Genomic DNA, 57671 nt, shown 5'->3' on the forward strand with positions numbered 1-57671 from the left:
ATGGTACTGCAGGGGGGACCCTGTGGGAGAGTAGGACGCCGCCGAACAATTTTTCCGGGAAAGCCCCGTGCCATTGGCACGGGGCTTTCCTGCGTTCCGGACTCGTCTGAGAGGCGATGAGGGCCAGGTCAAGCCGGCAGACGGAAGATCCTGCATGGCAGATCCTGCTCTGCTCGGTCCGTCGTCAACTCCTGTGGATCACTGCGGGGACTCCGACGTCGACCGTAGCCATTGGCCGAGTATGACGAGATCTTCGTCGGTGAGGCCGCAGGACGAGGAGATGCGGTGGACGAGGGCTGAGGCAGGGTGTTGGGTGGCCACCCAGTCTCGATCGGCGTCGGTGATTTCATCGTCGAGCCAGGCGAACGGGCGTCCGTCAGCCCATGCCACCAGGGTCCGGGTCTTCCAGTGGAGTCCGAACCACTGGTCCTCGCGCTCATGCGCGGCCGAGGTCTGCGGCCACGCGACGACCGGCAGGGGTGGCAGACCCAGCCGCGGCGCGATCTCCGTGTTCGCCGCCTCCTCCCAGGTCGTCGCCCAGACCAGTTCGCACGGCAGCGCCGCGAGACGAAGCCCGACGCGCAGGTCCAGCCGTGCCAGGTGAGTGTCCGTAGCGGTGCTGGCCGGTTCACGCGGAGGGCCGTCGCCGAACGGCAGGAGAGGCCCGTCGACATCCAGGAACAAGAGCGGACGTCGCCTGTGCTCATTCATGCCGCAGCCTCCTGCTCACGCTCGACCAGGACGCACGAGTGGCCCCGGCCGGGTCGGACCGCGAGGCGGACGTCACCGGCCCCCACATACACATAGTCGGATCCGGACAAGCCCCTGTCCTGGGAAGTCGCCCGGTCACCGTTCCCGTTACTCGGTCCTCCGGTTCGGTCGTGGCCTCGAGAGCCCATGACTGAACCGGAGAACCCACCGCTCCATCGCCGGACGGGGCCGGCCCTCTCAGAGACGACCCGCGGACTTCAGGGCGAGATACCCATCGGCAAGCGCGGGAGCGAGATCATCCGGAGCGGCGTCCACGACGACGACTCCGTGCCGCCGGAGCCGGTCGGCCGTGCGGCGTCGGTCGGCCTGGGCCTGACCGGCGGCGGCCGCGTCGTACACCGAGTCCACGGTCCCCCGGGCGTTGGCCATTTCCCTGATCCGAGGGTCGGAGACCGCAGCCAGCAGAACGGTGTGGCGCTGGGTGAGCTGAGGCAGCACGGGAAGGAGGCCCTCCTCGATGGGTGCGGCCTCCAGCGTCGTGAGGAGAACGATCAGCGAACCGCGGGGCGCATCGGTGAGTGCGGCCCGGCTCAGGCCGGCGGCGTCCGTCTCGATGAGCTCCGGTTCCAGTGTGGCCAGGGTGTTGATGACCGTGGCCAGGACATTGCCGGTGGCCGTCCGGCCCTGGACCCGGGCCCGGACTTGACGGTCGTAGGCGAGGAGGCTCACGCGGTCGCCCGCCCGTGTGGCGAGCGCGGTGAGAAGCAGCGTGGCGTCCATCGAGGCGTCCAGGCGGGGCACATCGCCCACCCGGCCCGCAGACGTACGCCCGGTATCGAGGACGATCAGGATGTGCCGGTCCCGCTCGGGCCGCCAGGTCCGGACCGCCACGGCGGACTGGCGTGCGGTGGCCCGCCAGTCGATGGAGCGAGTGTCGTCCCCGGGCACATAGGCACGCAGACTGTCGAACTCGGTCCCCTCACCCCGTGCCAGTACGCTGGTACGGCCGTCGAGTTCCCGTAGCCGCGCGAGTCGCGAAGGCAGATGCTTCCGACTGGTGAACGGCGGCAGGACCCGTACCGCCCACGGAGCCCTGTGCTGTCCTTGTCGCGCGGCGAGGCCCAGCGGGCCGTACGAGCGGATCGTGATGCGTTCCGCCTGTCGTTCGCCGCGACGGGTCGGGCGCAGAACGGTAACCAGGCGCCGCCGCTCCCCGGCGGGGACCGTCAGCGTGTGACGGGAAGCGCGGCGTTCGGTGCCCGAGGTCCAGCTGCTGGGGGGCCAGGCATCGCGCAGCTGGGCGCGCAGACGTCGGCGCGAGGTGTTCGTCACCGTCAGTTGCACTTCCGCCTCGTCACCGAGTCGAACAGTTGTGTCGCCGGATCGAGTGAATCGAAGGGTGCGCACTGGCGCGGCCAGGGCGTAGTCGCACAGAATAGCCAGAGAGAGCGGTGCGTTGACCGCGAGCATCCCGGCCCAGCCGGGAGCGAGGATGCCTACGGGGAGTGACCCCAGGGCGGCCAGCAGCGCGGTACGTCCAGTGAGGGCCATGGTCACCGCCTCATCGGGGTACGGGGACGTGGGCGAGCACTGAGGTGATGACGGAGTCGGGGGTGACTCCTTCCATTTCCGCCTCGGGCCGCAGGTGGATGCGATGACGGAGTGTGGGGAGCGCCAGGGCCTTCACATCGTCCGGGATGACGTAGTCCCGGCCGGTCAGCCAGGCCCAGGCGCGGGCGGTCGACAGCAGTGCGGTGGTGCCCCGGGGGGAGACGCCGAGGGCGAGCGAGGGGGAGTCGCGTGTGGCACGGCAGATATCCACGACATAGCCGGCGATCTCGGGGGAGACGGTCGTCTTCGCGACGGCTTTGCGTGCTGCCTCCAGATCGGCGGGCCCGGCGACGGGCCGTATCCCGGCGGCCTTCAGGTCCCGTGGATTGAAGCCTTCGGCATGGCGGGTGAGGACATTGATCTCGTCCTGCCGGGAGGGGAGCGGCACCGTCAGTTTGAGCAGGAAGCGATCCAGCTGTGCTTCGGGGAGAGGGTAGGTGCCTTCGTACTCGACGGGGTTCTGGGTCGCGGCGACGAGGAAGGTGTCGGGCAGCGGCCGCGGTGTTCCGTCGACGGTGACCTGCCGCTCCTCCATCGCTTCGAGGAGGGATGACTGGGTCTTGGGAGGGGTGCGATTGATCTCGTCGGCGATCAGCAGGTTGGTGAAGACCGGGCCGGGCTGGAAGGAGAACTCGGCGGTGCGCGCGTCGTAGACCAGTGAGCCCGTGACGTCGCTGGGCATCAGGTCGGGAGTGAACTGGACGCGCTTCGTGTCGAGTTCGAGTGAGGCGGCGAGGGCACGCACCAGCAGGGTCTTGGCGACTCCGGGCACGCCCTCGAGGAGCACGTGTCCCCGGCAGAGGAGCGCGACGACGAGTCCGGTGACGGCGGGGTCCTGGCCGACGACGGCCTTGGCGATCTCGGAACGCAGGGAGTCCAAGGACGCGCGGGCGCTGTCGGACGGCTCCGGTTCCGCGGGCGTCACGGGAGCCGCAGCGGGTGCCGTGGGCTCGGCCGGCTCGGGGGTCGGGGCGCTCATGAAGTGCGTACCTCTCTTTCGAGGGCGTCGAGTTGATCGGCGAGGAGGACCAGGGCGGCGTCGGTGGAGGGGGCCGTGCCGAAGAGCAGGGTGCTGAGGTCGTAGTCACGCGTGGTGATGCGCGCGGACACGGCGGCGTCGGTGGAGGGGGCCGTGCCGAAGAGCAGGGTGCTGAGGTCGTAGTCACGCGTGGTGATGCGCGCGGACACGGCGGTGAGGAGGATCTCGGGCGAGTGCGCGTCGCGGGCCGGCACCCCGGTGAGAGGCGCTAGACGGGTGCGGGCGGCGGCCCGGAGGGTGTCGGCGGCCCGGTCGCGGGCGTTGGCCTTGCGGTAGAGGAGGGAGCGGCCTTCGGCGGATTCGGATGCGCGGACGGCCACCGGCAGTCGTTCTGTCACCAGGGGTCCGAGGCGCCGGGCCCGCCAGACGGCGGCGAGGGACGCGGCGAGCGCCAGTTGCAGGGCCCCCCACAGCCACCCGGAGGGGATCAGGTCGAGGAAGCTGGCCTCGTCCGCCGCGTCGTCCCGGGTTCCGCCCTCGGACTGTTCTTCGTCCCCCTCACCGGGGGCGGGGTCGTCCGTTGTCGCGGAGGGATCTGAGAGTGAGGGGAGGTACCAGACGAGATGAGGGCGGGAGCCGAGGAGTTGCAGGGCGAGCGAAGCGTTGCCCTGCTGGTCGAGACGCTCGTTGTGGAGGAAGTCGGGGGAGCCGAGGACGACGGTGTCGCCGCCCGTCCCGGTCGGGAGGACGACCAGGCTGGGGAGACCCGCGCCCGGGTAGCAGGCGACGGCGGTGGGGTCCTGCGGCGTGTACCGGATTCCGCCCATGTCGGCCGTGCCGGCCCGGCGGGCGGTGGGGAGGTCGCACGACGGGGCGAGAGGCCGGACCGCGCGGTGCGGCTCGGCGCGGGCGCCGGCGGCGAGCCGGGCCGTCGCCCCGGGCCCCGGGGCGATCAGCAGGGTGCGTCCCGCGGAGGCGGAGGCCGCCTCGTCCAGTCGGAGCTGCTGCGAGCGCGTCAGGAGGTTGGGGCCGGCGACCAGAAGAGTGGTGTCAGGACCGGCCGCGGCGGTGGCCTCGTCGAGGGTGGTGGCGACGGTGACGGATATGCCGCGTTCCTTGAGGAGTTCGGCCACGGCGCGGCTGCCCCGGGGGTCCGCGGAGCGGGGGTCGAGCTGCCCGTGGTTCGTTCCGGAGCGTACGGCGGCGAAGGTGAGGCCGGCGACGACCAGGATGAGAACGACGGCCAGGATGCCTCGGGCCCGGGTCCAGACCTGGCCGGCGGTGGGCGCCGTGGAGGTGGGGGACGCGGTGGTCGACGCGGTCATCCGGTGGCTCCTCGGGAGGTTCCGGGCAGCGACGGCTTGGCCTCGTCGAGTTCGAGATCGAGGGCGCGCAGGGACAGGTACGCCGCTTGGTCCGCGGAGCGGCCCCCGTATGTCACATCGTCGAAGCTCCGGGCGGCGGCGCGCAGCCGGGCCGATTGTTCGGGCAGGGCGCGGCCGGCTTCCGCGGCGGCTTCGTCCGCGGTGCGACCGGGGCGGGGGTCGAGCAGGGCGCGTTCCTCCAGGGACCGGACGATGGCGCGCATGCGTTCCTGGACGGCTTCGGTCCAGCGCAGAGCCGCGGCGTGTGCTTCGGCGGCGGCGCGGTGCTGGGCCGCGCCGCGGGGGCCGTCGCTGTCGAAGAGAGCCTCCGCCTTCCGGGCGGAGCGTTGCGGGGTGCCGAGCCGCCACCAGAGGGCGGCGGCCAGGCCGAGGACGGCGACGACCAGGACGGCGAGTCCGGCCGGGCCGCCGGGGGCGGCGCCCGCGGCGGCGTCGAACACTCCGGCGACCCAGTCCCAGAACTGGTTCAGGGCGCGCTGGAGGATGTTCGGATCGTTCTCGTGGTACATCGGCTTGGAGAGTTCGCTCTCGGCCGCCTCCCGTGCGGGGCCCCGTGGAGTGTCCACGGGTATGTCGTCCGCCGCGGTGTCCCGCCGTGCTGTGGTGATGCCCCCCGCCCCCGACATCGCATCAGCCCCTGGGGGTGTCGGCGCCGTAGCCGGGGAGACCCGCGGCCCGTGCCAGGTCGAGGTCCAGGGCCTCGCGACGGATGCGCTGGTCCATGTAGAGAAGGGCCATCACGCCGGCGACGAAGGGGTAGACCAGGGTCGAGACGATCACTTCGCCGATGCCGGTGACGATCAGGAAGGGCCAGCCGTAGGAGGGGGCGCTGCTGCTGAAGAAGTCGCTGACGTCGGTTCCGTCGGCGATCACCGCGAGGACGCCGAACGGGATCGAGACGAGGAAGGTGAGCAGGAAGGCCAGCAGCCAGGTCAGGGCGAGGATTCCGAAGGTGCGCCACCAGGCGCCCCGGACCAGTTTCGCCGACCTGCGCAGTGCGGCCACGATGCTCTGTCGTTCCAGCATCAGTGCGGGGGCGGCCAGGGCGAAGCTGATATTCAGCCAGAGCGTCACGACGCAGGCGGCGGTGAAACCGAGGAAGGCGAGTGCCGCTCCGGCCTCGGAGCCCAGCAGCAGTCCGGGGCCGATGCCCACGGCCATGATCGCGGCCAGAATGACGGCCACCAGGACGGTCAGCCCGAGCAGGGGGAGGACCCGGGGGCGGGCCTCCGCCCAGGCGTCGGAGAGCGTGGTGGGACGGCCCAGCACCGAGCGGCTGATGATCACGGTGACGATCGACGCGGTGAAGAGCGTGGCGATCATCGAGACGAGGGAGGCCGGGGCCAGGGAGAACAGGGTCGAGCGCGCCGAATCGGCGGCCTGGCGGAGGGCCTCGGCACCGGTGGCGTTCGGGTCGACCGTGGTCGGTTTCGGCAGCAGATAGCGCTGCATCAGGATGATGGCGATCTGGGTGGCCACCGAGACCGCGAGGCTGAAGCCGAGTGCGGTACGCCAGTGGGCGCGCAGGGCGGCCACGGACCCGTCGAGGATCTCGCCGAGGCTCAGCGGACGCAGGGGGATAACGCCGGGCTTGGCGGCCGGAGGCGGCCCGGCCCAGCCCTGTCGCTGCGGGCCACCGCCCCAGCCGGGTGCGGGCGGCCGGGTTCCGGGACCGCTGCCGGGCGTGCTCGGTGGGGACCACTGCCCGGGGGGCGGCTGCTCGGGGGACCACTGTCCCGTCGGGCCGCTTCCGTCCTGGGGGGCGGAGGGGCGGGGGATCGCCGTCTCCTTGCCGTCGGAGGGGGCAGATCCGGGCGACGCCCAGCCCGGAGAGTCGTTCATTCTCGCTCCTTCACCGTCCTGACCGCTCATCGGGGCGGCAGGTTGGCAGCCATCGTGCCACGCGTCGGTGCGGGGTGGACCAGCCGCTCCACCTCCTCCGTGCCTTCATGCGGGGGCGGCTCAGCGGGCAGACTGGACGGATGGCTGATCAAGACGCGCAATCGCCGGAGGGTTTCGAGCCTCCCGCGCTTCCCGTACTCCGCTGGTACGAACCTCCGGAAGGTCCGGTGCTGGTGCTGCTGGACCAGACGCGGCTGCCCGCGGAGGAAGCCGAGCTGGTGTGCACCGATGTGCCCGCGCTGGTGTCAGCGATCCGGACGCTGGCGGTGCGAGGGGCTCCGCTGCTGGGGATCGCCGGAGGTTACGGGGTGGCGCTCGCGGCGGCCCGGGGCTACGACGTCGCGGAGGCGGCCGGTCTGCTGGAGCGGGCGCGGCCCACCGCCGTGAACCTCGGTTACGGGGTGCGGCGGGTGGCTGCGGCCTACTGGGAGGCTGCTGGGAGGGGGGAGGGGGACGAGGCCGCCGCCTCGGCCGCGCTGGCCGAGGCGCGGGCCCTGCACCGGGAGGACGCCCGGGCCAGCAGGCGTATGGCCGAGTTCGGTGAGGTCCTGCTGGAGGAACTGCTGCCCGGGCGGGGCTATCAGCTGCTGACCCACTGCAACACCGGGGCGTTGGTTTCCGGGGGCGAGGGTACGGCGTTCGCCGTGGCGTTGCGGGTGCACCGGCAGGGTCGGCTGCGGCGGCTGTGGGTGGACGAGACGCGGCCGCTCCTCCAGGGCGCCCGGCTGACCGCGTACGAGGCGGCGCGCAACGGTCTGGCGTACAGCCTGCTCACGGACAGCGCGGCGGGTTCCCTGTTCGCGGCCGGGGAGGTCGACGCCGTGCTCATCGGGGCGGACCGCATCGCCGCGGACGGCTCGGTGGCCAACAAGGTGGGAAGCTATCCGCTGGCCGTGCTCGCGAAGTACCACCACGTGCCCTTCATCGTGGTGGCGCCGACGACGACCGTGGATCTGGAGACCGCGGACGGCACATCGATCGTCGTCGAGCAGCGTTCCGGGAGAGAAGTGACGGAGCTCACATCGCCGCAGGGTGTATCGGCAGGTGGTGGAGGCGGGATGGTCGTCGCACCCCTCGGGACCCCGGCGTACAACCCGGCCTTCGACGTCACGCCGCCGGAACTGATCACGGCGATCGTCACCGAGGAGGGGGCGATTTCCCCGGTTACGGGAGTCGGACTGGCAGAGCTGTGTGCCAGGTCATCGCAGGTAACGATTAGCTAATGGGATGATGTCGATTATGAAGGGACGCGTCCTTGTCGTCGACGACGACACCGCACTGGCCGAGATGCTCGGGATTGTGCTGCGTGGAGAAGGTTTCGAGCCGTCGTTCGTAGCGGACGGCGACAAGGCACTGGCCGCATTTCGTGAGGCCAAGCCGGACCTGGTGCTGCTCGACCTCATGCTGCCCGGAAGGGACGGCATCGAGGTGTGCAGGCTGATCAGGGCCGAGTCCGGTGTGCCGATCGTCATGCTCACTGCCAAGAGCGACACCGTCGATGTCGTGGTCGGCCTGGAGTCAGGGGCCGACGACTACATCGTCAAGCCGTTCAAACCTAAGGAGTTGGTCGCCCGGATCAGGGCACGTCTGCGGCGGTCCGAAGAGCCCGCGCCGGAGCAGTTGACCATCGGTGACCTGGTCATCGACGTGGCCGGCCACTCCGTGAAGCGGGAGGGGCAGTCCATCGCCCTGACTCCGCTGGAGTTCGACCTGCTGGTCGCGCTCGCGCGCAAGCCGTGGCAGGTCTTCACCCGTGAGGTCCTGCTGGAGCAGGTGTGGGGCTACCGCCACGCGGCCGACACCCGCCTGGTGAATGTGCACGTGCAGCGTCTGCGTTCCAAGGTCGAGAAGGACCCGGAGCGGCCGGAGATCGTGGTGACGGTCCGAGGTGTCGGCTACAAGGCCGGGCCGAGCTGAAATGCCCCGAGGCAGCGCTGCTCCGGGTCCCGGCGCGCCGGGAGTCCGTACGGAGCGGGCTGCCGGCCCGGGACGGAAGGCGTCACCCATGAGCCGTTTCCTGCAGGGCGGCCGGCTGTTCGAGGACCGGACGCCCGGCGGGCCCGTACCGCGGTTGCTGATGCGATGGGTGCGCCGTCCGGTGTTGCCCGCAGTCCGGCTGTGGCGCCGCAACCTGCAGCTCCGCGTCGTCGCCGGCACCTTGTTGATGTCGCTCGGGGTCGTGCTGCTGCTCGGCTTCGTCGTCATCGGACAGGTGCGCAACGGCCTGCTCGACGCGAAGGGGAAGGCCGCCCAGACCCAGGCCGCCGGCGGTTTCGCCGCGGCCCAGGAGAAGGCGAACGCCCCGCTCGTCCCCGAAGGCCAGGGGGGCGAGGACACCGACGGCATGACCGGCGGCACCTCGTGGCGCACCGAGCTGGTCGACCAGCTCGCGAGCGGCGGGAAGAACGCCTTCAACGTGGTGGCTCTCAGCGTCGATTCGGTGACCGAGGGTGCGAGCAGCCGTGCCGCGCGCGGTTCGGGCAGCGTCGAGGCGTCCAGCGTGCCCGATCGGCTGCGCCGGGACGTGGGCAAGGGGCAGGGCGCCTTCCAGACGTACTCCCTGATCCGTTATTCGTACGGCAAGGAGTCGCAGCCGGGGCTCGTCGTCGGCAAGCGGCTCTACGACATCGATCAGCACCCCTACGAGCTCTACTACCTCTTCCCGCTCACGCAGGAGGAGAAGTCGCTGACGCTGGTCAAGACGACCCTGGCGACGGCCGGGCTGTTCGTCGTCGTACTGCTGGGAGCCATCTCCTGGTTCGTGGTGCGGCAGGTCGTCACCCCGGTGCGGATGGCGGCCGGCATCGCCGAGCGGCTCTCCGCCGGCAAGCTCCAGGAACGGATGAAGGTCACCGGCGAGGACGACATCGCCCGGCTCGGTGAGGCGTTCAACAAGATGGCTCAGAACCTCCAGCTGAAGATCCAGCAGTTGGAGGAGCTCTCCCGTATGCAGCGGCGCTTCGTCTCCGACGTCTCGCACGAGCTGCGGACGCCCCTCACCACGGTCAGAATGGCCGCCGACGTCATCCACGAGGCACGTGCCGACTTCGACCCCGTCACGGCCCGCTCCGCCGAGCTGCTGGGCGACCAGCTCGACCGGTTCGAGTCGCTGCTCGCCGACCTGCTGGAGATCAGCCGTTTCGACGCGGGCGCCGCGGCCCTGGAGGCCGAGCCCATAGACCTGCGGACCGTGGTGCACCGGGTGATCGGCGGCGCCGAGCCGCTCGCCGAGCGCAAGGGGACCCGGATCCTCGTCATCGGCGACGACCAGCCGGTGATAGCCGAGGCCGATGCCCGCCGCGTCGAACGCGTCCTGCGCAACCTCGTGGTCAACGCCGTCGAGCACGGTGAGGGCCGGGACGTCGTGGTCCGGATGGGCGTGGCGCAGGGCGCGGTCGCCGTGGCCGTCCGGGACTACGGGGTCGGACTCAAACCGGGCGAGGCGACCCGGGTCTTCAACCGCTTCTGGCGTGCCGATCCGGCGCGGGCCCGGACGACCGGCGGGACGGGCCTCGGCCTGTCGATCGCCGTGGAGGACGCCCGGCTGCACGGCGGCTGGCTCCAGGCATGGGGCGAGCCGGGCGGCGGCTCCCAGTTCAGGCTGACGCTGCCGCGTACGGCGGACGAGCCCCTGCGCGGGTCGCCGATACCGCTGGAGCCCGAGGACTCGCGGCGCAACCGGGGAAACCGGGAGCGCGAGGAGGCCGGGACGGGCGGGTCCGACGACCAACGGCTGACGTCCGTGCCGGCCCGGACCGTGCCCGGCGAGCGTTCACCGCTGCCCGTGCCCGGGCGGGCCCCCGTCCGCAACACCGCCCCCTCGTCGGCGCACCCCGCCGCGCTGCCCGGCAACGGTGCGCGGGTCGTGGCGCGTCCGGCTCAGGAACGCCCCGGTGGGAGCGCGGGCGAGGACGTACGGAATTCCGACCTGGAGGACACCACTCGTGGGTACTGACCGCCGTCCGGGCGGCCGTGGACGTGCGGTGCGGCTGACCGCGCTGCTGGGCTGTGGCGCCCTCGTGCTGGCCGGGTGCGGCTCGATGCCGGTGACCGGCGACGTCAAGGCGGTCGGCGCCTCGCAGCCCGGGGACTCCCAGGTGCAGGTGTACGCGGTGGCCCCTCGGGAAGGCGCGCCGCCCAGCGAGATCGTCGACGGCTTCCTGGAGTCGATGACCAGCGACGACCCCGCGTTCGAGACCACCAGGAAGTATCTGAGCGCCGCCGCCCGGGGCGCCTGGCAGCCGAGCGGCGGCATCACGGTGCTCGCCCAGGCTCCCAACCGCAGCGGCCCCCCGCTCCAGGACGAGGCCAACCGGGCCGCGCGGGACAAGGAGACGACCTACACGCTGACCGGCGAGAAGGTGGCCGCGGTCGACGCCCAGAGTTCCTACCGGCCCCTCGCGCCCACCGACTATTCCCAGCCCCTGCACCTGGTGCTGGAGGAGGGGGCGGACGGGAAGCAGGAGTGGCGCATCGACGTCGTGCCGGACGGCCTGGTCCTCGGGCAGTCCGACTTCAAGAGGCTCTACCGGTCGGTCAACAAGTACTACTTCGCCACCGGGCGGACCAACGGCCGGTCGACGCTCGTCGCGGACCCCGTCTACGTACGCAACCGTACGGATCCCGTCACGCGCATGGACACCGCGGCCCAGACGGTCAGGACGCTGCTCGCCGGGCCGACGAACTGGCTGCGGCCCGTGGTCGACTCCCGGTTCCCGGCGGGTACCGCACTGCGCAAGAGCGTCGTCGCGCTGGCGCCGGACGATCAGAACGTCCTGCGGGTGCGGCTCAACGGGAAGGCCGACAAGGCGGACCGGAGCTCCTGCCGGATGATGGCCGTCCAGGTGCTCTTCACTCTTCAGGACCTGACCTCGGCCCGGGTCGAGCGGGTGGAGCTGGAGGGCTCCAGGGGCCGGCTCTGCGGGCTGGACGCCGACGACGCGTCGGAGTTCACCGCCGACCACGGTTCGGACGGGGCCGACAGCCAGTACTTCATCAACGACAAGGGGCAGGTGGAGAGTATGGCCGGCGCCGCCGGCCCGCCCGAGCCCGTGACCGGCCCGCTCGGCGCGGGCGTCGTCCCGATGGGCGCCGTCGGAGTGGCCCGGGACGAACGGCGGGCCGCCGCGGTCTCCTCCGACGGGCAGCGCCTCTACGTCTCCTCACTGGAGACGGAGGGCGAACTCGGTGAGCCTCTCGTCACCAGTACGGCGAAGAAGGCCGCCGACCGGCTGTCGCCGCCGAGCTGGGACGGACGCGGCGACCTCTGGGTGGCCGACCGTGATCCGGCCGGCCACCGGCTCCTGCGGCTGGCCGGCGGGACGGGCGAGCCGGAGGAAGTCCGGGTTCCGGGCCTCGACGACGCCCGGATCGAGGAGCTGAGGATGTCCGCGGACGGGGTGCGGATCGCCCTGCTGCTGACGAAGGACGGCCATACGACGCTGAAGATCGGCCGTGTCGAGCGCCGGGGGTCCTCCGCTGCGCCGGACATCTCGGTCGCGGACCTGCGTCAGGCCGCCCCGCAGCTCACGGACGTGACGTCCATCTCCTGGTCGGGGCGCAGCCGTCTGGTGGTGGTCGGCAAGGAGAGGGGCGGCGTCCAGCAGGTGCGTTATGTGCAGGCGGACGGTTCCACCTCGGCCTCGGGCGCGTTGCCCGGGGTGAACCAGGTCGAGTCGGTCGCCGCGGCGGACGACGAGCGGCTTCCGCTGATGGCGGAGACCGTCGGCGACGGCATAGTGAAGCTCGCGCCGGGGGACAACTGGCAGACGGTCCTCGACGAGGGCACGTCGTTGGTCTACCCCGGCTGAGCGGGAGGCCGGTCGGAGCACAGGCGCCCGGGGTTTTCCACAGGGGTGGCCCGTTCTTCGCGGGCCGGGGACAGTGGCGGCATGCGGAACGCGTGGCAGGAGCTGTCCGGTCTGCTCCTGCCGGTGTCCTGCGCCGGCTGCGGCAGGCCGCGCACCGAGCTGTGCGGGACCTGCCGCACCGCGTTGCACGGTGCGCCGGCCCGCCGCGTCCGGCCCTCGCCCCGGCCGACGGGGCTTCCGACGGTGTATGCCGCCGCGCCGTACGAGAGCGCCGTACGCGCGGTTCTGCTGGCCCACAAGGAGCGAGGGGCGCTCGGGCTTGCGGAGGCGCTCGGGCGAGCCCTGGCGGGGGGCGTACGGGCCGGGACGGAGCGGTCGCGCGGTGCCGGCCCGTTGCTGCTGGTCCCCGTGCCCTCGGCGCGTTCCTCGACCGCGGCCCGCGGCCATGACCCGGTCCGCCGGATCGCCGTCCGGGCAGCGCGGGATCTGCGGCGCGGGGGTCTGCCCGCCCGGGTGCTGCCGCTGCTGCGGCAGCGGCGCGCGGTCGCCGACCAGTCGGGACTCGGGGCCCGGCAGCGGCGGGCGAATCTGGCGGGCGCGCTGGAGATCACGGCGGGGGGCGGGCGGCTCCTCGGGCACCGGCTTCTCCGGCACGGCAGGGTGATTCTTGTCGACGACCTGTTGACGACGGGATCGACGCTGGCGGAGGCGGCACGGGCCCTCGGGGAGGCTGATGGAGCCGGTCGGGAGCCCGCGGATCACGGAGAGTGCCGGGCGGCGGTCGTCGCCGCCTCTCCGACCGCCTTCGAAATAAACCGGAACTGACCGAGAACCCGCATCGTTGCAGGTAATGAGAGGGCAATACCCCCTGAACGGAGGTACGTGCCAGTAGCGGGTGCCGAGACCCTGGTGTGCAGGCTATGTTCGGTTGTGAGGAACGGTGAATGCCGCGCCTCGATGAATGCACCCTCAGGTTTCGGGCAGGTAACTCACCGGTAGGAGAAGCACGCGAGTCGGTGGGGTTGCGACCCTTCCGGCGGGGGAGGAGGAGGCGAAAGCCACCGAGTCCGAGGCCCTGGTGATCTCCGGGGCCTGGTGCAAAAGGGAGACGCTCCGCCGCTGAGCGGGGCGATCCGGGAACGGAGTTCTGCGTGGACATCGTCGTCAAGGGCCGCAAGACCGAGGTGCCCGAGCGGTTCCGCAAGCACGTGGCCGAGAAGCTGAAGCTGGACAAGATCCAGAAGTTCGACGGCAAGGTGATCAGCCTCGACGTCGAGGTGTCCAAGGAGCTGAATCCCCGTCAGGCCGACCGTTCCGACCGGGTGGAGATCACGCTCCGCTCCCGGGGGCCGGTCATCCGGGCGGAAGCGGCGGCGGGCGACCCTTACGCAGCGCTCGACCTGGCCACCGGGAAGCTGGAGGCCCGGCTGCGCAAGCAGCACGACAAGCGCTACAGCCGCCGTGGCAACGGCCGTCTGTCGGCTGCCGAGGTCGGGGACGTGGTCCCCGGCGTCGCTTCGTTCGACGAGGACGGTGAACTGGTGGGCGAGCAGCCGACGGCGCCCGTCCCCACCACGAAGATCGGCTCGCTCGAAGTGCAGGGCGAAGGGCCGCTCGTGATGCGCGAGAAGACCCACACCGCCGCTCCGATGTCGCTCGACCAGGCGCTCTACGAGATGGAACTGGTCGGTCACGACTTCTACTTGTTCGTCGACTCCGAGACGAAGGAGCCCAGTGTCGTCTACCGGCGACACGCGTACGACTACGGCGTCATCCACCTGAGGACCGACCCGCTCGCCGCTGACGAAGCAGGCGGAGCGGGCGGAGCGCTCGGCGGCTGAGGCCGCATCGCCGGTGCCCCCGGGGCGTTTTCACGCCACCGGGGGCACCCGTGCACGGGCACGGGAACACGGTGCCGGGGTCCGGGCATGGAATCATGGCGCCCGAGCCAATCGGTGTTCCGAGAAGTGCCGTTGGCGAACGACCGACACTTCAGGCCGTGGCCTTCAGGGGGAGGAACGATGGCGGACACCTTCGGGCCCGTGCGCGATGCGAATGACTCCGACGACGCCGGCGCGTACACCGGCACGGACGCGGACGGCGCTGCGCGCAAGGAGCCGATCAGGGTCCTCGTGGTCGATGACCACGCGCTCTTCCGCAGGGGTCTGGAGATCGTCCTCGCGCAGGAGGAGGACATCCAGGTCGTCGGCGAGGCCGGGGACGGCTCCGAGGCGGTCGACAAGGCCGCCGACCTGCTGCCCGACATCGTTCTGATGGATGTCCGGATGCCCAAGCGCGGCGGCATCGAGGCGTGTACCGCCATCAAGGAGGTGGCCCCCAGTGCGAAGATCATCATGCTCACGATCAGCGACGAGGAGGCCGACCTCTACGAGGCGATCAAGGCGGGTGCGACCGGATATCTCCTGAAGGAGATCTCCACCGACGAGGTGTCCACGGCTATTCGCGCGGTCGCCGACGGGCAGTCCCAGATCAGCCCTTCCATGGCCTCCAAACTGCTCACCGAGTTCAAATCGATGATCCAGCGCACGGACGAGCGACGGCTCGTTCCGGCGCCCCGGCTCACCGAACGCGAGCTGGAAGTGCTGAAACTCGTGGCGACCGGCATGAACAACCGGGACATCGCCAAGGAGTTGTTCATTTCCGAGAACACGGTGAAGAACCACGTCCGCAATATCCTGGAGAAACTGCAACTGCACTCCCGGATGGAAGCCGTGGTCTACGCCATGCGCGAGAAGATCCTGGAGATCAGGTAGCGGACGGCGCCCCTGCGCCGACCCGCCCCCCGGACTTGCCCCGTCCGGCTCCCGTCCCGACTCCCAGCCGCCGCGGCCCGTCCCGGCCGCCCGGCGGCTGCCCGGCTCTGCACTCCCGCCCCTGCCGCCCGGCTCTCGCCCGCCGGTCGCCGTCGGCGGTCATGCGGTCAGCGGCGGGCGCGCTGGAAGGCGTGGCCGATCTCCGTCCTGAGCGGCTCACGCAGCTCCGGGGCCTCGACCCGGTCCACCCGGACGTCCGTGCAGCCCACCCAGGAAGCCGCCTCCACCAGGGCCTCGGCCATCGGGACCACCGCCTTCGGCCCGGCCAGTGACGCCTGCCGCGCGACCAGCGTGGTGCCCTCGCGCGCCGGGTCCACCCGGCCCTGGAGCTTCCCGCCCGCAAGCAACGGCATCGCGAAGTAGCCGTGGACGCGCTTCTGCTTGGGAACGTATGCCTCCAGCCGGTGCGTGAAGTCGAAGATCCGCTCCGTGCGCGCCCGCTCCCAGATCAGGGAGTCGAACGGCGACAGCAGCGTCGTACGGTGGCGTCCGCGCGGCTCCCCGGCCAGGGCCGCCGGGTCCGCCCAGGCCGGCTTCGCCCATCCCTCCACCGCGACGGGGACCAGCCCCGAGTCCGCCACCACGGCGTCGAACTCCTCGCCCTTCAGCCGGTGATAGTCCGCGATGTCGCCGCGGGTGCCGACCCCCAGGGACGCGCCCGCCAGCGCCACCAGTCGCCGTCGGCACTCGGCGTCGCCCAGGTCGTCGTGCAGCAGGGCGTCCGGAATGGCCCGCTCGGCCAGGTCGTAGACCCGCTTCCAGCCGCGCCGCTCGGTGCAGACCACCTCGCCGTACATCAGGGCCCGCTCGACGGCGACCTTGGACGCCGACCAGTCCCACCACTCGCCGCCGTTCTTCGCGCCGCCCAGCTCGGTCGCCGTCAGCGGACCCTCGTCGCGCAGCTGCTTGATCACGGTGTCGTACACACCGTCGGGGAGATCGTGGCCCCAGTGCGGGCGGGAGCGGTAGGCGCGGCGGCGGAACGCGAAGTGCGGCCACTCCTCGACGGGGAGGATGCACGCGGCGTGCGACCAGTACTCGAAGGACCGGCCGCCCGTCCAGTAGGCGTCCTCCACCGTCCGGCGGCCCACCGGGCCGAGCCGGGCGTAGGGGATCAGCTCGTGCGAGCGGGCGAGCACGGAGATCGTGTCCAGCTGGACCGCGCCCAGGTGGCGCAGCACTCCCGGGACCCCCGCACGGCGGTCCGGAGCCCCCAGGAGGCCCTGGGCGCGCAGCGCTATACGGCGGGCCTGGTCGGCGGAGAGTTCGACTGCGGGAGAGGGCACAGGCGTCATACGTCGAACCCTAGACGGCGCCACCGACAGCGAGGCCCCGCATTCCGCCCGGAGGTCACCGCCCCGGATCAGGGGACCCGCCGTGCCCCGGGGCACGCCGTCCGGGGACGTACGGATGGGCGCCCGCGAGCCCCAGGTCGGACGGGAGCAGGGCCGCCGTCCAGGCGTCGCGCCGCACCCCCTTGTTGAGCAGCCCGGACCGCTGCTCGCCCTCCAGCCGGAACCCCGCCCGCAGGGCGACGGCCCGCGAGGCCACGTTGCCGGTCTCGGCCCGCCACTCCAGCCGGTCCGCCCCGAGGACGGAGAAGGCCCAGCGGGCGGAACCGAGCACCGCCTCGGTGACGTAGCCGCGGCCGCGGTGCTCCTTGGCGGACCAGTAGCCCACCTCGTACGTCCCCGGCAGGCTGCGGCGGTCGATGCCGAGCGCGCCGACGAGCGCCCCGGTCTCCCGCAGGGTCAGGGCGAAGCCGTAGGCGGAGTCGTCCTGCCAGCCCGCCGGGGAGAGCTTCGTGGTGAACAGTTCCGCGTCGGTGAGACGGTAGGGGGAGGGGACCACCGTCCAGCGCTGGATGTCCGGGTCCTGGCAGGCGGCGTGCACCCGGTGCGTGTCCTGCGGGCCGAAGGGCCGCAGCAGCAGGCGTTCCGTGGTGAGAGTGATCGGCTCCATGGGCCGATTCTCGTGAGCCCGCCCTCGTGACGCGAGCACTTTTCGGGCTTCCCGGCACCTTCCGTGCGTTTGAACCGTTGTCCTGTGAGGGTGCGGCGAGGTCCACGCGACGGCAGCCCTCCCGACGCGGTGGTGTCCTCGCTTACGATGGCCGTTGCGGTGGGGCCCACCTGCCGTGCCCGCGCCAGAGTCCATTACACGACCCAGTGCCAGGCCCGACCGGCAAGGAGACCAGCCTCAGTGTCCGTCTTCAACAAGCTCATGCGTGCAGGCGAAGGCAAGATCCTGCGCAAACTGCACCGCATCGCGGACCAGGTCAGCTCCATCGAAGAGGACTTCGTCAACCTCTCCGACGCCGAGCTGCGGGCGCTCACCGACGAGTACAAGGAACGGTACGCGGACGGCGAGAGCCTGGACGACCTGCTTCCCGAAGCCTTCGCCACGGTCCGTGAGGCCGCGAAGCGCGTTCTCGGACAGCGCCACTACGACGTACAGATGATGGGCGGAGCCGCCCTGCACCTCGGTTATGTGGCCGAGATGAAGACCGGTGAGGGCAAGACCCTCGTCGGCACCCTGCCCACGTATCTGAACGCGCTCTCCGGCAAGGGCGTGCACCTGATCACGGTCAACGACTACCTCGCCGAGCGCGACTCCGAGATGATGGGCCGGGTCCACAAGTTCCTCGGACTGACCGTCGGCTGCATCGTCGCCAACATGACTCCGGCCCAGCGCCGCGAGCAGTACGCCTGCGACATCACCTACGGCACGAACAACGAGTTCGGCTTCGACTACCTCCGCGACAACATGGCGTGGTCCAAGGACGAGCTCGTCCAGCGCGGCCACAACTTCGCCGTGGTCGACGAGGTCGACTCGATCCTCGTCGACGAGGCCCGTACGCCGCTGATCATCTCCGGCCCGGCCGACCAGGCCACCAAGTGGTACGGCGACTTCGCCAAGCTGGTCACGCGCCTCACCAAGGGCGAGCCGGGCAACCAGCTCAAGGGCATCGAGGAGACCGGCGACTACGAGGTCGACGAGAAGAAGCGGACCGTGGCCATCCACGAGCCCGGTGTCGCCAAGGTCGAGGACTGGCTCGGCATCGACAACCTCTACGAGTCGGTGAACACCCCGCTCGTCGGTTATCTGAACAACGCCATCAAGGCCAAGGAACTGTTCAAGAAGGACAAGGACTACGTCGTCATCGACGGCGAAGTCATGATCGTCGACGAGCACACCGGCCGTATCCTCGCCGGCCGCCGCTACAACGAGGGCATGCACCAGGCGATCGAGGCGAAGGAAGGGGTGGACATCAAGGACGAGAACCAGACCCTCGCCACGATCACCCTGCAGAACTTCTTCCGCCTCTACGACAAGCTCTCCGGCATGACCGGTACGGCGATGACCGAGGCCGCCGAGTTCCACCAGATCTACAAGCTCGGCGTGGTGCCGATCCCGACGAACCGGCCGATGGTCCGGGCCGACCAGTCGGACCTGATCTACCGCACCGAGGTCGCCAAGTTCGCCGCGGTCGTCGACGACATCGCCGAGAAGCACGAGAAGGGCCAGCCGATCCTGGTCGGCACCACCTCGGTCGAGAAGTCCGAGTACCTCTCGCAGCAGCTCTCCAAGCGCGGTGTCCAGCACGAGGTCCTCAACGCCAAGCAGCACGACCGGGAGGCGACGATCGTCGCCCAGGCGGGCCGCAAGGGCGCCGTCACCGTCGCGACGAACATGGCCGGCCGAGGCACCGACATCAAGCTCGGCGGCAACCCCGACGACCTCGCCGAGGCGGAGCTGCGCCAGCGCGGCCTCGACCCCGTGGAGAACGTCGAGGAGTGGGCGGCGGCGCTGCCCGCCGCGCTGGAGGCGGCCGAGCAGGCCGTGAAGGCGGAGTTCGAGGAGGTCAAGGAACTCGGCGGGCTCTACGTGCTCGGCACCGAGCGCCACGAGTCGCGCCGTATCGACAACCAGCTGCGCGGTCGCTCCGGCCGTCAGGGCGACCCGGGCGAGTCCCGTTTCTACCTGTCGCTGGGCGACGACCTGATGCGCCTGTTCAAGGCGCAGATGGTCGAGCGCGTCATGGCGATGGCGAACGTCCCCGACGACGTCCCGATCGAGAACAAGATGGTCACCCGTGCCATCGCCTCCGCCCAGTCGCAGGTCGAGCAGCAGAACTTCGAGACGCGTAAGAACGTCCTGAAGTACGACGAGGTGCTCAACCGGCAGCGCGAGGTCATCTACGGCGAGCGCCGCCGCGTCCTGGAGGGCGAGGACCTCCAGGACCAGATCCGGCACTTCATGGATGACACGATCGACGACTACATCCGGCAGGAGACCGCCGAGGGCTTCGCCGAGGAGTGGGACCTGGACCGGCTGTGGGGCGCCTTCAAGCAGCTCTACCCGGTGAAGGTCACCGTCGAGGAGCTGGAGGAGGCGGCCGGGGACCTGGCGGGCGTCACCGCCGAGTTCATCGCGGAGTCGGTCAAGAACGACATCCACGAGCAGTACGAGGAGCGCGAGAACACGCTCGGCTCCGACATCATGCGTGAGCTGGAGCGCCGCGTCGTCCTCTCGGTGCTCGACCGCAAGTGGCGCGAGCACCTCTACGAGATGGACTACCTCCAGGAGGGCATCGGCCTGCGGGCCATGGCGCAGAAGGACCCGCTGGTCGAGTACCAGCGCGAGGGCTTCGACATGTTCAACGCCATGATGGAGGGCATCAAGGAGGAGTCCGTCGGCTACCTGTTCAACCTGGAGGTCCAGGTCGAGCAGCAGGTCGAGGAGGTTCCGGTGAAGGACGGCGCCGAGCGCACCTCGCTGGAGAAGGAGAGCGCCGCCGCGGCCCCGCAGATCCGTGCCAAGGGCCTGGAGGCCCCGCAGCGGCCGGACCGGCTCCACTTCTCCGCTCCCACGGTGGACGGCGAGGGCGGTGTCGTCGAGGGCGACTTCGCCACCGACGAGGCCGCCGGCGCCACGCGGTCGGTCGACGGCATGACGCGTGCGGAGCGCCGCAAGGCCCAGAAGGGCGGCGGTGGCGGCGGTCGCCGCCGCAAGAAGTAGCACCAGCGGCAGTGCCCCGACAGGGGCCGGACACCAAGGGGTGTCCGGCCCCTGCCGCGTGCGCCGGGTCACCGGGGACCCGGGGCGCCGGCCGTGAGGCGTTCGCCGCCCAGTTCCACCGCGGCGCAGCGCCAGCGCTGGTCGGGGCCCTGTTCCAGGCGGAAGGCCATCGCCCGGACCCGGTCGCCCGCCGCGATGCTGGCGAACGCCTCGACCACGCCCGTGGCGGGCTGGGCGCCGCGGCAGTGGCGAAGGACCGGGCGGCTGCCCCGGGAGGCCCCCAGCGGGGCGGTGGGGGCCAGCTCCGCGAGCTGGTCGTAGGCCGCGCCGATGGTGTGGCCCAGCATCCAGTGCACGGGGCGCTGGCCGCTGAGGACCGCGAGGAGCCGCTCAGCGAACCACTGGTGGGGCCGCTGCGGCCGGTGGGGCCTGCGGGACCGCTGCGGCGGCACGGTCCGGGGACCGCCCTGGTCGCGTCGGCCGGCGGGCCTCGTCCTGTCCGTGCTCATGATCATCGCCCCCGTTGACCGGGCCCGGTCCATACCGGGCGGTAACTTGTGTTGGGGATCTTCTACGGGGGCGGTCGTCAGCGACGCAAGGGGCCCTTGGGCGCCGACCGCGCGCGGGCGAATTCACCTATCCGTGGTGCCGCCCTTGCCCCGCAAGGGCGGCAGCGGGGGTGACGAGGCGTCGGCCGTGGACGCACGCCCCCGGTTGCCGAAACCCGAAAGGGGACGTTCCCACGTATCCTGAGGACGTTTCCCTCTACGAAAGCGACCTGCCATGCGCGTGTACGTCCCCCTGACCCTCTCCGGTCTCGCAGCGGCGCACGGTGCGGGCGAGGTCGGCCCCGGACCGCTGACCGCCTACGCGGTGACCCCCGGGCTGCGCGAGTGGTACGTCTCCGACGACATCGAGGAGCTGGAGTACGCGGCGCTCAACCGGGCCGCCGCCGCCTCGCTCCGGATGATCGCCGGGAACCCGGACGAGGCCCGCCGCAGGGTCGTCGTCGCCGTCGACGTACCGGACGGGGCCGCCGTCGCCGACCCCGATCACGGGCTGAGCGCGGCGTCGCTCGGCGAGGTGCGGATCGCCGCCGCGCTGCCGCTGGCCAAGGCCGCGGCGGTCCACGTGGACGCCGACGACGCGGAGAAGGACGTGGCCGCCGCGGCGGCGGCCCTGGGGGCGGCGGACCTCGGTGACGACGACGCGCAGTTCACCGTGGACGGTGTCGAGGACCACGAGCTGCTCTGGTTCGGCGTCCAGGAGATTCCGCAGCTCATCGGCTGAGTGACGGCGTTGTCGTACCCGGCGGGTATTTTTTTCCGTATGACATCCGGGGCGACACGCACACATCTGGTCTGGGACTGGAACGGCACACTGCTCGACGACACCCATGCCGTCATCCGGGCGACGAACGCCGCCTTCGCGGAGGTCGAGCTGGCGCCGATCACGCTGGAGCAGTACCGGGAGATGTACTGCATCCCCATACCCCGCTTCTACGAGCGGTTCCTGGGCCGGCTGCCCACCGAGGCCGAGTGGGAGCGGATGGACGGTGCCTTCCACCGGTATTACACGGAGCAGCGGGTGGCCTGCGGGCTCACCTCCGGTGCGGAGGAGCTGCTGCGTCAGTGGCAGCGGGCCGGGCACAGCCAGTCGCTGCTGAGCATGTACGGGCACGACGAGCTGGTGCCCGTGGTGCGGGGGTACGGCATCGAGCCGTGGTTCGTCCGCGTCGACGGGCGTACGGGGCCGTCCGGCGGGAGCAAGGCGCTCCACATGGAGCGGCACTTCGCGGCGCTGGCCGGTGTGGACGGGATCTCCCCGGAGCGCGCGGTCGTCATCGGGGACGCGGTGGACGACGCGATAGCGGCGGCGCACGTCGGGGCCCGGGCCGTGCTGTACACCGGGGGATCGCACAGCCGCGGCAGCCTGGAAGGGGCGGGCGTGCCGGTGGTCGACACCCTGGCGGAGGCGGTGGCGTTGGCAGAGACGTTCTCCGCGTAGCGGGTGCGGGCGGATTCGATCGTGTGCCCCGGCGGGCCGGTAAGGCGTCTCCTGCGCCGGGCGGGCTCGAACATGTTCCCCGGCGGGCCGCGAAGGGGTCCTCAGGCGTCGGACGCGCCTGAGTGGCCGCTCGACCTGAGCACCTTCAGGAACGCCCGCATCCAGGCCGCGTGGTCGGGCCAGGCCCGGGAGGAGACGAGGGCGCCGTCCACGACCGCCTCCGTGTCCTGGAAGGTCGCGCCCGCGCTCTGCATGTCCGGTTCCAGGGCCGGATAGGCCGTGACATGGCGGCCGCTGAGGCTGCCCGCGGCGGCGGTGATCAGGGGGCCGTGGCAGATCTGGGCGACCGGGCGGTCCGCGGAGAAGAAGGCGCCGACGATCTTCCGCAGCTCGGCGTTGTTGCGGAGGTATTCGGGGGCGCGGCCGCCGGGGATCACCAGAGCGATGTAGGCCCCGGGGTCGACCTCGGAGAAGGACAGGTCGGCGGGCCAGGTGTAACCGGGCTTCTCGGTGTACGTGTCGAAGCCGGGCTCGAAGTCGTGGACCACGAAGCGCAGCGTCTTGCGCTCGGGGGCCGCGATGTCGACCTCGTACCCCTCCTCCCGCAGCCGCTGGTACGGGTAGAGCACTTCGAGCGACTCGGCGGCGTCGCCGGTGACGATGAGGATCTTCTGCGGCATGGCGGGCTCCTCCGGGCCGGGGCCCCGATGGCGTGTCGAGGGCCTTAATCCGTGCGGTACGGACAGACTGCCCCGGTTTCGGGAGTTCGCCAAGGCGGCACGGCGCACTGTCCAGAGTGTCAAAGTTCGCACCGTTCTTTTGTATACAAGCGGCCCATGACGCGGTGGGGTGCGAGGGGGATAGCCTGGGGTCGTGATCAGCGCGATACGCCTCGGGGGCAGCGAAGCCCCCGGCTGCCGCCCGGAGTGCCACCGCACCCGGGCGATCCGCGATCTACCGACTCCGGACCGGCTGCCGAAAATGGCGCATACGGTCCCGGGTAACTCTCGAAGCGGCATAGCGTCGACTCAGACCGGTAAACCCCGCGTCGTGGCGGTACGCCGCTTTTCTCACCTACGTCACGCAACGGCGCGCGACAGGAGCCAGAGGACATGCAGACCAAGCTGGACGAAGCCAAGGCCGAGCTGCTCGCAGGGGCCGCCAAGGTAGCTGAAGACGGTCCGGGCGGTGGTGTCGGCGGCCCGGGGGGCGCCCCCCGGGCGCGGACCGCCGCCGCCGGGGCCGACGAGAGCGCCCGTACCGGCCAGGACACGGTGCTCGCCTACCTCCAGCGCTACTACCTGCACACGGCTCCGGAGGACCTCAGCGGCCGTGACCCGGTCGACGTCTACGGCGCCGCGGCCTCGCACTACCGGCTGGCCGAGAACCGTCCGCAGGGCACGGCGAACGTCCGGGTGCACACCCCGACCGTCGAGGAGAACGGCTGGACCTGCAGCCACTCCGTCGTCGAGGTGGTCACCGACGACATGCCCTTCCTGGTCGACTCCGTCACCAACGAGCTGTCCCGGCAGGGGCGCGGCATCCATGTCGTGATCCACCCGCAGATCACGGTCCGCCGTGACGTCACCGGCAAGCTCATCGAGGTCCTCTCCGGCGGACCGGGCATCCCGAAGCGCAGCAAGGGCCGCAAGGACGCCGACGGCGGGTCCGAGCTGCCCCACGACGCGCTCGTCGAGTCCTGGATCCACGTCGAGATCGACCGGGAGACCGACCGCGGCGACCTCCAGCAGATCACCACCGACCTGCTGCGCGTCCTGTCCGACGTACGGGAGACCGTCGAGGACTGGGGGAAGATGCGCGAAGCCGCCCTCCGGATCGCCGACGACCTGCCCGGCGAACCGCTGGACGACCTCGCCGACGAGGAGGTCGAGGAGGCCCGCGAGCTGCTGCGCTGGCTGGCCGCCGACCACTTCACCTTCCTCGGCTACCGCGAGTACGAGTTGAAGGACAGCGACGCGCTGGCCGTCGTGCCCGGCACCGGGCTCGGTATCCTGCGCTCCGACCCGCATCACAGCGAGGACGAGGCCCACCCGGTCAGCCCGTCCTTCGACCGGCTGCCCGCCGACGCCCGCGCCAAGGCCCGCGAGCACAAGCTCCTCGTCCTGACGAAGGCCAACAGCCGGGCCACCGTGCACCGCCCCAGCTACCTCGACTACGTCGGCGTGAAGAAGTTCGACGCCAAGGGCAACGTCGTCGGCGAGCGGCGCTTCCTCGGACTGTTCTCCTCCGCCGCCTACACCGAGTCCGTGCGCCGGGTGCCCGTCATCCGCCGCAAGGTCGCCGAGGTCGTCGAGGGCGCGGGCTTCTCGTACAACAGCCACGACGGCCGCGACCTGCTCCAGATCCTGGAGACCTACCCCCGCGACGAGCTGTTCCAGACGCCCGTCGACCAGCTCCGCTCCATCGTGACCTCCGTCCTCTACCTCCAGGAGCGCCGCCGGCTGCGGCTCTACCTGCGCCAGGACGAGTACGGGCGCTACTACTCCGCGATCGTCTACCTCCCGCGCGACCGCTACACCACCGGCGTGCGCCTGCGGCTGATCGACATCCTCAAGGAGGAGCTCGGCGGCAACAGCGTCGACTTCACCGCGTGGAACACCGAATCGATCCTCTCCCGGCTGCACTTCGTCATCCGGGTCCCGGCCGGCACCGAGCTGCCGCACCTGACGGACGCCGACGCCGACCGCATCGAGGCCCGTCTCGTCGAGGCCGCCCGCTCCTGGGCCGACGGCTTCCAGGAGGCGCTCACCGCCGAGCTCGGCGAGGAGCGCGGCGCCGAACTCCAGCGCCAGTACGGCCACTCGTTCCCCGAGGGCTACAAGGCCGACCACTCACCGCGCGCCGCCGTGGCCGACCTGGTCCACCTGGAGACCCTCAAGCAGGGGGAGAAGGACTTCGCCCTCAGCCTGTACGAGCCGGTCGGCGCGGGCCCCGGCGAGCGCCGCTTCAAGATCTACCGGACCGGTGAGCAGGTCTCCCTGTCCGCCGTCCTCCCGGCGCTCCAGCAGCTCGGCGTCGAGGTCGTCGACGAACGGCCCTACGAGCTGCGCTGCGCCGACCGTACGCACGCCTGGATCTACGACTTCGGGCTGCGGATGCCCCTGGCCACCGGCAACGGCGGTTACCTCGCCGACGACGCCCGGGCCCGCTTCCAGGAGGCGTTCGCCGCCGTCTGGAAGGGCGAGGCGGAGAACGACGGCTTCAACGCGCTGGTCCTCGGCGCCGGGCTGAACTGGCGGCAGGCCATGGTGCTGCGCGCGTACGCGAAGTACCTGAGGCAGGCCAAGTCGACCTTCAGCCAGGACTACATGGAGTCCACGCTCCGCAACAACGTCCACACCACCCGGCTGCTGGTCTCGCTCTTCGAGGCCCGTATGTCGCCCAGCCGCCAGAGCGCCGGCACGGAGCTGACCGACGGGCTCCTGGAGGAGCTGGACGGGGCCCTGGACCAGGTCGCCTCGCTGGACGAGGACCGGATCCTGCGGTCCTTCCTCACCGTCATCAAGGCCACGCTGCGCACCAACTTCTTCCAGAACGCGGAGGACGGCACGCCGCACTCCTACGTCTCGATGAAGTTCGACCCCCAGGCCATCCCGGACCTGCCCGCGCCCCGGCCGGCCTACGAGATCTGGGTCTACTCGCCGCGCGTGGAGGGCGTCCACCTGCGCTTCGGCAAGGTCGCCCGCGGCGGGCTGCGCTGGTCGGACCGGCGCGAGGACTTCCGTACGGAGATCCTCGGCCTGGTCAAGGCGCAGATGGTGAAGAACACCGTCATCGTGCCCGTCGGCGCCAAGGGCGGCTTCGTCGCCAAGCAGCTCCCGGACCCGTCCGTGGACCGGGACGCCTGGCTGGCCGAAGGCATCGCCTCGTACCGCACCTTCATCTCCGCGCTGCTCGACATCACCGACAACATGGTGGCGGGCGAGGTCGTGCCGCCCGCCGACGTGGTCCGGCACGACGAGGACGACACCTACCTCGTCGTCGCCGCCGACAAGGGCACCGCGAGCTTCTCCGACATCGCCAACGAGGTCGCCGTCGCCTACGGCTTCTGGCTCGGCGACGCCTTCGCCTCCGGCGGCTCGGCGGGCTACGACCACAAGGGCATGGGCATCACCGCCCGGGGCGCCTGGGAGTCCGTCAAGCGGCACTTCCGGGAGCTGGGCCACGACACCCAGACCCAGGACTTCACCGTCGTCGGCGTCGGTGACATGTCCGGCGACGTGTTCGGCAACGGCATGCTGCTCTCCGAGCACATCCGCCTCGTCGCCGCCTTCGACCACCGGCACATCTTCATCGACCCGGACCCGGACGCCGCCACCTCGTACGCCGAGCGGCGCCGGCTCTTCGACCTGCCCCGCAGCTCCTGGGCCGACTACGACACGGGCCTGCTCTCGGCGGGCGGCGGGATCCACCCGCGCAGCGCCAAGTCGATCCCGCTCAACCCGCATGTCCGCGAGGCGCTCGGCATCGACCCCTCGGTGAGCAAGATGACGCCCGCCGACCTGATGCAGACCATCCTCAAGGCCCCCGTCGACCTGGTGTGGAACGGCGGCATCGGCACCTACATCAAGGCCGTGTCCGAGTCCAACGCCGACGTCGGCGACAAGGCCAACGACGCGATCCGCGTCAACGGCGAGGACCTGCGGGCCAAGGTCGTCGGCGAGGGCGGCAACCTCGGCGCCACCCAGCTCGGCCGGATCGAGTTCGCCCGCAACGGCGGCCGGATCAACACCGACGCGATCGACAACAGCGCCGGTGTGGACACCTCCGACCACGAGGTGAACATCAAGATCCTGCTCAACGGTCTGGTCCGGGACGGCGACATGACCGTCAAGCAGCGCAACAAGCTGCTCGCCGACATGACCGAGGAGGTCGGCGCGCTCGTCCTGCGCAACAACTACGCGCAGAACATCGCGCTCTCCAACGCCTCGGCCCAGGCCCCGTCCCTGCTCCACGCCCAGCAGCGCTTCATGCGCCGGCTGGAGCGCGACGGCGCTCTCGACCGGGCACTGGAGTTCCTGCCGGCCGACCGGCACGTCCGGGAGCTGCTGAGCAACGAGAAGGGGCTCAGCCAGCCCGAGCTGGCCGTGCTGATCGCCTACACGAAGATCACGACGGCGGACGAGCTGATCTCCACCGTCCTGCCGGACGACCCGCATCTGCAGAAGCTGGTGCACGCCTACTTCCCGAGCCAGCTGCGCGAGCGGTACCCGGAGGCGGTCGACGGGCACGCGCTGCGGCGCGAGATCATCACGACGGTCCTGGTCAACGACACGGTGAACACCGCCGGTTCGACCTTCCTGCACCGGCTGCGCGAGGAGACCGGGGCGTCGATCGAGGAGATCGTGCGGGCCCAGTTCGCGGCCCGCGAGATCTTCGGCCTGTCCCGGGTGTGGGACGCGGTCGAGGCGCTCGACAACAAGGTCGCCGCCGACGTCCAGACCCGGATCCGGCTGCACTCGCGACGGCTGGTCGAGCGCGGTTCGCGCTGGCTGCTGGGCAACCGCCCGCAGCCCGTGGCCATCGCGGAGACGATCGAAGGGTTCCGGGACGGCGTCGCGCGGGTCTGGGACGAGCTGCCCAAGCTGCTCAGGGGTGCGGACCTGGACTGGTACCGCTCGATCCTGGACGAGCTGACCTCGGCGGGCGTGCCGGACGAGCTGGCGGTCCGGGTGGCCGGGTTCTCCTCGGCCTTCCCGGCGCTGGACATCGTGGCCATCGCCGACCGTACGGGCAAGGAGCCGCTGGAGGTCGCCGAGGTCTACTACGACCTCGCGGACCGGCTGCGGATCACTCAGCTGATGGACCGGATCATCGAGCTGCCGCGGGCCGACCGCTGGCAGTCCATGGCCCGCGCCTCCATCCGCGAGGACCTGTACGCGGCGCACGCCGCGCTCACGTCCGACGTGCTGAGCGTGGGCAACGGGTCCTCCACCCCGGAGGAGCGGTTCCGGGCGTGGGAGGAGAAGAACGCGGCGATCCTGGCCCGGTCGCGGGCGACGCTGGAGGAGATCCAGAGTTCGGACGCGTTCGACCTGGCGAACCTGTCGGTGGCGATGCGGACGATGCGGACGCTGCTGCGTACGCACGTGTAGGGGTTCCGGTACGTCTGTGGGGGCCGGCGCCGTTGGTGGCGTCGGCCCCCTGGGCGTTGACGCGGGCCTCCCGGGTACGGACCTTGGCCTCAAGCGCCGGACGGGCTGGAGTCGCACGGGTGGGCCGGGAAGTGGCGGGCCCTCCGGCGGAGGATTCGTCCTCAAGCGCCGGACGGGCTGGATTGGCCGGACGGGTGGACCGGGGGTTACTTGCGCTTGGTGAACGCCTCGTACGCCGCCACCACGTCCTCCGCCGGGCCGTCCATCCTCAGCGTGCCCGCCTCCAGCCACAGCGCCCGGTCACAGGTCTCGGTGATCGATCTGTTGCTGTGGCTGACCAGGAAGACCGTGCCCGCCTCGGCGCGCAGTTCCTTGATGCGGTCCTTGCTGCGGCGCTGGAACTTCGCGTCGCCCGTGGACAGCGCCTCGTCGATCAGGAGCACGTCGTGGCTCTTGGCCGCCGCGATGGAGAAGCGGAGCCGGGCGCCCATGCCCGAGGAGTAGGTGCGCATGGGCAGCGTGATGAAGTCGCCCTTCTCGTTGATGCCGGAGAAGTCGACGATCCCGTCGTAGCGTTCGCGGATCTGTTCGCGCGTCATGCCCATCGCGAGTCCGCCCAGCACGACGTTGCGTTCGCCGGTCAGGTCGCCCATCAGCGCCGCGTTCACGCCGAGCAGCGAGGGCTGGCCCTGGGTGTGGACCTTGCCCCGGGTCGGCGGGAGCAGCCCCGCCACCGCCTTGAGCAGCGTCGACTTGCCGGAGCCGTTGGAGCCGATCAGTCCGATGGCCTCGCCCTTGTACGCGGCGAAGCTGACTCCCTTCACCGCGTGCACCTGGCGTGCGCCGGGGGCGCGGCGGCGCGTGGTGAGCCGGCTGAGCGCCGAGGTGGCGCTGCCCCTGCCCGTACGGGCGCCGTTGACCGTGTACGTGATGTGGACGTCGTCGACGACGACGGTCGGGACCCGCTGGTCCTCGGGGGAGGGGGGACCCTGGGGATCAGCCACGTCCGTACGTCTCCTCGGCCTTCCAGAAGTACACGAATCCCGCCACGCCGCACAGCAGCGCCCAGCCGGCCGCCGCCGCCCACGCGAAGGGCGGCAGCTGCGCCGCGGTGTAGCTGTCGATGAGCGCGTACCGCATGAGGTTGATGTAGAGCGCCGCCGGGTTGTACTCCAGCGCCACCATGACCGCGTGCGGCACCCGGTCCCCCTTGAGCAGGTGGTCCAGGCTCCACATCACGCCGGAGGCGTACATCCAGGTCCGCAGCACGAACGGCGTCAGCTGCGCGATGTCCGGGGTCTTCGCCGTCAGCCGGGCCACGGCCATCGACACCCCGGTGTTGAACGCCGCCTGGAGGGCGAGCGCCGGGGCGGCCAGCAGCCAGTACGGGCTCGGGTACTGGCCGAACACCAGCAGGATCAGGGCCAGCGCTCCCAGCGAGAACAGCAGCTGCTGCAACTGCTGGAGCGCCAGCGCCACCGGCAGCGAGGCGCGGGGGAAGTGCAGGGCCCGCACCAGGCCGATGTTGCCGCTGATCGCCCGGGTGCCCGCGGTGATCGAACTGCTGGTGAAGGTCCAGATGAAGACCCCGGTGACCAGGAAGGGGACGAAGTCCTCCACCCCGTGCTTGGTGTTCAGCAGGACGCCGAAGATGAAGTAGTAGACCGTCGCGTTCAGCAGCGGCGTCATGATCTGCCAGATCTGGCCGAGCTTCGCCTGGCTGTACTGGGCCGTCAGTTTGGCCGTAGCGAACGCGGCGATGAAGTGCCGTCGCCCCCAGAGCTGCCGGACGTAAGCGGGCATCGAGGGCCGGGCGCCGCTGACCGTCAGGCCGTGCCGGGCGGCCAGGGCGGCCAGCTCACCGGGTGCGTAGGCGGGAACGGCCTGGGCGGGGGCGCTCACCGGGGACGGCGGAGCTGCTGTCTGGCTCACCACGAACGATCGCTTTCGACGGAAGCGGGAGAGGAGAGCGATACGGTCCCGTAGGGACGCCCTCGTTGGGACGGGACCGTATCGTCGTAACGCTGAGGGTAGGACGTCATGACGTCGCAACGCAACCGTTTCGTCGCGGCCGACTATCATGCGGGCCATGACCACCGAACGGGGAACCCGCCGCCGCGCCCCGGCGGGCGCCGCCGTCCTGCGTGAGGACGTGACGGACGCCATCCGCGCCGCCGTCTTCGACGAACTCGCCGCGGTGGGGTTCGCCCGGATGTCCATCGAGGGCATCGCCCGGCGCGCGGGCGTCGGCAAGACCGCCGTCTACCGGCGCTGGAAATCCAAGCTGGCGCTCGTCCTCGACCTGGTCGCGGCCGTCGCCGCCCAGGGGATGCCCGCCCCGGCCACCGGTTCGCTGTACGGGGACGTGCGCGCCGTCCTCGAACTGGCCGCCTACGCCCTGCGCCACCCGGTCGCCTCGCAGGTCATCCCGGACCTGCTGGTCGAGGCGGCCCGCAATCCGGAGATCTCCGAGGCGATCAAGGCCGCACTCCTGGACCAGCAGCAGGGCGTCGCCGCCGTAGTGGTGCGGGAGGCGGTGGCCCGGGGCGAGCTGCCCGACGGCAGCGATCCGGACCGGGCGCTGGATCTCATCGTCGGGCCGCTGTACTGGCGGCTCGCCGTGGTCCGCGGCGAACTGCCGAAGGGCTATCTGGACGATCTGGCCGCCTCGGCCGTCACCGCCCTCCGCCACTCCGGCTGACGCGCCGCCCTCCGCCCTCCGCCCTCCGCCCTTCCGGCTGACGCCTACGCGGTACGCGGTACGCGGTACGCGTCAGCCGCTCGCCACCCGTGCCAGCACCTCGCCCGTACGCGGGCCGAAAGCCAGCATCGTCGCGTTCTCGGGCAGCCGCTGGAAGCGGGTCAGCAGCAGCCAGCGCACCCCGTACCGGGCGGTGATCCCGTCCCGGCGGGCCTGCGGGGTCGACGCGTCGAGGTAGGCGGCCACCGCCCGGCTCCGCTCCCGCCGCTCCGTGTGGGCGAGCCCCGCGTCCGGCAGCGCGTCGGCCAGCACGTACGCCCCGTGCCCGGCCAGCGCGTACATCGCCGGGCGGCTGTCCGTCAGGACCACCTCGCCCGGGGGCACGTGCGCGGTCGCCCAGGCGTACGGCTCCCCGGCCGCCCGCACCCCCTCGGCCGCCGGCGGTCCCGTGGTCCGGCCCTCGGCGGGGGTGCGGGGGGCGGTGAGGCCGTTGTAGTACGGCCACAGCGCCGCCACGGCCACCGCGCACACCACGGCGAACGCCCACCGCCACACGATCGGCCGGATCCGGGTCCGCGTCCGGACCGCGATCAGCGCGAGGCACCCGATCGCCGCACCGAGCGCTGTCGGCGGGTGGACCAGCAGGACGACCCCGAGCAGCACGCCGATCCCGGCCGCCTCCGGCCACCTCGGCGTCCGGCCGGGCCTCGGACCGCCCGGCCGGGCGGTCCGGGCGGCGGCCCGGCCGGTCCACGCCCACAGGTGCAGGGTCACCGCGACCGCGAAGGTGCTCGGTGCGCTCCAGCGGGCCGGGTCCGCCCAGTGGATCAGGGCCGGCGGCGCCAGCAGGAGGACCGGCACCCAGCGGTTCGGGGCCAGCAGCCGGGTGAGCCGGCCGATCCCGGTGAGCAGGAGCAGCAGGTTCGCCGACGCGGCCACCGCGACGACGGACGGGCCCGAGAGCCCGGTGGCGCGGGCCGCCAGCCCTTGGAGGAGCGCGTACGGGGAGTAGTGCGCGCTCGCCACCGCGGGCAGGTCGGTCATCGGGAACGCCGGGTGCAGCAGGTTCGCCCGCAGCCGTTCGACGACCGCCGCCTGCAGCCCGGCCTCGCAGCACAGCGGAGCCTGCCAGGCCGCAGCGGACAGCACCGCCCACAGCAGGCCGCCCAGCACGAGGTAGGGCGACGGCAGCCACAGGGGCGGCCGGGGCGTCGCGGCGGACCCGTCGCCTCCGGTCGCGGCGGCGGGGGGGTCGGAGGTCGGGGCGGAGGCAGCGGAGAAGAGGGGCACGCCTCATGGGTTCCGTGCGGCGGGCCCGCTCTCCCCGCCGCCACCCTTCCGGGGGATTTCGCCGACGGCTCCCCGGGCCGGCCCCCGAGAGCGCCGGCCGGGCCGTTCCCCGGTCTCCCGCACCGTGTCCGCCAGGAGCCGGTCGGCGACCCGGGCCGCCGCGCCGCCGTCGTCCAGATCGCAGTAGTCGCGGCGGAAGCTCTCGTAGGCGTCGGCGTGCCGGGCCGCCAGCGGCCCGGTGTCGCGCAGCGCCTGCGCCACCTCGTCCGTCGTGACCAGCAGCGGCCCCGGCGCCCGGGTCTCGAAGTCCAGGCAGAAGCCGCGCACGGTGTCGCGGTAGTGCTCCAGGTCGTACGTGTGGAAGAGTATCGGCCGGCCCGTCAGCGCGAAGTCGAACATCAGCCCGGCGTAGTCGGTCACCAGCACGTCGGACACCAGCAGCAGTCCGGCGGCCCCCGGGTGACCGGACACGTCGAGCACACCGGGCCCGTCCCGGACGTCGCCGGTGACCCGGGGGTGCCGCCGGACCAGCACCGTGTGGCCGGGGCCGAGCGCCCGGGCCAGGGCGTGCGGGTCGAGCGCCGGGTCCCAGCGGTACGGGCCGGGGGCCGTGCGGTCGGGGGACGCCGCCGGGGGGTGGGCCAGGTGGTCGCGGTAGGTCGGCGCGTACAGCACGACACGGTGGTCCTCGGGGATGCCGAGCCCGCGTCGCACCTCCTCGGCGGCCTTGTCCCGCTCGGGCGGGAACAGCACGTCGTTGGCGGGCGATCCGGCCTCCAGCACCTCGCCCGCGTAGCCGAGCGACCGGCGCAGCCACGGGGTGGCGAAGCGGCTCGGGGAGACCAGCACCGACCACTGGGCCGACCGCCGCGGCAGGGTGGCGAGGTACTGGTGGTCGGCGTAGAGGGTGTCCGCCAGACAGCCGCCGAACCGGCCGAGCGGGGTCCCGTGCCAGGTCTGGACGACCGTCTGCCCCGGCCGCCGCTCGAACCACTCGGGCAGCTGCTCGTCCGTGACGATCCGGCGGGAGCGGGCCAGCGCCTCGTACCAGGCGGCGCTGTGCACCGGGACGGCCCGCGCGCCGGGCGGGACGTGGGTCGTGCGGCCGGGGGCGGTACCGGTGACCCACAGGTGGTCGGTCTCGGCGCCCCGGCGCACGAGTTCGGCGTGGACGGCGCGCGGCGAGTCGCCGCCCGCGTAGAGGACGCTCTCGCGGAGCGGCAGGGTCGTGCGCCGGTCGCGGTAGTGCGAGGCGCGCAGGAGCCGCCTGCCGTACGCACTCCGCCCGGCGGCCGGGAGGTCCGGCCCCACGACCACGGACAGCCGGTCGCCGTGCCGCCGCTCCAGGCGCAGTGTGTCGTCGCCGCGGGGCAGCTGTGCGGCGACGGAGCCGAGCACGTGGACGGGGCGGCCGTCCAGGTGGACCTCCCAGCGGCCTTCCGGGAGCGGCCGGGCGATCAGCGCGGAGAACCGGCCCGGTGCGTCGCCGGCGGCCCCGTCCGTGCTCCCCTCCGGGGCGCCCTCGATGACGGCCTCCGCGACCGGGACCGTCTCGTGCAGCGTCTCGTGGCGCAGACGGAGGACGGGGCGGCCTCCCTGGGAGCCCCCGGGCCCGCTGTCCGCCGGGCCCGGCGCGGTGTTCTCCGGTCCGTCGCCCGCCGAGCCCACCGCCGAGGATGCCGGGGCGTACGCCCCCCCGATGCGCAGCGCCCCCTCGGGGGTGTGCTCCACCCGGTCCACGTACGGGGCGGCCGCCAGGTCCAGCACCAGGTCGCCCGCCGGGTCCGCGCACGCGGGCGGCGGCAGGTCCGGAGCGGCGGGCAGCGGGACGCGGGTGCCGTCCGCGAGCAGCAGCCGGACCCGCCACCGGGCCCCGCTCACCGCCTCGACCTCGCGGGGTACGCGGCGCGCGGAGGGCGGCACGGCGGCCAGCTCGGTGAGCGGCACGCGCGCCGTGAACGCGACTCCGCCCGGCGGGACCCCCCCGCCCGCTCCGTCCGCGCCATCGGGCCCGGTGGTCTGCGGGTACTCCACCGGGCAGGAGCGTTCCGTGCTCCCGTCGCGCGTCAGAAGCAGCGCCGTGGGCCTGGTCCCGTCGAAGACGCGGCCCGAGAGCTCCAGCGCGGACCCCGCCGCCCCGACGGGCCGGTGCCCCTCGGCCCGGGCCCGCAGCCGCGACACGGTCAGCCGGAGCCGGCCGCCCCGGTGGTCGAGCACCGCCCGCCGCCCGTCGCCCAGGTCGTGGGCCAGCGGCTGCTCCGCGCCCGCGTCCGGGGCGCGCACCGCCACCCGGCGCACCGCCCCCGGGCCGGTGAGGACCAGGCCGACCAGCCAGCCGCCCCCCGCCGTCGACGGCAGCCGGTCCGGGTCGAGGACCATCTCGAAGCCCGTGTGGTCATAACCGTGCAGCTCCTGAGCGGAGTTCACCGTCGCCTCGGGCGCGTACGCGGACCGCACGGGCACCGGCCGCACCTGCCGGCCCCGTTCCGCCCGCACCATTCCGACCGCGAGCCGCCCGCGGGCGCAGGCGGCGGGGAGGTTGCGCAGATACGCGTATCCGCGCAGCCGCAGCTTCCCGTCCGTGCCCCACCGTGCCTCCAGCAGCCGCGCCACCGCGGGGATGTCCGTGCGCGCGAGCCGGGCGCTCGCGCCGCGCACGCCGGGGTACACCGCCCGCCGCCGGCCCAGCACGCCTTCGACGGCGAACGTGCCCGCCCCGTTGGCCCGCTCGAAGGCGAGGACCTCCAGCAGCTCGTCGGGGCGGCGCTCGCGCACCAGGGACCACTTGACGCGCAGCTCCACCGGAAGCCCTTCCAGCGCCTCGGGACCCGCCCGGTCGACGAAGGCCCCGGCCCCCTCCAGGAACGCCGCCCGGTATGCCTCGCCGCCCATCGGCAGGGCGTCCAGGAAATAGCGGAAGTCGTCGCGCAGGCAGGACGCGTCGTATGCCAGCCGCTGGTCCGCGTCCCGGCCGGCCAGGAACGCGCTGACCTGCTCGCAGGCGGCGATCCGGTCCCGTACGCCCGTGACGTCCGTGCGCCGCCGGGTGATCGAGCCCTCCCGCACCCGCCAGTAGTAGACGTGCTCGTGCAGGACGTCGACGGACGCGGCGAGATGGTGCGCGGGAATCATCACCGGGGTGTCCTCGTACAGCCTGCCCTCGGGGAAGGCGAAGGCGTGCGCGTCCCAGAAGGAGCGGCGGAACACCTTGTTCCACGCGACCCGGTCGGCCAGCAGGCGCGGGTCCCGGGTGATGTGGGTACGCGGCCGGGAACCCGTCAGCCAGCGGTACTGCCAGGCTTGCTGCCGTCCCCGCGCGGTCAGCCGCCACACGTTGCCGGTCACCAGGTCGGAGCCGGTCGACTCCAGCGAGGCCGTCATCCGCTCGTACGCGTCGTGCGCGACGATGTCGTCGCTGTCGGCGAAGGCCAGGTAGGGCACGGTGGGCGTGGTGTGCCGGACACCGGCGTTGCGGGCGGCGCTCAGGCCGGCGTTCTTCTGCCGCACCAGCCGGAAACGGCGGTCCCGGGCCGCGAACGCCGCCGCGATCCGCGCGCTGCCGTCCGTCGAACCGTCGTCGACGAGCACCACCTCGATCGCTTCGAGGGTCTGCTCCGCCACCGACCGCAGGCAGTCCTCCAGATACGCCTCGACGTTGTGGACGGGGACGACGACGCTGAGGAGTGGCTTCATGTCCTGGTCAACAGGAGGCGGCCCCCGGGGTCACCGACGCTGACCCGAACGGGTGAACGCGGGCCGCCGGCCGGTCATCGGCGCCATTACCCTCGGCTCCCATGCCCCACCGCGCGCCCGTCCTGTCCGCCGCCTCCGCGAAGCGGTTCGTCCGCAGGCAGGCCATGCGGGCCGCCTACCGCACCGACCTGCACCGCCAGCTCGACCCGCACCTCGCCGTCTACGGGGCGTACTGGAACCGGGGCGTCGCCTGCAACCCGGCCGCCGTGCACGCCAAGGCCCGCGAACTGGCCCCGCACATCCGGGGCGTGTGGGTGGTCTCCTCCCGGCACCGCGACCGGATGGAGCCCGGCGTGCCGTACGTGATCGAGGGCTCGCGCCCCTACTGGCGGGCCATGGCCACCGCCACCTACCTGGTCAACAACTCCAGCTTTCCCGGCGGTTTCACCAAACGGCCCGGCCAGCGCTACCTCCAGACCCACCACGGGACCCCGCTCAAGACCATGGGGCTGGACCAGCGCGCCTACCCCGCCGTCGCCCGGAAGGCCGACTTCGGCAAGATCCTCGCCCATGCCGCCCAGTGGGACTTCAGCCTCTCCGCCAACCCGCACAGCACCCGCGTCTGGGACCGCGTCTACCCCGCCGCGTACGAGCGGCTCGACCTCGGCTACCCGCGCAACGACGCCTACTTCACCGCCACCGCCGAGGACATCGCGAAGATCCGCGCCGGGCTGGGCATCGCCGAGGGGCAGACCGCCCTGCTCTACGCCCCGACCCACCGCGACTACCGCACCGGATTCGTCCCCGACCTCGACCTCGACCGGTTCGCGCGCGAACTCGGGCCTGAATACGTGTTGTTGGTGCGCGCCCACTACTTCTACGGCCATTCCGCGGGGGCCGGCGCCACGGGGGCGGGTGCGGCGGCGGGGTCGGCGGCGGGACGGGTGGTCGACGTCACCGGGCACCCCCGGGTCGAGGAACTGTGCCTGGCCGCCGACGCGTTGATCGCCGACTACTCCTCCCTGATCTTCGACTACGCCTGCCTGGACCGCCCGATCGTCGTGCACGCCCCCGACTGGGCCGCCTACCGGGCCGCGCGCGGAACCTACTTCGACCTGCTCTCCGGGCGGCCGGGCGACACCCCGGGCGCCGTCTCCACCACCCCCGGCCGACTGGCCGACGTGTTCCGGACGGGGGAGTGGCGGTCGCCGGAGGCGGCCGTGCTGCGCACCGCGTTCCGGGAGCGGTTCTGCCCGTACGACGACGGGAACGCGGCGGAACGCGTCGTGCGGCGGTTCTTCGACGGCGTGGCATGAGCCCGCCGGCGCCACCCGAATGGGTCACACCGGCGGCGCCGTGCCGACTCCTCGGCCCCACCCGGTCGTTGTGCCCGTCAACTCGCTCACTCCGCCATGTTGGGAGACGTCCATGCACCGGTCCGCCTACGAGCAGATGGAACTCTGCGTCAAGGAGTATCTGTCCGCCGAAGGACCGGCCGGGAAGCCGTCCGGCGGCTCCGCCTCCGGCCGCTACCGTGTCGTCGACCTCGGGTCGCGCATCTCCGGGAAGCAGACGCGTACGCACCGGGCGCTGCTCGCCGGGCATCGAGTCGACTACTTCGGGGTCGATGTGCGGGACGGCCCCAACGTCGACGCGGTGATGACGAAGCCGTACCGCATCCCCGTCCGCTCCAACAGCGCCGATGTCGTCCTGTCGGGGCAGGCGTTCGAGCACATCCCGTTCTTCTGGGCGTCGATGCTGGAGATCGCCCGCGTCCTGAAGCCCGGCGGGCACGCGTTCATCACCGCCCCCTCGCGCGGGCACGTCCACGACGCCCAGGACTGCTGGCGCTACTACCCCGACGGATTCCGCGCGCTCGCCGCTCACTCTCGGCTCGAACTGCGCGAGGCGTACACGGACTTCCCGCCGCGCAAGGGCATCTGGCACGACTACCGGGCCATCGACGGGACCGCCTACTGGGGCGACTCCGTCGGCGTCTTCCGCAAGCCGCAGCGCTATCCCCGCCTGACCATGTTCGCCGTACGGGAGCTGGCGGTGTGGTGGGCGAACCGCGTCGGCGGCGTGGACGGCGTCCCGCTGCCCCGCCGGGTGGACGGGCGCGAGCGGTGCGGCAGGCCCGCCCCCGCGCCGGAGGCCGGGCCGTGCTCCGCCCCCGGGTCCGTCCCCCGGCCCGCACCGGGGCCGGCCACCGCCCCGGCCGATTCGGCGGGCTGAGCCGTGAGGGGTCGCGCGGGAGCGGGCGGCCGGATCAACGGCAGGTTGACGAAAGATGACATGCGGCACAAACCGCGCGTACTGTCCCGGGGCATGGCTTGGCGCAACGCCGTCAACGGCGTCCTTCAGCAGCTCACCGGATACCAGCTCAGGCGCGTCACGGTGCCCGCCGCCCGCACCGCCCCGGCCGGTCCCGCACCGGCCCCCGCCCCCGGGACGGCCACGGCGGCGAAGAAGCCCACGGCGAAGAAGCCCGGCCTCGTGTTCCCGGAGGACTACGACGACGAGGCGAAGGACATCATCCGCGCGGTCAAGCCGTACACGATGACCTCGCCGGAGCGGCTCAACGCCTTCATCCTCGCCACCCGTCACATCGCCCGGCACGACATCCCCGGCGACATCGTCGAGTGCGGCGTCTGGCGCGGCGGTTCCATGCAGGCGTGCGCCCGCACCCTGCTGGCCGCCGGGGAGAGCGAGCGCGATCTGTACCTCTTCGACACGTACGAGGGCATGACCCCGCCCACCGCCGAGGACCTGCGGCGCGACGGCCGGCCCGCCCAGGAGCTGCTGGACGCCCAGGGCAAGGACCGGCCGATCTGGGCGGTCGCCTCGCTGGAGGACGTCAAGGCGGGCTTCGAGGACGTCCCCTACCCGAAGGAGCGCGTCCACTACGTGCGCGGCCGGGTCGAGGACACGGTCCCCGCCCAAGCGCCCGAGCAGATCTCGATCCTGCGACTGGACACCGACTGGTACGCCTCCACGAAGCACGAACTGGAGCACCTGTACTCCCGGTTGGTCAGCGGCGGGGTCCTCCTGATCGACGACTACGGCTACTGGCAGGGATCGCGGCAGGCGGTCGACGAGTTCCTCGACAAGACCGGTGAGCGGTTGCTGCTGCTGCGGATGGACGAGGGCCGGATCGCCGTCAAACCCTGACCCCCGTCCCGAGGCCGAGCCCCGTGCCCTTTCCGGTACGGGGCTCGAACGCGCTCCCGGCACGCCCCCGGACGCCTGACCCCGCCCCTCCGCGTCACCCGAACGGGCCCCCTCGGGTGACCCGTCCCTCCGGCGCGGGTTGTACCCCATGGCCCCCCGAAGGCCCTTCACACCCCGAAGCCCAATTCCCCGACGTTCATTGCCCCTGATGTCGTCCGCCCGGAAGGATCGTGCGCCGCGATGGCACCCCGTCTCACCGTCGTCGTCCCCCTCTACAACGTCGAGGAGTACCTCGGTGCCTGCCTGTCCTCGCTCGCCGCGCAGACCATGCCGGACCTGGAGGTCGTCCTCGTCGACGACGGCTCCACCGACAACGGCCCCGCTCTGGCACAGGAGTTCGCGGACCGTGACCCGCGCTTCCGGCTGATCCGGCAGGAGAACGCCGGGCTCGGCGCGGCCCGCAACGCCGGAGTCCGCGAGGCCGGCCCCGGCGCGGAGTTCCTGACGTTCGTCGACAGCGACGACGTCGTCCCGCCCGGCGCGTACGCCCGGATGCTGGCCGAACTCGACGGCTCCGGCTCCGACTTCGCCACCGGCAACGTCCTCCGGCTCCGGGCGAACGGGGACCTCGAACAGTCCCCGATGTTCCGCAGGCCGATGGAGAAGGCCCGGCGCGCCACTCACGTCACCCGGGACTGGATCCTGCTCGGCGACCGCATCGCCTGCAACAAGGTGTTCCGCCGCGCCTTCTGGGACGAGCACGCCTTCGCCTTCCCCACCGGGGTGCTGTACGAGGACATCGCCGTCGTCCTGCCCGCCCACTTCCTGGCCCGCTCCGTCGACGTCGTCGAGGAACCCGTCTACCACTGGCGCGACCGCGACGGCTCGATCACCACCCGGCGGGCCGTGCCCCGGGGCATCCGCGACCGGGTCACCGCCGTCACCACCGTCAGCCGGTTCCTCGCGGAACGCCCCGGCCTGGCCGGGGCCAAGCGCCGCTACGACGCCCACGCCCTCTCCGGCGACCTGTGGCTGTTCATCGAGGCACTCGCCGAGGGCGACGCGGAGTTCCACGAGGCGTTCCTGCGGCACGCCGGCGCGTTCGCCGCCACCGTCGACCCCGAGGTCCTCGCCGGACTGCCCCTGCACCTGCGCGTCAAGTGGCAGCTCATCCGCGAACGCCGGCTCCCCGAACTCCTCGCCCTCCTCGCCGACGAGAAGCGGGAACGGGACGCCTTCCACGTACGCGGAACGCTCCGCCCACGCGCCCACCACCCCGCACTCCGCGCCCCGCTGCCGGCCGCGACGACCGCGCTGGCCTCCGCCGACCTGCCCGTCCACGCCCATCTCACCGAGGCCGTCTGGCGGGACGGGCTGCTGCGTCTCACCGGCCACGCCTACGTGCGCAACGCACCCGGCGGCCCGGTCCGGCTCGGCTGGCTGCGCTCCGGGAAGCGGTTGATCCCCCTGCGCACCCGGCCGGTCCCGGGCGACGAGGCCACCGCCCGCTCCGGCGGCTCCCTGCACCGCTACGACCGCGCCGGGTTCGAGGCCGTCATCGACCCGCGCAGGCTCGCCGCCAAGGGAACCGGCAGCGGCCGGGACGGCCGTACGACCTGGAAGCCGGAGGTCGTCGTCATCGGCGCCGGCCGGCCGCGCCGGGGGCCGATGCGCCTCGCCGGCACCCCGGCCACGCCCGCCGTGACGTACACCGACGAGTGGACCCGTATCGTCCCCGTCCTGTCGGGGAACAAGCTGGAACTCCGCACCGAACGCGTCGCCGCCGTCCTGACCGGGCAGTCGGCGGGCGAGGACGCCCTGCGCCTCACGGTGAAGATCCACGGCGATGCCGGACCGGTCGCCCTCAGGCTCACCGAGTGGCGCACCAAGGAGACCCGGGAGTTCGCCCTGCGCGGCTCCCCCGGCTCCCGGGCGGCGGACATCCCGCTCCAGGTGTTCCGGGGCGAGGACGACGCCTGGGGCGTGCAACTCGTGGGCGAGGGAAAGCCTTTGACGGTCGCGGCCCGGACCGACGGCCGGGACGGGCGCTATCCGCTGCCCGGCGGCCGGGAGCTGTACGCGGCCCCCAACCCCTCGGGCGACCTCGTGCTCACCGACCGGCCCGTCCAGCCCGTCGTCACCTCCGCCCTCTGGCAGGAGTCCGGCGACCTGGTCCTCGAAGGAGCCTTCCCCGAGCCCACGGGAGCCCCCCGCGAACTCGTCCTGCGGCACAGCGGCCACCAGGAGGAGGCCGTCCTCGGCCTGGAGCGGCGCGAGGACGGCGGCTTCCGGGCCGTGATCGCGCCCGCCGCAGTCGAGGGACCGGGCGGCGCGCTGCCCCTCGCCGAGGGACGGTGGTACCTCTTCCTGCGCGAACCCGGAGAGCGGGACCCGGAGGAGTACCGCCCGCTGCGGCTGGGCGCCGCTCTGCACCACACGCTGCCCCGGCAGCGGAGCGTGGCCGGGCGGGACCTCACCCTCCAGCGGCGCCACCACGACCGGCTCGTCCTGGAGTCCGGCAGCGCACTCCCGGCCGGAGAGAGGGGAGCGTACGGGCAGCGGATCCAGCGCGAGCGGTACGCCGCCCTGCGCTGCCGCGGCGCGGACGAACTGCGCCCCGCCGTCCTCTACTCCAGCTTCGACGGCCGCCAGTACTCCGACTCGCCACGCGCCATCCACCGCGAACTCGCCGCCCGGGAAAGGGACATCGAGCACCTGTGGGTGGTGCGCGACGAGCAGGCGGCCGTGCCCGAAGGCGTCCGGCCCGTCGCCCTGCACAGCGCGCACTGGTACGAGGCACTGGCCCGCAGCCGCTGGATCGTCACCAACACCCACCTGCCCGAGTGGTTCGAGCGGGGGGAGGGCCAGTGCGTCGTCCAGACCTGGCACGGCACCCCGCTCAAGCGCGTCGGCCGCGACCTCGCGGGCACCCCGCACGCCGACGCCGCGTACATGGCCTCCATGGAGCACCGGTCCGCCCAGTGGAGCGTGCTCGTCTCCCCGAACACCTTCTCCACCCCCGTCCTGCGCCGCGCCTTCGGCTACTCCGGCGAAGTCCTGGAGTGCGGCTACCCGCGCAACGACCTCCTGCACGCCCCCGGCCGGGCCGAGGCCGCCGCCGCCGTACGCGAACGGCTCACGATCCCCGAGGGGCGGCGCGTGATCCTCTACGCCCCGACCTGGCGCGAGGACCGCCCCAAGCGGGCCGGGCGCTACGGGCTGGACCTCCCGCTCGACCTGGAGCGGGCCCGCGAGACCCTCGGCGAGGACCATGTCCTGCTGGTGCGGCGCCACTACCTCGTGGGCGGGAGCGTCCCCGACACCTCCTTCGTCCGGGACCTCTCCCGCCACCCGGACGTCGCCGAACTGCTCCTCATCAGCGACGTCCTGGTCACCGACTACTCCTCGATCATGTTCGACTTCGCGCAGACCGGCCGCCCGATGCTCTTCCACACCCACGACCTGGCCCACTACCGCGACACCCTGCGCGGCTTCTGCTTCGACTTCGAGGACCGCGCCCCCGGCCCGCTGATCCCCGACTCCGCCGGGATCGTGGCCGCCCTGCGCGACCCGGAGGCCGCCACCGCCGGACACCGGGAGGCGTACGAGCGGTTCCGGAAGGAGTTCTGCGACCTCGACGACGGGACCGCCGCCGCCGGCGTGGTCGACCGAATGCTCAAGGGGGAGCAGGCGTGAGCGACTTCAGCTGTGTGATCACCGCCGGCGGGGACGCCGAGGGGCCGGGAGGCGCGGACGGCCTGCGGGCCTCCGCGGAGTCCGTGCTCGACCAGTCCCTGCGCGCCGCCGAGGCCCTCGTGGTCCTCGCCGCCGCCGCCGACCCGGCGCTCCGCACCGCCGCCCGCACCCTCGCCGACCGGGCCCCCGGGCGGGTCCGCCTGGTCCACGCCGACCCGGCCGCCCGCACCACCGGGGCCCTGCGCAACGCGGGCCTGGACGCGGCGAACGGGCGGTACGTCCTGGTGCTCGCCACCGGCGAACGCCTCCAGCGGCATGCCTGCCGCAACCTCTGGCAGGCGGGCGAGTCCAGCCGCGCCGACCTGATCGCGGGCCGCTGGAGCCACACCGCCGGCGAGAGCGGCAAGGAGCGGGAGCCGTCCTGGCAGGGCGAGCTGTACGCCCGCTCCCGCACCCTCACCCGTTTCACCGAGGCCCCCGAACTCGTCGTCAGGGACGCCCTGGTGACCGGTTTCTGCCTGCGCCGGGAGGCCGCCCGGCGGCACGGGCTGCGGTACGAGGAGGACCTGGCGCACGGCGAGATCCTGTTCGGCCCGCTCGCCGCCGCCGCGGTCGGCCGGATCGCCCTGGTCCGCCGGCTGATCGTGACCGGGCGCGCCGTCCCCGACCGGGCCCGCGACCTCACCGCCCTGGTCGAGGCGCACCGACGGGTCGCCAACACCCTCCTCGCCCACGGGCTGCCCCGACTGCGCGCGGAGCGGGAGAAGGCGTTCGCACGCGACCAGCTGGTGCCGCTCGCCCGGTCCTTCCCCCAGCTGCCCGCCGCCCGCCGCGACCGGGTCGCCGCGGCCGCCGCCCGCGCGCTGACCGCGTCCTTCCTCTCCCACCTGCCGGACCTGCCGCCGCTGGAGCGGGTCGCCGTGAGCCTGCTGGCCGAGGGCGACGCCGAAGGGGTCCTCGCCGCGGCCTACGCGCTGAGCAGGCCCGCCACCGTGTGCGCACCGCTGACGGCGGGCCCGGACGGGCGGGTCTTCTGGGGCGACGCCGCCGGTGCCCGGCCGGCCCGGGGCGGCGGCCCGGCCGGGCCGGACCTCGATGTCACCGAACTCGGGCACCAGCACCGCTCCTTCGGCGAGCTGCGGCTGATGAACCGGCTCACCCGCGTCTCCGCCGAGAGGGGCCGCCTGCTGCTCGAAGGACGCCTCGTCCTGCCCGGCCACACCGGACCCGGCCCCGGCGCCCCCCTCTCCGCCACCCTGGAGTTCCGGGCCCGGGACGGGGCGCGCGCCGTCGCGTTCCCGGTCCAGGAGGTCCGGCACGACGGAAGCGGAATCACCTGGCGCGCGCGGGCCGACGTCTCACGCCGGCTGCGCCCCGTCGGCGCGCGCGACACGGCGTGGGACGCGCGGCTGACCGTCCGGGCGGCAGACTCCGACGGGCCCCGGGCCGTCAGCGACCTGTTCGCCCCGCAGGACCAGGTCGACGGGACCCTCCGGTTCACGGCCAGACCCCGGCTCGGACGGCTCGCCGGGGACACCTGGGAGCCCTACATCACCCTCAAGGACCACTTCGCGCTCCGGCTGACCGCCCGCCGCCGCCCGGCCCGGACCACCCGCCGCCTGATCCGCTACGCCACGACCTTCCGGCCGGCCCGCAGGGCGAAGCTCCTCGCCCGCGCCACGCGCAAACGGCTCGACCGCTACCGCTCCCGGGGCTTCAAGACCTCCGCCTACAACACCTGGCTCACCCGGCTGCCCGTACGCCGGGGCTCCGTCGTCTTCGAGAGCCACATGGGCACCTGCTACGGCGACAGCCCCCGCGCCCTGTACGAGGAGATCCGCCGCCAGGGCCTGAAACTGCACGCCACCTGGTCCTACGACCCGTCCCCGGCGGGCTTCCCGGCAGGGGCCCGACGGGTGCGCCGCTGGTCCTGGCGCTATCTGTGGGCGCTGGCCCGCGCCGAGTACTGGGTCGACAACCAGGGCTTCCCCCAGCACCTGCGCAAGCCCCCGCACACCACGTACCTCCAGACCTGGCACGGCTCCGCGTACAAACGGATGGGCTTCGACGAGCGGCGCGTACGGCTCCAGAACGCCCCCCAGCGCGAACGGCTCCAGCAGGCCGTGGACCGCTTCGACCACTTCCTCGTCCGCTCCGAGCACGACGTGAACACCCTGGCCCGCGCCTACCGGCTGCCGGAGGAACGGCTCCTGCGCACCGGCTACCCCCGCAACGACGCCCTGGTCGCGGAGCGCGCCCGGGCCGAGTCGGAAGGGCGGCTGCCGCGCCCGCCGCTCGCCGGGGCGCTCGGGCTGGACGACCACAGGAAGACGGTGCTGTACGCCCCGACCTTCCGGGGCGGCCCCGGCAAGCAGCGCAGGAGCCGGCTCCTGCTGGACGTGAGCGAGTTCGCGGAGCGGTTCGGCGACACCCACACCCTGCTCGTCCGGTCCCACTACCTGGAGTCCGCCCGCCTTCCGGTCTGCCCGCCCGGGACCGTCGTCGACGTCTCCCGCCACCACGACGTCAGCGAACTCCTCACCCTCACCGACGTGCTGGTCACCGACTACTCCTCCATCATGTTCGACTTCGCCCTCCTGGACCGGCCCGTCGTGCTGTTCGCCCCCGACCTCGACGCGTACGCCGCCGAGCGCGGCAGCTACTTCGACCTGCGGGAGACGGCCCCCGGGCCGGTGGCCGAGACGCAGGAGGAACTGTTCGCGGCACTCACCGAACTGAAGAAGTCCGACACCCGGTACGCCGACCGGCGCCGGGCCTTCGTCGAGCGGTTCGGCACCTACGACGACGGCGACGCGGCCCGCCGGACCATCGCCGCCGTCTTCGGCCCGGGCGTCCTCCGGCGCGCCCGTCACACCACCGACCACGACCGGGGGGCCGGCCGATGAGCCGCGACGTCTTCATCGTCTCCAACAGCACCGACGAACTCGGCGGCGTCACCGGCTGGATGCACCAGACCGCCCGCCTACTCGCCGGTCAGGGACACCGGGTCCACGCCATCGGCATCCACGCCTCCGACCTGAAGATGACCCTGCCCGAGCGCCCCGCCCACCCCGTCACCGCCCTCTATCCCGCCCACCCCCCGACCCCCTGGACGCCCCACGGGGTCCGCGACCGCTTCCGCGTCCCCACCCGGCGCAGGGAGGCGGCCCGGGCCGCCGCCAAGAAGCGGGCGGTCGGACGGCTCTCGGAGATCTTCGCGACGGCCCGCCCCGGCGCGGTCGTCATCGTCACCCAGGTATGGGCCATGGAGTGGGTTGGGGAGGCCGACACCACCGGACTGCGGGTCATCGGAATGAGCCACGAGTCCTACGGCTACTCCCGCGCGAGCCACCGCTACCGCTGGATCAAGAAGCACTACAAGGACCTCGACCACTGGCTCGTCCTCACGCAGGAGGACGCCGACCAGTGGGCCGGGGACGGCATGAACAACGTCGGCTTCCTCCCCAACGCCCTCTCGCGCCTTCCCGCCGTGCCCTCCCCGCGCACCGCGCGGACCGTCGCCAGCATCGGCCGCCTCAGCGACCAGAAGGGCATCGACCTGCTCCTGGACGCCTGGGCCCTGGTCGCGCCCGCCCGCCCCGACTGGCGGCTGCGCGTGTACGGGGCGGGCGAGGACGAGGACGCCCTGAAGGCGCAGTGCACCGGCCTCGGGCTGGACGGGTCCGTGGAGTGGATGGGCCGCACCGACGACGTGGAAGAGGCCCTCGCGGACGCCTCCGTCTTCGTCCAGTCCTCACGCGGCGAGGGCTTCCCGCTCGCGCTGCTGGAGGCGATGGCCAGTGGCGTGCCGTGCGCCGCCTTCGACTGCGCGCCCGGGGTGCGCGAGATCGTCCGGGACGGCGAGGACGGGCTCCTGGCCCCCGCCGGGGACGTCGACGCCCTCGCCGACCGGCTGCTGCGGCTCACCGGCAACCCGCGGCTGCGCGACGCGATGGGTGCGCGGGCCCGGTCCGGCGTCCAGCGGTTCTCCGAGCCGGAGACCCTGCGGCGCTGGGAGGAACTGTTCGCGTTCCTGGAACGCTGAGCCGGTGGTCCGGAGGCCCTGCCGGCCCGGGCGGCTTCACCCTGCCGGTGCCCCGGACCGGCCCGAGGCCACCGGGCCGGGCGAGGTCCCGTCGGGCCCGGGTCAGCCCCCGACGCCCGCCCCGGCCCCGTCCTGCACCGGAAGGGCCCCGGGCGCCCGGCGGGCGGTGGAGGGCACCGGCAGCGGCAGCCCGTCCCTCTCGCCGAGGAAGACCCGCCGCACCACCCGCTCGGCGGCGTACCCGTCGTCGTACGGACAGAACCGGGCCCGGAACGCGGCGCGCAGCCGCGCCGACCGGGAGTCCCGCCACCGGTCCGTGGCGAAGACGTCGAACAGCTCGTCCTGGTCCCGCGCCACGACGCCGGGCGGGAACGCCGTGATGTCGAAGTACGTGCCCCGGGCCGCCTCGTACGCCTCGACGTCGTCGAGGTGCAGCACCACCGGACGGTCCAGGTTGACGTAGTCGAACATCAGCGACGCGTAGTCGGTGATCAGCGCGTCCGAGGCGAGCGCCAGCGTCTCCACGCAACGGTGCCCGCTGACGTCGATGATCCCGGGGTGCGGCGCCCGCCGGCCACCTGCGGGGTCCGGGGGGCGGGGCGCGCGGGCCAGCACCACGAACCGCGGGCCCAGCACCCCGACCAGCCGTTCCAGATCGAGGGCGGGCCGCTGGACGCGCCGGTAGTCGCGGTGCGCCGGGGCGTACAGCAGAGCCGTGCTGCCCGCCGGGATCCCCAGCGTCTCGCGCAGCCGCGCCACCTCGTCCGGGCCCGTGCGGTGGTACACGTCGGTGCGCGGTGAGCCGTATTCCAGCGTCGTGTACGCGGACGGGTAGGCCCGCTCCCGTACGAGCGTGGAGTGCGGGTTCGCCGAGAGGGAGAAGTCCCAGGTGTCGACGGAGCGCAGCAACTGCTCGAAGTCGGTGCCCCGGGCCGCGGCGGGACGGTCCAGCAGGTCGATGCCCACGGACCGCAGCTCGGTGCCCTCGTGGGTCTGCAGCAGGACCTGCCCCCGCCGCTTGACCAGGCCCGGGTCGAAGGAGGCGTCGTTCACCAGATACGCGGAGCGGGCCAGCGCCGTCCAGTGGGCGAAGGTGCCGGGCGCGAGGTGCCGGGTGCCGGCCGGCACGGTGTGGGCGTCGGCGGGCCGGCAGATCCACGCCGTCCGCACCCCCGGGACCAGCTCCCGGACCTTCGCCTCGATCGCCGCCGGGCTGCCCGTGTACCCCCGGCCGCCCCCGGCGGTGAACACCGCGTCCCGGGAGCGCAGCGGCAGCCGCGACTGGATCCGGTAGTGCGCCCGCAGCGCCGCGCCCCGCACCGCCCGCCGCACGGCCCCCGAGGCCCTCCGCAGCCGGTCCCCGAGGGGTTGGGCCCCCGACAGGGCCCGGTAGGTGCGCCGCGCGCCGAGCCACAGCAGGCCGTGCCGCAGCAGTGCGCGGCGGGGGACCGGGGCGCCGGGGGTGCGGTAGCGGCGGCAGGAGGCGGCCGCCCGGCGGAAGAAGGCGGCGCGGCGGTGGTGCGGCAGCCGGTCCGGGGAGGCGAACAGCGCCGAGAAGTGGTCCAGCATCCGGCGGAACATCACCGGCCGCCACACGGAGAGTTCGGGGCGGGCGTCGATGAACGCGAACACCCGGTCGTACTGGTCGAAGACGTCGAAGTGCTTCTCGCTGGTGGTGGAGAGGATGTTGCCGCGCCGCCGCTGGCGGTAGGAGACGCAGACCGCGTCGAGCACCGCGATCGACCCGGCCGACATCAGCACCGGGTAGGTCCAGGGGGTGTCCTCGTAGTAACCGGGCGGGAAGGCGAACCCCTCGGCCTCGATGAACGAGCGGCGGTACGCCTTGTTCCAGACGACCATGAGGAGCCGCAGCAGCTCGGGCCGGTCGGTGAGCCGGAAGGCGGCGGGGCCGCTCTCGTCGAGGTGGGCGGCCAGGACGTTGCGCACGCTGCGGCCGGTCCAGTACGTCCGGGCGTAGTCGTACATCAGGACGTCGGGCCCGCCGGTCGCCTCCAGCCGGTCGGCGATGGTCTGGAGCGCGTCCGGCAGCAGGGTGTCGTCACCGTCGAGGAAGATCAGGTAGTCGCCGCCCGCCCGGCCCATCCCGGCGTTGCGGGCGGGCCCCAGTCCGCTGTTGCGGGGCAGGTGCAGTGCGGTGACGCGGGGGTCCCGGCGGGCGTACTCGTCGGCGATCGGTCCGCAGGCGTCGGGGGAGCAGTCGTCGACCACGATGACCTCGTAGTCCTTGAAGGACTGCGACAGCACGGAATCCAGACACGCGTGCAGATACGCCTGGACCCGGAACGCGGGCACGATGACGGTGAACCGGGGCACTACACATCCATGGGTCGTTCGCGGGAACCAGGTGGCCCGCAAACGTCGGATGGAATGACAGGGTTACGCCGGGCGTGGCATTCGGGGGACGTACGCGGCGGAGCGGCCCGGTTCCGGGGAACCGGGCCGCTCCGCGTTGACGCACAGGCGTACGCATCCGAGGACCGCGGCCTTCCGCCTCGACCCGTCCCGCAGGCGTACGGCCCTGCGGCGAGGGCTACTTGACCGCGCCCGCCATCACGCCCGAGACGAACTGCCGTTGGAAGGCGAAGAACACCGCCAGCGGGATCACCATCGACACGAACGCGCCGGGCGCGAGCACGTCGATGTTGTTGCCGAACTGACGTACCTGCTGCTGGAGCGCCACCGTGATCGGCGGCGACTCGGAGTCTGCGAAGATCAGCGCGACCAGCATGTCGTTCCACACCCACAGGAACTGGAAGATCCCGAGCGAGGCGATCGCCGGACCGCCCAGCGGCATCACGACCCGGGTGAACAGCCGGATCTCGCCCGCCCCGTCGAGCCGGGCGGCCTCCAGCAGCTCGCGCGGGATCTCCGCGAAGAAGTTCCGCAGCAGGAAGATCGCGAACGGCAGGCCGAACGCCGTGTGGAACAGCACCACGCCGAGTGTCGTCTCGAAGATCCCGATGGTGCCGAAAAGCTCGGAGACCGGGATCAAGGCGACCTGTACCGGCACCACCAGCAAGCCGACCACCAGCAGGAACCACCAGTCCCGGCCGGGGAACTCCATCCACGCGAAGGCGTATCCGGCCAGCGAGCCGATCACCACCACCAGCACCGTCGAAGGCACGGTGATCATGATCGTGCTGACGAGCGAGCCGGTGATCGTCCCGTTGTCCAGCAGCCGCTGGTAGTTGTCGAGGGTCATCTCGGAGGGGGCGGTGAAGATCTTCCACCACCCGGTCGCCGCGATGTCCTGCGGGCCGCGCAGCGACGACAGCAGCAGCCCGATCGTGGGCATCAGCCAGAACAGGGCGACCAGGATCAGGAAGACCCGCATCACCCCGCCGCCGGCGCGGGCGGCGATCCGGGAACCGAGGGACCGCTTGGCCTTGAGTGCTTCGGGAGTGCTCATCGGCGTCCCTCCTTCCGGATCCGGCGGATGTTGAACAGCATCACCGGAATCACCAGCAGCAGCAGGAGCACCGCGATCGCGCTCCCGATCCCCAGGTCCGCGTCCGTGCCGAACGAGGACCGGTACAGCTGGAGCGCCAGCACGTTCGCGTCGTCCTGCGAGGAGCCCGGCGCGATGATGAACACCAGGTCGAAGACCTTCAGCACGTTGATCATCAGTGTCACCAGGACCACCGCGAGCACCGGCGCCAGCATCGGCACCGTGATCCGGCGGAACACCTGCCACTCGTTGGCGCCGTCCACTCGTGCCGCCTCCAGGAGCTCGCGCGGCAGGCCGGCCAGGCCCGCCGCGATCAGCACCATGGCGAACCCGGCCCACATCCACACGTAGCTGCCGATGATCCCGGGCGTCACGAGGGACGGTCCGAGCCAGTCGACGCCGTTGTACGGCTCGCGGAAGTTGTCGGCGGGCAGGCGCAGCTGGGCCCCGTCCGCCGAGGCGGGCAGGGTGAACACGCCGTCCGCTCCGGCCGTGGCCGTGGCGACGACCCCGCCGTCCTTCACCGCCTCGACCGTGAGGCCCTTCAGCCCCAGCTCCTCCGGGTCGACGACATTCGGCTCTCCGCCGCCGCCCCGGGTGAAGTCCAGCCAGGCCGTACCGGAGATCCGGTCCCCGGACTCTGCCGGTGCGGCCTTCGCGGGCCGGGCGTCGCCCGGCATCTTCGCCGGAGCCACGCCGACCAACGGCACCCGCAGCGGCTGGCCGGCGCGGATCGGCTCCTTGGACACGAACGCCCCGCCGTCACCCTTCTCCAGCGGGTGCACGGGCAGCGGGCGCGCCTTCGGGAAGCCGGCGGACTCGTTGAACGTGTCGTGCACGCTCACCGCCACCGCGTTGGCGACCCCCCGCTCGGGGGCCTGGTCGTACACCAGCCGGAAGATGATGCCCGCCGCCAGCATCGAGATCGCCATCGGCATGAAGACGAGCAGCTTGAACGCGGTGCCCCAGCGGATCCGCTCGGTCAGCACCGCGAAGATCAGCCCGAGCGCGGTGGCGACCGTCGGGGCGAAGACCACCCAGATCGCGTTGTTCTTCACCGCCGTGAGGATGGTGTCGTCGGTGAACAGGGCCTTGTAGTTGTCGATCCCGGCGAAGCCCGTACCGGCCTGGTCGAAGAACGACCGGTAGACCGAGTACCCGATCGGATAGAGCACCAGCGCACCGAGCAGCACCAGCGCGGGCAGCAGGAACGCCGCCGCGATGACCCTGCGGGTGCCGGTCACGCTCCGGCGGGTCCTCTTCGGATCCGGGGGCGGGGACGGACGCGGAGTCGTGTCGTCGGCGGGGGGCGCCGAACCGGCGCCCCCCGCGGTCGCTGTCGTCACGTCGTCAGCTCTTGTACGCCTCGACCGCTGCGGACTCCAGCTGTTTCTGGGTCCCCGCGATGTCCTTCGGGTTCTTCAGGAAGTCCTGGAGGATCTTCCACTCGCCCTTCCCGGGCGTCCCGCCGAACGACTGCGGGGCCTGGTCGGACATGTCGAACCGGACGTCGTCACCGGCGTCGACCAGCGCCCGGGCCATCGTGCGCTGCACGTCGTTCGGGTACGCCTTCAGGTCCAGGCCCTTGTTCGGGGAGATGAACCCGCCCGCCTCGGCCCAGATCCTCGCCGCGTCGGACGAGGCCAGCCAGGTCAGCAGCGCCTGGGCGCCCTTGGTGTCCTTCAGCGCCACCGCCGCGTCGCCGCCGGTCACCACGGGGGACTCGGCACCCACCGCGGGGAACGGGAAGACCTTGGCGTCCGTGCCGATCTTCGCCTCGGTCTGCGCGATGTTGACGGAGACGAAGTCGCCCTCGAAGACCATCGCGCCCTTGGGCTGGTCGCCCCCGGTGAAGGTCTGGGTCACCGAGGTCGGGAACTCGGTCTGGAGCGCTCCGTCCGCGCCGCCCGCGATCAGTTCGGGCTTGCCGAACAGCTCGGCCAGCGTGGTCAGCGCGTCCTTGACGGACGGGTCGGTCCACGGGATCTCGTGCTTCGCGAGCTGGTCGTACTTGTCCGGCCCCGCCTGGGAGAGGTAGACGTTCTCGAACCAGTCGGTCAGGGTCCAGCCGTCCGCGCCGCCCACCGAGACCGGGGTGACGCCGGAGGCGGAGATCGTCTGCGCGGTCGTCAGGAAGTCCTTCCAGGTCTTCGGCTCACTCGCCCCCGCGTTGTCGAAAGCGGCGGCGTTGTACCAGATCAGGGACTTGTTGGCGGCCTTGAAGTACACGCCGTACTGGGTGCCGTCCACCGCGCCGAGGTCCTGCCAGACCTTGGCGTAGTTCTTGTCGAGCTGAGCCTTCGCCTCGGGGCCGACCGGCTTGGCCCACTTCTTCGCGGCGGCCTGCTGGATGGCGCCGACCTGCGGGATCATCGCCACATCCGGCGGCTGCTTGCCCGCGATCTTCGTGCCGAGGAAGTTGATGATGGGGTCCTGCGCCGGGACGAACGTGACGCTCGCCCCCGTGCGCTTCTCGAACTCGTCCAGCACCTTGGTGAAGTTCGCCTGCTCCGGTCCGGTCCAGACCGCGGCGACCGAGATGTTCTCCCCGTCCAGCTTCGGCAAGGTGACCGTGGACGCGTTGTCCGTGCCCTTGCCGGAATCGTCGTCCGACTTCTTCTTGCCGTCGCCGTCGCCTCCGCAGCCGGTGAGCGCCAGAGCGCCGGCCGCCGCGAATACCACTGCGGCCCTGCGTATCCGAAGGGTTGTGCGCATTCCTGCCCCGTCTCTTTCCTACGCGTCCGGCCACGTCGCATGCCCGGACCACGTCGTCCGTGCGCACAGTCCTACGCCGGGCACACGTGCCCCGCAATACCGTCGGAGCCCCCAACACACCTATTGTGATCGGCTCGTGACGTCATGTCAGGCATGTGTCGGTACGGGTGCGGGCCGGTGGCGGCGTCAGGACGTGAACGGCACGAGCGCCGGCAGCCGTTCGGCGTTCACCGAACGGGCCGCGCGCTCCAGCGCACTGGCGAGCAGCGCCAGGTCGGTCGGCCCGTTGCCCAGCTCCCGGACCGGGCGCCGGGTCGGCGGATCGCCCAGCCGCTCCCACTCCAGCGGGACGACCGTGGGGCGAAGCGTCGCCGTACGCGGGATACGGCCGGTGACCCGGCCCCCCTGGAAAGGCGTCACCCGGCCGTCCGGATGCCCCAGCCTGCCCCGGCCGGGGGCCGGTTCGTCCGGGGAGGGCGGCAGCACCGGGGCGTCCAGCACGATGCGCAGCCGGGCGCCGCGGGCCAGCTCGGTGTCCTCGGTGCGGTCCGGGCGCGCCGAGGTGGCGACCAGGTGCACCCCGAGCCGCCCTCCGTCGCGGGCCACGGCCTCCAGCGCCCGCACCACCGAACCGGCGGCGGGCCGTCCGGGGCTGCCGAGCGCCGGGGCGACCAGGGCGTCGAAGTCGTCGGCGAGGACGACGAGGCGGGGCAGCGGGGTGCGGCCGGGCTCCGGGGGCCGGGCGGTGGGGCGCAGCCGCAGGGTGCCGCTGGCCGGGGAGTCCAGATCGCCCCGGCGTTCGGCACCGCTCGGCGGCCGCTGGCCCACGACGCGGGGCCCGGGCTCCCGCTGCGCGTACCGCTCGTGCCAGGCGGCGAAGTCCAGGTCGCCGAGCAGCTCGGCGCGCCGCTTCAGCTCGCCGGCCAGGGCCTGCGCGAACTCCCGCATCCGGACCGGGTCGCACGCCACCAGGTGCGTGAAGACGTGCGGCAGCTCCGTACAGGGGAGCAGACCTTCGCCGCGCTCCCCCTGCTCGCCGCCGGAGCCGTCGACGAGGAGGATGCCGAGCCGGTCGGGCCGGGCCGCGGAGGCGAGCGAGGCGGCGACGGCCCGGAGCAGCTCGGTGCGGCCGCTGCCCGGAGGCCCCTCGATCAGCAGGTGCGGTCCCTCGTCGTCGAGATCGACGCTGAGGGGGCCCCGGGGGCCCGCCCCGAGGACGAGGACCGGCCGGCCGGTGTGCGCGGCGGCAGGGCTGCCGCCTCCGCCGGAGACGGGCGCCGAGGTGTCGTTCCGCTCTCCGGCCCCGGAGCTCCGCCCCGGGCCGGACCGCTGGGCGCCCGGATGGGGCGTGCGCCCGGAGTCGCGGGTGTTCAACGGCGGATACGGGGTGCGGTCCGGGTCGGGGGCGCCCGCGGCCGGATACGGGGTGCGGCCGGAGTCGCGGTGGTCGGAGGAGGCCGCGGTGCGCTGGGGGCCGACGCGGGGGCCCGCGCTGAGGGTGCGCCCGGAGCCGGGGCTGTCCAGCTCCGGGCGGGGCGGGGGAGCCGCCGCCGCGCGGGGCGACGAAGCGCCCGGCTGCGCCTCGGCCGTGGACGCCCAGCGGGCCATCAGCGAGGCCGGAGTGGCACGGGCCAGGCCCAGCTCGTCCAGCAGCCGGGCGGACGGCGGCAGCGCCGCGGTCGTCGGGCGGCCCGCCAGCGCGGCCGAGCCCTCCTCGCGCAGGGGTGCCAGGGCCCGTCCGAACCGCTCGGCCCAGGCCGCCGACACCGCGTCCACCGCGGCCACCGTCCCGTGCCCCGCGGCCTGCCCGCCCGCCGTGCGCAGCAGGCGCAGCGCCGTGGCGACGTCCCCGCTCAGCATCGCGACGGCCCCGCACTCCCGGAAGGCGATGGAGGCCCGGCAGGCGGCCTCGTACGTCGCGGAGACCGGGGAGGTGGGGGAGGCGGCCGGGGTCTCGGCCAGGCAGATCAGATGGATGCCGGCCGCCGCGCCCGCCCCGGCCAGCCGTGCCGTGGTCTCGCGCAGGTGCGCCGTGCCGGGGTCGCCGTCCAGGACGACCACCGTGTGCGGGCCCGTGTGGTCGCGGGCGGCTTCGGCCACCGAGGCCCGGTCCAGATGCGGCCAGCCGGGGCCGAGGGGGCCCTCGTCGAGGCGGCGCACCAGCTCGGCCGTACGGGCGTCCGCCTGCTCACGGTCGTAGGCGAGGAGCAGCCGGCAGTCCTGGCCGTGCGTGGGGCGCAGATGGGGCAGCCACCCCAGCCAGGACCACTCGCGCCGCCGCTCCTCCAGCGGGCGGGAGCGGTCCGTGCTGATGAGGACGACCTCCAGGTCGAACGGGGAGTGCAGGGCGGCGAGCTGCGCCACCGTCGCCCGGGCGAGCCCCGCCAGCCGCGCGCGTGGACCGGCGAGCCCCAGGGAGCCGGCCTCCCGCAGCCCCACGGTCACCGGCACGGCGGGCACCTCGCCCCGGTCGGTCGTGCCGAGCCGCACCACCAGTGCCTCCGGGTGGGCCGGGTGGCGCTCCCAGAGCCGGGGCCCGGGGCCGAGCGCGGTCAGCAGCACGGCGGCCGGGTCGGGCCAGGTGCCCTCCGGTGCGGAGGGCAGCGCGGAGAAGGGGGAGCCGGGTGAGGCGGGGGAGGCCAGGTGCCCGGCCCCCGACGGGCCGCCCGAGGGGCCGGGGGAGCCGGCCCCGGAGCCGTGCGCCCCGGGTCCCTGTGCCGCGGAGCCGTGCGGGCCGGCGGGAGTGCGGGGGGCGCCGTACGCGTCCGGGTCGCCGGAGCGTGCGTGTCTGCCGGCGCCCGTCTCCGGGCCCGCCGCCTGCTCGCCCTTGGCGCCGCCCTTGAGCCGCCTCGCCCAGGCGCCTATGCCGCGCCGGGGCGCCGGAGCACCGGCGAACTCCCCGCCGCGGGCGTGGGCGCCGTGTCCCGGGCGGGAGTCCGGCCCCGCCCCGGCGTGCTCCGGCCAGGAGGCGTCGTCGGGGAAGGGCTCCCGGGTCCCGTCGGGGCCGGGGCGCCCGGGGGGCGGGGCGGCGGACGAGGAGGGGAACGGGGAGGCCGAGGAGACCGCGCCGGGGCCGGAGGCCCGGTCCGGCGGGCCGTAGGCGGAGCCGCCGCCCGGGCCGCCGTGGCCGGATGGGTGCGCGGGCCCCCCGGCGGGGTGCCCGGGAGCGGGGGTCCCCGGTGTCTCGGCGCGGGCCACCCGCAGGTGCCCCTCGCCGTCCGGGGCGGTCGGCAAGGCCGCCGGACGGGAGCCCGCCGTGAGGCGGAGGGCGGATTCACCGAGGCGCAGCAGTGCGCCGGGGGCGAGGCGGACGGGCCGCTCGCGCACCTCGACGCCGTCCACCGAGGTGCCGTTCGTCGAACCGAGGTCGGCGACCGAGACCTGGCCGTCGTCGGAGACCGTCACCGCGCAGTGCAGCCGGGAGACGTCCGGGTCGTCGAGCGGGACGTCCGCGTCGGCGGAGCGGCCGATCCGGACCTGCCCGCCGTGCAGCAGATGGACCCCGCCCGCGTCGGGCCCCGCCACCACGTGCAGCTGGGCCGGAACGGCGTCGTCCGTCGCCTCCTCGTCGCCGGGGACCTGGAGCGAGAGGACCGCGCCGTCCACCAGGGGCGGTTCGCCCAGCGCGATGCGGTGAGCGTCCAGCCGGTCCCGCCCGGCGAAGAGGACGACCGCCCCGCCGCCCTGGGAGGTCTCGGGCCCGGACACGGCGGAGGCCAGCTGGGAGGCGACGGCGGCCAACGCCGTCCCGGCGGGGGCGGTGACGAGCACGTCGCAGGTGCGCGCCGGGGTCTGGCCGCTGCGCGGCGCGAGGACGGTCAGCCGGATCTGCATCGCCGTCAGCGGTCCCTTCTGCGCGGGGTGCCCGGCAGGGGAAACGCCCTGTGATTCCCCCCACCCGGCACGGACACGTCGTCCGTACAGGTCGTCACGCTCCGCGAGAATCCCACCTCGCAGATCCGTGCTGGAGGCATCCTCGCACCTGCCGCTGACAACACGCCCGGCGGTCACCTTTAAATGATCTTGAATGGTCGGCTGTGGGCGCAAAAGTGCCTGCTTGCGTCCGGATCCCGCTGCTCGGAGGGGTTTCTCCGTGATCACCCCGCGCGGTCCGGGCGGAAAACCGCGTCCGTGACCGAACGGTTGACCGACTTCTGATCAGCCGTGCGGCAACCTTATGGCTGGTCTGCGCGTCTTCCCCCGAAACGTGAGCCCCCGGTGCCCCGTTCGGCGGCACTACAGTGGGCCGGAACATTCGGGCGGGCCGGGGGGACCGCAGCACCACGATCAGCAGGGAGCGCATGACGTGCGGCCGGTAGGCAGCAAGTACCTGCTCGAGGAGCCGCTCGGACGCGGCGCCACGGGCACCGTCTGGCGAGCCCGCCAGCGGGAGACCGCGGGCGCCGAGGCAGCCGTCGCGGGTCAGCCGGGCGAGACCGTGGCGATCAAGGTCCTCAAGGAGGAGCTCGCCAACGACGCCGACGTCGTGATGCGGTTCCTGCGGGAGCGCTCCG

Annotated in this window: 38 protein-coding genes (1 of these 38 running past the window's edge); 19 read left to right on the forward strand and 19 right to left on the reverse strand. The window is 72.7% G+C overall.

The genetic code is table 11. The features are described 5' to 3' along the window. Positions 1–198: 198 nt before the first annotated feature. The 6 genes from ACIQMU_RS24835 to ACIQMU_RS24860 all read right to left on the reverse strand — a co-directional run bounded on the left by ACIQMU_RS24835 (position 199) and on the right by ACIQMU_RS24860 (position 6528). On the reverse strand, positions 199–711 hold the full coding sequence (locus tag ACIQMU_RS24835; RefSeq protein ID WP_352241212.1) for an HAD domain-containing protein: 513 nt from the start codon (positions 709–711) through the stop codon (positions 199–201). A 237-nt stretch (positions 712–948) separates the two neighbouring features. Then, on the reverse strand, positions 949–2262 hold the full coding sequence (locus tag ACIQMU_RS24840) for a DUF58 domain-containing protein (protein WP_352241213.1): 1314 nt from the start codon (positions 2260–2262) through the stop codon (positions 949–951). 10 nt (positions 2263–2272) lie between these two features. After that, entirely contained in the window at positions 2273–3301 is a 1029-nt protein-coding gene (locus ACIQMU_RS24845) for a MoxR family ATPase (RefSeq protein WP_352241214.1), read from the reverse strand. Beyond that, a complete protein-coding gene (locus ACIQMU_RS24850; protein WP_402689706.1) occupies positions 3298–4626 on the reverse strand; it encodes a DUF4350 domain-containing protein in 1329 nt (442 codons plus the stop codon). The genes ACIQMU_RS24845 and ACIQMU_RS24850 overlap by 4 nt, the downstream gene beginning before the upstream one ends. Next, positions 4623–5312: a DUF4129 domain-containing protein gene (locus tag ACIQMU_RS24855; protein WP_352241216.1), complete on the reverse strand. Its 690-nt coding sequence runs from the start codon at positions 5310–5312 to the stop codon at positions 4623–4625. The genes ACIQMU_RS24850 and ACIQMU_RS24855 overlap by 4 nt, the downstream gene beginning before the upstream one ends. Before the next feature lie 4 nt (positions 5313–5316). Further along, complete coding sequence (locus ACIQMU_RS24860; RefSeq protein WP_402689707.1) at positions 5317–6528, reverse strand: glycerophosphoryl diester phosphodiesterase membrane domain-containing protein; 1212 nt, start codon at positions 6526–6528, stop codon at positions 5317–5319. A gap of 140 nt (positions 6529–6668) precedes the next feature. Here ACIQMU_RS24860 and mtnA point away from each other — a divergent pair, with 140 nt between their 5' ends. The 7 genes from mtnA to ACIQMU_RS24895 all read left to right on the forward strand — a co-directional run bounded on the left by mtnA (position 6669) and on the right by ACIQMU_RS24895 (position 15172). Further along, the gene (mtnA, locus tag ACIQMU_RS24865) at positions 6669–7811 is read left to right on the forward strand and encodes an S-methyl-5-thioribose-1-phosphate isomerase (RefSeq protein WP_402689708.1); all 1143 of its coding nucleotides are present in this window, start codon (positions 6669–6671) and stop codon (positions 7809–7811) included. 4 nt (positions 7812–7815) lie between these two features. After that, positions 7816–8505 (forward strand): two-component system response regulator MtrA, encoded by a 690-nt coding sequence (mtrA, locus tag ACIQMU_RS24870; protein WP_007448372.1) that lies wholly within the window; start codon positions 7816–7818, stop codon positions 8503–8505. Between the two features lies 1 nt (position 8506). Beyond that, positions 8507–10543 (forward strand): MtrAB system histidine kinase MtrB, encoded by a 2037-nt coding sequence (gene mtrB, locus ACIQMU_RS24875; protein WP_352241219.1) that lies wholly within the window; start codon positions 8507–8509, stop codon positions 10541–10543. Between the two features lie 28 nt (positions 10544–10571). Further along, complete coding sequence (locus tag ACIQMU_RS24880; RefSeq protein ID WP_402689761.1) at positions 10572–12398, forward strand: LpqB family beta-propeller domain-containing protein; 1827 nt, start codon at positions 10572–10574, stop codon at positions 12396–12398. An 81-nt stretch (positions 12399–12479) separates the two neighbouring features. Continuing rightward, complete coding sequence (locus ACIQMU_RS24885) at positions 12480–13223, forward strand: ComF family protein (protein WP_352241220.1); 744 nt, start codon at positions 12480–12482, stop codon at positions 13221–13223. A 326-nt stretch (positions 13224–13549) separates the two neighbouring features. Further along, positions 13550–14239, forward strand: a complete 690-nt coding sequence (gene hpf, locus ACIQMU_RS24890) for a ribosome hibernation-promoting factor, HPF/YfiA family (RefSeq protein ID WP_352241221.1) — start codon at positions 13550–13552, stop codon at positions 14237–14239. A 180-nt stretch (positions 14240–14419) separates the two neighbouring features. Continuing rightward, on the forward strand, positions 14420–15172 hold the full coding sequence (locus ACIQMU_RS24895) for a response regulator transcription factor (RefSeq protein ID WP_352241222.1): 753 nt from the start codon (positions 14420–14422) through the stop codon (positions 15170–15172). A 167-nt stretch (positions 15173–15339) separates the two neighbouring features. Here the strand turns inward: ACIQMU_RS24895 and ACIQMU_RS24900 are convergent, their stop codons facing one another. Both ACIQMU_RS24900 and ACIQMU_RS24905 read right to left on the reverse strand, forming a co-directional pair. Further along, positions 15340–16527: a winged helix-turn-helix domain-containing protein gene (locus tag ACIQMU_RS24900; RefSeq protein ID WP_402689709.1), complete on the reverse strand. Its 1188-nt coding sequence runs from the start codon at positions 16525–16527 to the stop codon at positions 15340–15342. 55 nt (positions 16528–16582) lie between these two features. Further along, positions 16583–17194, reverse strand: a complete 612-nt coding sequence (locus ACIQMU_RS24905; protein WP_402689710.1) for a GNAT family N-acetyltransferase — start codon at positions 17192–17194, stop codon at positions 16583–16585. Positions 17195–17434: 240 nt separating this feature from the next. Here ACIQMU_RS24905 and secA point away from each other — a divergent pair, with 240 nt between their 5' ends. Beyond that, on the forward strand, positions 17435–20254 hold the full coding sequence (secA, locus tag ACIQMU_RS24910; protein ID WP_352241226.1) for a preprotein translocase subunit SecA: 2820 nt from the start codon (positions 17435–17437) through the stop codon (positions 20252–20254). 68 nt (positions 20255–20322) lie between these two features. Here the strand turns inward: secA and ACIQMU_RS24915 are convergent, their stop codons facing one another. Further along, positions 20323–20763, reverse strand: a complete 441-nt coding sequence (locus tag ACIQMU_RS24915) for an Rv3235 family protein (RefSeq protein ID WP_352241227.1) — start codon at positions 20761–20763, stop codon at positions 20323–20325. A 274-nt stretch (positions 20764–21037) separates the two neighbouring features. Here ACIQMU_RS24915 and ACIQMU_RS24920 point away from each other — a divergent pair, with 274 nt between their 5' ends. Next, on the forward strand, positions 21038–21544 hold the full coding sequence (locus tag ACIQMU_RS24920; protein WP_352241228.1) for a DUF6912 family protein: 507 nt from the start codon (positions 21038–21040) through the stop codon (positions 21542–21544). 39 nt (positions 21545–21583) lie between these two features. Next, on the forward strand, positions 21584–22261 hold the full coding sequence (locus tag ACIQMU_RS24925) for an HAD family hydrolase (protein ID WP_352241229.1): 678 nt from the start codon (positions 21584–21586) through the stop codon (positions 22259–22261). Between the two features lie 101 nt (positions 22262–22362). Here the strand turns inward: ACIQMU_RS24925 and ACIQMU_RS24930 are convergent, their stop codons facing one another. After that, positions 22363–22941, reverse strand: a complete 579-nt coding sequence (locus ACIQMU_RS24930; protein ID WP_352241230.1) for a DJ-1/PfpI family protein — start codon at positions 22939–22941, stop codon at positions 22363–22365. A gap of 432 nt (positions 22942–23373) precedes the next feature. On the opposite strand from ACIQMU_RS24930, the gene ACIQMU_RS24935 reads away from it, so the two are divergent. Beyond that, entirely contained in the window at positions 23374–28377 is a 5004-nt protein-coding gene (locus ACIQMU_RS24935) for an NAD-glutamate dehydrogenase (protein ID WP_352241231.1), read from the forward strand. 206 nt (positions 28378–28583) lie between these two features. Here ACIQMU_RS24935 and ACIQMU_RS24940 read toward each other — a convergent pair whose 3' ends face one another. Further along, a complete protein-coding gene (locus tag ACIQMU_RS24940) occupies positions 28584–29381 on the reverse strand; it encodes an ABC transporter ATP-binding protein (RefSeq protein ID WP_352241232.1) in 798 nt (265 codons plus the stop codon). After that, on the reverse strand, positions 29374–30279 hold the full coding sequence (locus ACIQMU_RS24945) for an ABC transporter permease (protein ID WP_402689762.1): 906 nt from the start codon (positions 30277–30279) through the stop codon (positions 29374–29376). The genes ACIQMU_RS24940 and ACIQMU_RS24945 overlap by 8 nt, the downstream gene beginning before the upstream one ends. A 187-nt stretch (positions 30280–30466) precedes the next feature. On the opposite strand from ACIQMU_RS24945, the gene ACIQMU_RS24950 reads away from it, so the two are divergent. Continuing rightward, positions 30467–31078, forward strand: a complete 612-nt coding sequence (locus ACIQMU_RS24950; RefSeq protein ID WP_402689711.1) for a TetR/AcrR family transcriptional regulator — start codon at positions 30467–30469, stop codon at positions 31076–31078. Positions 31079–31150: 72 nt separating this feature from the next. Here ACIQMU_RS24950 and ACIQMU_RS24955 read toward each other — a convergent pair whose 3' ends face one another. Together ACIQMU_RS24955 and ACIQMU_RS24960 are read right to left on the reverse strand one after the other, a co-directional pair. Further along, positions 31151–32368 (reverse strand): hypothetical protein, encoded by a 1218-nt coding sequence (locus tag ACIQMU_RS24955; protein WP_402689712.1) that lies wholly within the window; start codon positions 32366–32368, stop codon positions 31151–31153. A gap of 3 nt (positions 32369–32371) precedes the next feature. Continuing rightward, the gene (locus ACIQMU_RS24960) at positions 32372–36061 is read right to left on the reverse strand and encodes a CDP-glycerol glycerophosphotransferase family protein (protein ID WP_402689713.1); all 3690 of its coding nucleotides are present in this window, start codon (positions 36059–36061) and stop codon (positions 32372–32374) included. A 164-nt stretch (positions 36062–36225) separates the two neighbouring features. On the opposite strand from ACIQMU_RS24960, the gene ACIQMU_RS24965 reads away from it, so the two are divergent. From ACIQMU_RS24965 to ACIQMU_RS24990, 6 genes are all read left to right on the forward strand, one after another. Continuing rightward, complete coding sequence (locus tag ACIQMU_RS24965) at positions 36226–37377, forward strand: CDP-glycerol glycerophosphotransferase family protein (RefSeq protein WP_352241374.1); 1152 nt, start codon at positions 36226–36228, stop codon at positions 37375–37377. Between the two features lie 112 nt (positions 37378–37489). Next, positions 37490–38296 (forward strand): methyltransferase domain-containing protein, encoded by an 807-nt coding sequence (locus ACIQMU_RS24970; RefSeq protein WP_402689714.1) that lies wholly within the window; start codon positions 37490–37492, stop codon positions 38294–38296. A 60-nt stretch (positions 38297–38356) separates the two neighbouring features. Next, positions 38357–39232 carry a TylF/MycF/NovP-related O-methyltransferase gene (locus tag ACIQMU_RS24975; RefSeq protein ID WP_402689715.1) on the forward strand — a complete coding sequence of 292 codons (876 nt, stop codon included), beginning with the start codon at positions 38357–38359 and terminating at the stop codon, positions 39230–39232. Between the two features lie 240 nt (positions 39233–39472). Continuing rightward, the gene (locus ACIQMU_RS24980) at positions 39473–42928 is read left to right on the forward strand and encodes a CDP-glycerol glycerophosphotransferase family protein (protein WP_402689716.1); all 3456 of its coding nucleotides are present in this window, start codon (positions 39473–39475) and stop codon (positions 42926–42928) included. Continuing rightward, positions 42925–45834 (forward strand): CDP-glycerol glycerophosphotransferase family protein, encoded by a 2910-nt coding sequence (locus ACIQMU_RS24985; RefSeq protein WP_402689717.1) that lies wholly within the window; start codon positions 42925–42927, stop codon positions 45832–45834. The genes ACIQMU_RS24980 and ACIQMU_RS24985 overlap by 4 nt, the downstream gene beginning before the upstream one ends. Then, the gene (locus tag ACIQMU_RS24990; protein WP_402689718.1) at positions 45831–46973 is read left to right on the forward strand and encodes a glycosyltransferase; all 1143 of its coding nucleotides are present in this window, start codon (positions 45831–45833) and stop codon (positions 46971–46973) included. Before ACIQMU_RS24985 ends, ACIQMU_RS24990 begins: the two co-directional genes overlap by 4 nt. 102 nt (positions 46974–47075) lie before the next feature. Here the strand turns inward: ACIQMU_RS24990 and ACIQMU_RS24995 are convergent, their stop codons facing one another. From ACIQMU_RS24995 to ACIQMU_RS25015, 5 genes are all read right to left on the reverse strand, one after another. Next, on the reverse strand, positions 47076–49307 hold the full coding sequence (locus tag ACIQMU_RS24995) for a CDP-glycerol glycerophosphotransferase family protein (protein WP_402689719.1): 2232 nt from the start codon (positions 49305–49307) through the stop codon (positions 47076–47078). A gap of 217 nt (positions 49308–49524) precedes the next feature. Next, positions 49525–50403 (reverse strand): carbohydrate ABC transporter permease, encoded by an 879-nt coding sequence (locus ACIQMU_RS25000; RefSeq protein WP_352241244.1) that lies wholly within the window; start codon positions 50401–50403, stop codon positions 49525–49527. Then, a complete protein-coding gene (locus ACIQMU_RS25005; RefSeq protein WP_402689720.1) occupies positions 50400–51686 on the reverse strand; it encodes a carbohydrate ABC transporter permease in 1287 nt (428 codons plus the stop codon). The genes ACIQMU_RS25000 and ACIQMU_RS25005 overlap by 4 nt, the downstream gene beginning before the upstream one ends. A gap of 106 nt (positions 51687–51792) precedes the next feature. After that, complete coding sequence (locus ACIQMU_RS25010) at positions 51793–53157, reverse strand: ABC transporter substrate-binding protein (protein ID WP_352241246.1); 1365 nt, start codon at positions 53155–53157, stop codon at positions 51793–51795. A gap of 186 nt (positions 53158–53343) precedes the next feature. Further along, on the reverse strand, positions 53344–56991 hold the full coding sequence (locus ACIQMU_RS25015) for an FHA domain-containing protein (RefSeq protein ID WP_402689721.1): 3648 nt from the start codon (positions 56989–56991) through the stop codon (positions 53344–53346). Positions 56992–57463: 472 nt separating this feature from the next. Here ACIQMU_RS25015 and ACIQMU_RS25020 point away from each other — a divergent pair, with 472 nt between their 5' ends. Next, positions 57464–57671 carry the beginning of a serine/threonine-protein kinase gene (locus ACIQMU_RS25020; protein ID WP_402689722.1) on the forward strand. The gene runs 1487 nt beyond the window's last position, so the window shows 208 of its 1695 coding nt (coding positions 1–208); the start codon lies at positions 57464–57466; its stop codon lies off the right edge, out of view.

The sequence above is a fragment of the Streptomyces sp. NPDC091649 genome (genome assembly GCF_044756785.1).
In the GTDB taxonomy this organism is placed as follows: Bacteria; Actinomycetota; Actinomycetes; order Streptomycetales; family Streptomycetaceae; genus Streptomyces.

Excerpts from the sequence above, each read along its gene's own strand:
- ACIQMU_RS24835 (WP_352241212.1), bottom strand. The coding sequence starts at position 711 with ATGAATGAGCACAGGCGACGTCCGCTCTTGTTCCTGGATGTCGACGGG.
- ACIQMU_RS24840 (WP_352241213.1), bottom strand. The coding sequence starts at position 2,262 with ATGGCCCTCACTGGACGTACCGCGCTGCTGGCCGCCCTGGGGTCACTC.
- ACIQMU_RS24845 (WP_352241214.1), bottom strand. The coding sequence starts at position 3,301 with ATGAGCGCCCCGACCCCCGAGCCGGCCGAGCCCACGGCACCCGCTGCG.
- ACIQMU_RS24850 (WP_402689706.1), bottom strand. The coding sequence starts at position 4,626 with ATGACCGCGTCGACCACCGCGTCCCCCACCTCCACGGCGCCCACCGCC.
- ACIQMU_RS24855 (WP_352241216.1), bottom strand. The coding sequence starts at position 5,312 with ATGTCGGGGGCGGGGGGCATCACCACAGCACGGCGGGACACCGCGGCG.
- ACIQMU_RS24860 (WP_402689707.1), bottom strand. The coding sequence starts at position 6,528 with ATGAACGACTCTCCGGGCTGGGCGTCGCCCGGATCTGCCCCCTCCGAC.
- mtnA (WP_402689708.1), top strand. The coding sequence starts at position 6,669 with ATGGCTGATCAAGACGCGCAATCGCCGGAGGGTTTCGAGCCTCCCGCG.
- mtrA (WP_007448372.1), top strand. The coding sequence starts at position 7,816 with ATGATGTCGATTATGAAGGGACGCGTCCTTGTCGTCGACGACGACACC.
- mtrB (WP_352241219.1), top strand. The coding sequence starts at position 8,507 with ATGCCCCGAGGCAGCGCTGCTCCGGGTCCCGGCGCGCCGGGAGTCCGT.
- ACIQMU_RS24885 (WP_352241220.1), top strand. The coding sequence starts at position 12,480 with ATGCGGAACGCGTGGCAGGAGCTGTCCGGTCTGCTCCTGCCGGTGTCC.
- ACIQMU_RS24895 (WP_352241222.1), top strand. The coding sequence starts at position 14,420 with ATGGCGGACACCTTCGGGCCCGTGCGCGATGCGAATGACTCCGACGAC.
- ACIQMU_RS24900 (WP_402689709.1), bottom strand. The coding sequence starts at position 16,527 with ATGACGCCTGTGCCCTCTCCCGCAGTCGAACTCTCCGCCGACCAGGCC.
- ACIQMU_RS24905 (WP_402689710.1), bottom strand. The coding sequence starts at position 17,194 with ATGGAGCCGATCACTCTCACCACGGAACGCCTGCTGCTGCGGCCCTTC.
- ACIQMU_RS24915 (WP_352241227.1), bottom strand. The coding sequence starts at position 20,763 with ATGAGCACGGACAGGACGAGGCCCGCCGGCCGACGCGACCAGGGCGGT.
- ACIQMU_RS24920 (WP_352241228.1), top strand. The coding sequence starts at position 21,038 with ATGCGCGTGTACGTCCCCCTGACCCTCTCCGGTCTCGCAGCGGCGCAC.
- ACIQMU_RS24925 (WP_352241229.1), top strand. The coding sequence starts at position 21,584 with ATGACATCCGGGGCGACACGCACACATCTGGTCTGGGACTGGAACGGC.
- ACIQMU_RS24930 (WP_352241230.1), bottom strand. The coding sequence starts at position 22,941 with ATGCCGCAGAAGATCCTCATCGTCACCGGCGACGCCGCCGAGTCGCTC.
- ACIQMU_RS24935 (WP_352241231.1), top strand. The coding sequence starts at position 23,374 with ATGCAGACCAAGCTGGACGAAGCCAAGGCCGAGCTGCTCGCAGGGGCC.
- ACIQMU_RS24950 (WP_402689711.1), top strand. The coding sequence starts at position 30,467 with ATGACCACCGAACGGGGAACCCGCCGCCGCGCCCCGGCGGGCGCCGCC.
- ACIQMU_RS24960 (WP_402689713.1), bottom strand. The coding sequence starts at position 36,061 with ATGAAGCCACTCCTCAGCGTCGTCGTCCCCGTCCACAACGTCGAGGCG.
- ACIQMU_RS24965 (WP_352241374.1), top strand. The coding sequence starts at position 36,226 with ATGCGGGCCGCCTACCGCACCGACCTGCACCGCCAGCTCGACCCGCAC.
- ACIQMU_RS24970 (WP_402689714.1), top strand. The coding sequence starts at position 37,490 with ATGCACCGGTCCGCCTACGAGCAGATGGAACTCTGCGTCAAGGAGTAT.
- ACIQMU_RS24975 (WP_402689715.1), top strand. The coding sequence starts at position 38,357 with ATGCGGCACAAACCGCGCGTACTGTCCCGGGGCATGGCTTGGCGCAAC.
- ACIQMU_RS24980 (WP_402689716.1), top strand. The coding sequence starts at position 39,473 with ATGGCACCCCGTCTCACCGTCGTCGTCCCCCTCTACAACGTCGAGGAG.
- ACIQMU_RS24990 (WP_402689718.1), top strand. The coding sequence starts at position 45,831 with ATGAGCCGCGACGTCTTCATCGTCTCCAACAGCACCGACGAACTCGGC.
- ACIQMU_RS25000 (WP_352241244.1), bottom strand. The coding sequence starts at position 50,403 with ATGAGCACTCCCGAAGCACTCAAGGCCAAGCGGTCCCTCGGTTCCCGG.
- ACIQMU_RS25010 (WP_352241246.1), bottom strand. The coding sequence starts at position 53,157 with ATGCGCACAACCCTTCGGATACGCAGGGCCGCAGTGGTATTCGCGGCG.
- ACIQMU_RS25015 (WP_402689721.1), bottom strand. The coding sequence starts at position 56,991 with ATGCAGATCCGGCTGACCGTCCTCGCGCCGCGCAGCGGCCAGACCCCG.